Source organism: Paenibacillus sp. EKM212P (assembly GCF_011066115.1).
GTDB lineage: Bacteria > Bacillota > Bacilli > Paenibacillales > Paenibacillaceae > Paenibacillus > Paenibacillus polymyxa_B.
In genome coordinates this window covers 1-53,314 of sequence record NZ_JAAMNR010000001.1, presented here as the reverse complement: position 1 = coordinate 53,314, position 53,314 = coordinate 1, and the positions used below count along the sequence as shown (strand labels likewise).

49 protein-coding genes and 1 pseudogene are annotated in these 53,314 nt (G+C 46.1%); 38 read left to right on the top strand and 12 right to left on the bottom strand.

Going from position 1 to position 53,314, the window contains the following annotated elements; genetic code table 11:
• On the top strand, positions 1–1,200 hold a 1,200-nt coding region (locus G9G54_RS25280; protein WP_446723010.1), incomplete at its 5' end, for an Ig-like domain-containing protein.
• Between the two features lie 26 nt (positions 1,201–1,226).
• Complete coding sequence (locus G9G54_RS00245; protein WP_165175436.1) at positions 1,227–5,798, top strand: S-layer homology domain-containing protein; 4,572 nt, start codon at positions 1,227–1,229, stop codon at positions 5,796–5,798.
• 229 nt (positions 5,799–6,027) lie between these two features.
• On the opposite strand, the gene G9G54_RS00240 is transcribed toward G9G54_RS00245, so the two are convergent.
• The 3 genes from G9G54_RS00240 to G9G54_RS00230 are packed head-to-tail and all read right to left on the bottom strand — an operon-like array spanning position 6,028 to position 9,137.
• A complete protein-coding gene (locus tag G9G54_RS00240) occupies positions 6,028–7,131 on the bottom strand; it encodes a CobW family GTP-binding protein (RefSeq protein WP_165175434.1) in 1,104 nt (367 codons plus the stop codon).
• An 18-nt stretch (positions 7,132–7,149) separates the two neighbouring features.
• Positions 7,150–8,127 carry a TIGR03943 family putative permease subunit gene (locus G9G54_RS00235; RefSeq protein WP_165175433.1) on the bottom strand — a complete coding sequence of 326 codons (978 nt, stop codon included), beginning with the start codon at positions 8,125–8,127 and terminating at the stop codon, positions 7,150–7,152.
• Between the two features lie 8 nt (positions 8,128–8,135).
• Positions 8,136–9,137, bottom strand: a complete 1,002-nt coding sequence (locus G9G54_RS00230; protein WP_165175431.1) for a permease — start codon at positions 9,135–9,137, stop codon at positions 8,136–8,138.
• Positions 9,138–9,371: 234 nt separating this feature from the next.
• Between G9G54_RS00230 and G9G54_RS00225 the strand changes: the two genes are divergently transcribed.
• The 12 genes from G9G54_RS00225 to G9G54_RS00170 all read left to right on the top strand — a co-directional run bounded on the left by G9G54_RS00225 (position 9,372) and on the right by G9G54_RS00170 (position 18,503).
• Positions 9,372–10,364, top strand: a complete 993-nt coding sequence (locus G9G54_RS00225; RefSeq protein WP_165175430.1) for a CobW family GTP-binding protein — start codon at positions 9,372–9,374, stop codon at positions 10,362–10,364.
• Entirely contained in the window at positions 10,361–11,485 is a 1,125-nt protein-coding gene (locus G9G54_RS00220) for a FecCD family ABC transporter permease (protein WP_165175428.1), read from the top strand. Before G9G54_RS00225 ends, G9G54_RS00220 begins: the two co-directional genes overlap by 4 nt.
• Positions 11,482–12,270: an ABC transporter ATP-binding protein gene (locus G9G54_RS00215; protein WP_165175427.1), complete on the top strand. Its 789-nt coding sequence runs from the start codon at positions 11,482–11,484 to the stop codon at positions 12,268–12,270. The genes G9G54_RS00220 and G9G54_RS00215 overlap by 4 nt, the downstream gene beginning before the upstream one ends.
• A gap of 64 nt (positions 12,271–12,334) precedes the next feature.
• On the top strand, positions 12,335–13,357 hold the full coding sequence (locus G9G54_RS00210; protein WP_165175425.1) for an ABC transporter substrate-binding protein: 1,023 nt from the start codon (positions 12,335–12,337) through the stop codon (positions 13,355–13,357).
• 217 nt (positions 13,358–13,574) lie between these two features.
• Entirely contained in the window at positions 13,575–14,282 is a 708-nt protein-coding gene (locus tag G9G54_RS00205) for a metal ABC transporter ATP-binding protein (protein ID WP_185156274.1), read from the top strand.
• Positions 14,228–15,076, top strand: coding sequence for a metal ABC transporter permease (locus G9G54_RS00200; RefSeq protein ID WP_061831372.1), 849 nt, complete (start codon positions 14,228–14,230; stop codon positions 15,074–15,076). Before G9G54_RS00205 ends, G9G54_RS00200 begins: the two co-directional genes overlap by 55 nt.
• Positions 15,077–15,131: 55 nt before the next feature.
• Positions 15,132–16,130, top strand: coding sequence for a metal ABC transporter substrate-binding protein (locus tag G9G54_RS00195; RefSeq protein WP_165175424.1), 999 nt, complete (start codon positions 15,132–15,134; stop codon positions 16,128–16,130).
• 331 nt (positions 16,131–16,461) lie between these two features.
• The gene (locus G9G54_RS00190; RefSeq protein WP_023988407.1) at positions 16,462–16,824 is read left to right on the top strand and encodes a response regulator; all 363 of its coding nucleotides are present in this window, start codon (positions 16,462–16,464) and stop codon (positions 16,822–16,824) included.
• 85 nt (positions 16,825–16,909) lie between these two features.
• Positions 16,910–17,398, top strand: a complete 489-nt coding sequence (locus G9G54_RS00185) for a hypothetical protein (RefSeq protein WP_165175423.1) — start codon at positions 16,910–16,912, stop codon at positions 17,396–17,398.
• 104 nt (positions 17,399–17,502) lie between these two features.
• Positions 17,503–17,697 carry a hypothetical protein gene (locus G9G54_RS00180; protein WP_013310131.1) on the top strand — a complete coding sequence of 65 codons (195 nt, stop codon included), beginning with the start codon at positions 17,503–17,505 and terminating at the stop codon, positions 17,695–17,697.
• Positions 17,698–17,708: 11 nt separating this feature from the next.
• The gene (locus tag G9G54_RS00175; RefSeq protein ID WP_165175421.1) at positions 17,709–18,044 is read left to right on the top strand and encodes a YolD-like family protein; all 336 of its coding nucleotides are present in this window, start codon (positions 17,709–17,711) and stop codon (positions 18,042–18,044) included.
• 117 nt (positions 18,045–18,161) lie between these two features.
• Positions 18,162–18,503, top strand: coding sequence for a cupin domain-containing protein (locus G9G54_RS00170; protein ID WP_165175419.1), 342 nt, complete (start codon positions 18,162–18,164; stop codon positions 18,501–18,503).
• Between the two features lie 62 nt (positions 18,504–18,565).
• Here the strand turns inward: G9G54_RS00170 and G9G54_RS00165 are convergent, their stop codons facing one another.
• A complete protein-coding gene (locus G9G54_RS00165) occupies positions 18,566–19,435 on the bottom strand; it encodes an aminoglycoside 6-adenylyltransferase (RefSeq protein WP_165175418.1) in 870 nt (289 codons plus the stop codon).
• Positions 19,436–20,057: 622 nt separating this feature from the next.
• On the opposite strand from G9G54_RS00165, the gene G9G54_RS00160 reads away from it, so the two are divergent.
• The 6 genes and pseudogenes from G9G54_RS00160 to G9G54_RS00135 all read left to right on the top strand — a co-directional run.
• Positions 20,058–20,753, top strand: coding sequence for a response regulator transcription factor (locus G9G54_RS00160; protein ID WP_165175417.1), 696 nt, complete (start codon positions 20,058–20,060; stop codon positions 20,751–20,753).
• Position 20,754: 1 nt separating this feature from the next.
• Entirely contained in the window at positions 20,755–21,810 is a 1,056-nt protein-coding gene (locus G9G54_RS26110; protein ID WP_165175415.1) for a HAMP domain-containing sensor histidine kinase, read from the top strand.
• 221 nt (positions 21,811–22,031) lie between these two features.
• Positions 22,032–23,213 (top strand): alpha/beta hydrolase family protein, encoded by a 1,182-nt coding sequence (locus G9G54_RS00150; protein ID WP_069291825.1) that lies wholly within the window; start codon positions 22,032–22,034, stop codon positions 23,211–23,213.
• A gap of 90 nt (positions 23,214–23,303) precedes the next feature.
• Entirely contained in the window at positions 23,304–24,254 is a 951-nt protein-coding gene (locus G9G54_RS00145) for an ABC transporter ATP-binding protein (RefSeq protein ID WP_165175413.1), read from the top strand.
• Complete coding sequence (locus tag G9G54_RS00140) at positions 24,254–24,970, top strand: ABC transporter permease (RefSeq protein WP_165175411.1); 717 nt, start codon at positions 24,254–24,256, stop codon at positions 24,968–24,970. The genes G9G54_RS00145 and G9G54_RS00140 overlap by 1 nt, the downstream gene beginning before the upstream one ends.
• A 444-nt stretch (positions 24,971–25,414) precedes the next feature.
• A pseudogene (locus G9G54_RS00135) lies at positions 25,415–25,653 on the top strand (YdeI/OmpD-associated family protein); the annotation flags it as partial.
• 24 nt (positions 25,654–25,677) lie between these two features.
• Here G9G54_RS00135 and G9G54_RS26105 read toward each other — a convergent pair.
• The 3 genes from G9G54_RS26105 to G9G54_RS00120 form a co-directional block, all read right to left on the bottom strand.
• Positions 25,678–26,052 (bottom strand): hypothetical protein, encoded by a 375-nt coding sequence (locus G9G54_RS26105; protein WP_342355958.1) that lies wholly within the window; start codon positions 26,050–26,052, stop codon positions 25,678–25,680.
• Between the two features lie 263 nt (positions 26,053–26,315).
• Positions 26,316–27,197 carry an Hsp33 family molecular chaperone HslO gene (gene hslO / locus G9G54_RS00125; protein ID WP_039275256.1) on the bottom strand — a complete coding sequence of 294 codons (882 nt, stop codon included), beginning with the start codon at positions 27,195–27,197 and terminating at the stop codon, positions 26,316–26,318.
• A 31-nt stretch (positions 27,198–27,228) separates the two neighbouring features.
• Positions 27,229–27,705, bottom strand: coding sequence for an RrF2 family transcriptional regulator (locus G9G54_RS00120; RefSeq protein ID WP_185156264.1), 477 nt, complete (start codon positions 27,703–27,705; stop codon positions 27,229–27,231).
• 245 nt (positions 27,706–27,950) lie between these two features.
• Here G9G54_RS00120 and G9G54_RS00115 point away from each other — a divergent pair, with 245 nt between their 5' ends.
• The 8 genes from G9G54_RS00115 to G9G54_RS00080 all read left to right on the top strand — a co-directional run bounded on the left by G9G54_RS00115 (position 27,951) and on the right by G9G54_RS00080 (position 38,250).
• Positions 27,951–28,964 carry an LLM class flavin-dependent oxidoreductase gene (locus G9G54_RS00115; protein ID WP_165175407.1) on the top strand — a complete coding sequence of 338 codons (1,014 nt, stop codon included), beginning with the start codon at positions 27,951–27,953 and terminating at the stop codon, positions 28,962–28,964.
• 265 nt (positions 28,965–29,229) lie between these two features.
• Positions 29,230–31,299, top strand: a complete 2,070-nt coding sequence (locus G9G54_RS00110) for a bifunctional aldolase/short-chain dehydrogenase (protein WP_165175405.1) — start codon at positions 29,230–29,232, stop codon at positions 31,297–31,299.
• Positions 31,300–31,514: 215 nt separating this feature from the next.
• On the top strand, positions 31,515–32,735 hold the full coding sequence (gene rhaI / locus G9G54_RS00105) for an L-rhamnose isomerase (protein WP_165175403.1): 1,221 nt from the start codon (positions 31,515–31,517) through the stop codon (positions 32,733–32,735).
• Entirely contained in the window at positions 32,732–34,207 is a 1,476-nt protein-coding gene (gene rhaB / locus G9G54_RS00100) for a rhamnulokinase (RefSeq protein ID WP_165175401.1), read from the top strand. The genes rhaI and rhaB overlap by 4 nt, the downstream gene beginning before the upstream one ends.
• Positions 34,208–34,227: 20 nt before the next feature.
• Complete coding sequence (locus tag G9G54_RS00095; protein WP_023988422.1) at positions 34,228–34,986, top strand: DeoR/GlpR family DNA-binding transcription regulator; 759 nt, start codon at positions 34,228–34,230, stop codon at positions 34,984–34,986.
• A gap of 270 nt (positions 34,987–35,256) precedes the next feature.
• On the top strand, positions 35,257–35,985 hold the full coding sequence (locus tag G9G54_RS00090) for a (Fe-S)-binding protein (RefSeq protein WP_165175399.1): 729 nt from the start codon (positions 35,257–35,259) through the stop codon (positions 35,983–35,985).
• Positions 35,982–37,502 (top strand): LutB/LldF family L-lactate oxidation iron-sulfur protein, encoded by a 1,521-nt coding sequence (locus tag G9G54_RS00085; RefSeq protein WP_165175397.1) that lies wholly within the window; start codon positions 35,982–35,984, stop codon positions 37,500–37,502. The genes G9G54_RS00090 and G9G54_RS00085 overlap by 4 nt, the downstream gene beginning before the upstream one ends.
• Entirely contained in the window at positions 37,495–38,250 is a 756-nt protein-coding gene (locus G9G54_RS00080) for a LutC/YkgG family protein (protein ID WP_165175395.1), read from the top strand. Before G9G54_RS00085 ends, G9G54_RS00080 begins: the two co-directional genes overlap by 8 nt.
• Before the next feature lie 12 nt (positions 38,251–38,262).
• Here G9G54_RS00080 and G9G54_RS00075 read toward each other — a convergent pair whose 3' ends face one another.
• From G9G54_RS00075 to G9G54_RS00060, 4 genes are all read right to left on the bottom strand, one after another.
• A complete protein-coding gene (locus G9G54_RS00075) occupies positions 38,263–39,369 on the bottom strand; it encodes a sensor histidine kinase (RefSeq protein WP_165175393.1) in 1,107 nt (368 codons plus the stop codon).
• A gap of 15 nt (positions 39,370–39,384) precedes the next feature.
• Positions 39,385–40,086 (bottom strand): response regulator transcription factor, encoded by a 702-nt coding sequence (locus tag G9G54_RS00070; protein ID WP_165175391.1) that lies wholly within the window; start codon positions 40,084–40,086, stop codon positions 39,385–39,387.
• Positions 40,087–40,196: 110 nt separating this feature from the next.
• Positions 40,197–41,387, bottom strand: a complete 1,191-nt coding sequence (locus G9G54_RS00065; protein ID WP_076294833.1) for an acyltransferase — start codon at positions 41,385–41,387, stop codon at positions 40,197–40,199.
• A gap of 317 nt (positions 41,388–41,704) precedes the next feature.
• Positions 41,705–42,130 (bottom strand): CHRD domain-containing protein, encoded by a 426-nt coding sequence (locus G9G54_RS00060; RefSeq protein ID WP_023988435.1) that lies wholly within the window; start codon positions 42,128–42,130, stop codon positions 41,705–41,707.
• 168 nt (positions 42,131–42,298) lie between these two features.
• Here G9G54_RS00060 and G9G54_RS00055 point away from each other — a divergent pair, with 168 nt between their 5' ends.
• The 3 genes from G9G54_RS00055 (at position 42,299) to G9G54_RS00045 (ending at position 44,552) form a co-directional block, all read left to right on the top strand.
• Positions 42,299–42,721: a hypothetical protein gene (locus tag G9G54_RS00055; protein ID WP_165175389.1), complete on the top strand. Its 423-nt coding sequence runs from the start codon at positions 42,299–42,301 to the stop codon at positions 42,719–42,721.
• Between the two features lie 294 nt (positions 42,722–43,015).
• The gene (locus G9G54_RS00050; protein ID WP_238807766.1) at positions 43,016–44,113 is read left to right on the top strand and encodes a rhamnogalacturonan acetylesterase; all 1,098 of its coding nucleotides are present in this window, start codon (positions 43,016–43,018) and stop codon (positions 44,111–44,113) included.
• A 115-nt stretch (positions 44,114–44,228) separates the two neighbouring features.
• Positions 44,229–44,552, top strand: coding sequence for an MGMT family protein (locus tag G9G54_RS00045; protein ID WP_165175385.1), 324 nt, complete (start codon positions 44,229–44,231; stop codon positions 44,550–44,552).
• Positions 44,553–44,707: 155 nt separating this feature from the next.
• On the opposite strand, the gene G9G54_RS00040 is transcribed toward G9G54_RS00045, so the two are convergent.
• Positions 44,708–44,896 carry a hypothetical protein gene (locus G9G54_RS00040; protein ID WP_013370989.1) on the bottom strand — a complete coding sequence of 63 codons (189 nt, stop codon included), beginning with the start codon at positions 44,894–44,896 and terminating at the stop codon, positions 44,708–44,710.
• 319 nt (positions 44,897–45,215) lie between these two features.
• Between G9G54_RS00040 and G9G54_RS00035 the strand changes: the two genes are divergently transcribed.
• From G9G54_RS00035 to glpX, 7 genes are all read left to right on the top strand, one after another.
• Positions 45,216–46,379, top strand: a complete 1,164-nt coding sequence (locus G9G54_RS00035) for a TolC family protein (RefSeq protein ID WP_165175383.1) — start codon at positions 45,216–45,218, stop codon at positions 46,377–46,379.
• 13 nt (positions 46,380–46,392) lie between these two features.
• On the top strand, positions 46,393–47,853 hold the full coding sequence (locus G9G54_RS00030) for an efflux RND transporter periplasmic adaptor subunit (protein ID WP_165175381.1): 1,461 nt from the start codon (positions 46,393–46,395) through the stop codon (positions 47,851–47,853).
• A 6-nt stretch (positions 47,854–47,859) separates the two neighbouring features.
• Complete coding sequence (locus G9G54_RS00025; RefSeq protein ID WP_165175379.1) at positions 47,860–48,579, top strand: ABC transporter ATP-binding protein; 720 nt, start codon at positions 47,860–47,862, stop codon at positions 48,577–48,579.
• Complete coding sequence (locus G9G54_RS00020) at positions 48,576–49,787, top strand: ABC transporter permease (protein ID WP_165175377.1); 1,212 nt, start codon at positions 48,576–48,578, stop codon at positions 49,785–49,787. The genes G9G54_RS00025 and G9G54_RS00020 overlap by 4 nt, the downstream gene beginning before the upstream one ends.
• 236 nt (positions 49,788–50,023) lie before the next feature.
• Positions 50,024–50,638, top strand: coding sequence for a helix-turn-helix transcriptional regulator (locus G9G54_RS00015; RefSeq protein ID WP_223822107.1), 615 nt, complete (start codon positions 50,024–50,026; stop codon positions 50,636–50,638).
• A gap of 13 nt (positions 50,639–50,651) precedes the next feature.
• Positions 50,652–51,455, top strand: a complete 804-nt coding sequence (locus tag G9G54_RS00010) for a pyruvate, water dikinase regulatory protein (protein ID WP_069291845.1) — start codon at positions 50,652–50,654, stop codon at positions 51,453–51,455.
• Between the two features lie 147 nt (positions 51,456–51,602).
• On the top strand, positions 51,603–52,580 hold the full coding sequence (gene glpX / locus G9G54_RS00005; protein ID WP_013310165.1) for a class II fructose-bisphosphatase: 978 nt from the start codon (positions 51,603–51,605) through the stop codon (positions 52,578–52,580).
• The last annotated feature ends 734 nt before the right edge of the window (positions 52,581–53,314 follow it).

Below are 53,314 nucleotides of genomic sequence, written 5' to 3'. Positions count from 1 at the left end.
GCAACCTCGACAGATACGGGCGTGGCAACAGCAGCGGTAAACGGAAGCGACCTGAAAATTACGCCAGTGAACGCGGGTACGGTCACGATTACGGTAACGGCAGATGACGGCAAGGGCGGCACGGTGGATACGCAGTTCAACGTGACGATCACGCCGGTGATCCCAGAAGCCGTAAACCATGCGCCGACGGTGGAAACGTCGATCAGCAATGTAACGACAGGAGCCGCGGATGGAGTTAAGACGGTGAGCCTTGCGAGTGTGTTTGCAGATGAAGACAGCGACGCGCTGACATACACGGCAACCTCGACAGATACGGGCGTGGCAACAGCAGCGGTAAACGGAAGCGACCTGAAAATTACGCCAGTGAACGCGGGTACGGTCACGATTACGGTTACAGCAGATGACGGAAACGGGGGTACAGTGGATACGAATTTCACTCTAACGGTGACTCCTCCACCTGCTGCTAATCACGCTCCTGTTGTTCAAAGCACGATTAATGATGTTTCTACAGAAGCAGGTGCTGTGGACACAACTATTGGACTTGCTTCAACTTTTGCAGATGAAGATTTGGACTTACTGACGTATTCCGCTGATTCATCGGACCCTAGCGTATTAACGGTTTCCGTTACAGGCGACCAACTGAGTATTACTCCGCTTGCAGTGGGAAGTGCTACAGTCACAGTTACCGCAGATGATGGGAAGGGGGGAACCGTTCAAACGATCTTCCAAGTCACTGCTGGAGAAAAGAAGGGACTTTTCTTCTCCGAGTTGGCATGGGGGGAGAGCGACTCTATGATGCAAATTATTGAGCTTTATAATGCGGGTTCTGAGGAATTGGATGCTTCAAAAATTAGAATTGAACGCAGTGATAGTGGAAATTCGATCGAAATAAGTCAAGACGCTGGTGCTTTTATTCCAGGTGGAGCTACTTTCGTGATAGGAGATACCATGTATTTTGGTGATGCGCATGTAGATTACTTCACAGACATGGGATTTTATAACGATGATTCAGCACCTGTTACTTTATCGCTTTATTACGATAATCAGTTGATTGATACGGCAGTGTTTCAGCCTCATACCACTTTAGCTAGACAATCCGATGTTACCCATGGAAATGCAGACTACGAGGCAAGTGAATGGTTTGATGAAGGAACCGATTATACGGATAATATCGGCATCTTTAGTAGTGAGGCACCATAATGAATAAAAAGAATAGAGGAAACATCATGAGTTCTAAACCTAATAAATGGCTAATTACATTAGCCTTGGCTGCACTTGTTGCTCCAACGGCTTTGCAGACGATTGCATCTGCTGCCAGCGGTGCATCAAACGGAGTAGCTCTGGCCAGTCTGCCTTTTAAAGACATCAATAATATTGCTTCAGAGCAAAAGACAAACATCCTGCGAGCCATTGAAGCCGGGCTTCTGCATGGCGACCCATCTGGATCCTATCGTCCAACGGATTTGTTGACCCGTCAAGAAATGGCGGTTCTATTAACTCAAGCTCTGCAACTCTCTATTTCTAAAGCAGCAAGCAGCAGTTTCTCGGATGTAGAAACGAAAAGTTGGTCGAGTCCCTATATTGAGGCTGTACATCGTGCAGGACTCATGAATGGAGACGACGGCTCCAAATTCAGGCCCAAAGCGGCAGTTACCAGAGAGGAGGCTGCGGTTCTGCTTATGCGGGCCGCCGGGCTTCCTATTACAGCTGACGCCACGGAGTCTGCTAAACTTACTGATTGGAATCGGGTCAGTCCGTGGGCACGGCCTTACGTTAATACGGCTTTACAGTCGGGCTCCATGAAGACGGATCAGTCCGGTTTCAAACCTAAATCGTCCGTTCAGCGCCAAGATATAGCCCAGTATATGATGTCTACCTTTTTCCCTAAGGACCATGTAGTCCAACTCCAAAAAGTAGAGGATGGAAAGGCCTGGATTAACGGGATTGAATATAAACTCTCGGATTCAGTTAAAGGAATCCTGCAAACCTCTAACCAAGAGATTCTCAAAGGAGCAGATATTCAATTTGTAGCATCACAGCGGACCATTGAATCGATCACCAAACTGGTCATCCATGCGAGCGGACAAGCTCCGATAGGGCAAGCTTCCGAATTCAGCGGCAATCTTGTATTAGATGGTCATAACTCCTCGATTGACGGAGATTTAACTATTGACGGTGATTACATTTCGGTTATGAATTTGAATGTCAAAAATAGTTTTACAGTTACGTCAAGCCTTGAACATGATTTCTATGCCTCTAAATTTACGGTACAAGGAAAAACATATATTCAGGGCGGTGACCAGAACACCGTATTGTTTAACACATCTGAGCTGCAGGATGTCGAGGTATCCAAACAGGATGTCCACGTAGTCATTCAAGGAAATTCGACGGTGGATCAAATGTCGTTGATTTCCAATGCAACGATTGAAAATGATTCATCCTCAACGATACAGCAGTTGAATGTTCTTACCGGTGCCAAGCAAGTAGAGTTGCAGGGGATTATTAAGCAATTGTCGGTCAACAGTGATCAGCCCGTAGCTCTGACAGGCCAGGTCTCTATTAATACATTGGCTGTGAACAGTTCCTCTCCGATCAGTCTGGAGGTAGCTGGAACTATTTCAAATTTACAAGTAAATAACTCTGCAGCAAATATTAGTGTAAGCTCCTCCAGCCAAGTCACGAATACTTCATTTGCAGTAGGTGTGTCTTCTTCGACGGTATCAGGAGTCACTGGAGTCACTACAACTTCTTCTGGTAGCTCGCGTTCTACGGTTGTGGCCAATACAGCACCGAAGTTAGTGACCAAATATGACGATCATGCCGTAACGGTGGGCGATTCTGAACTTCAGATTGACTTGCTTGGTCATTTTACGGACGAGGAGCAGTCTGAGCTCAAATATACGGCAGTGTCGTCTAGTACAAAAATCAGTACAGTCCGAGTAGAGGGAACAAACCTGTTTATCAAGGCTGTTGGCAAAGGGACTGCGACCATTACGATCGCCGCAGATGACCAGGCCGGGAAAAAAGCGGGAACGAATTTCAAGGTCCGTGTCAATGAATCTCCTGTTTCATTGAGTATCCCCAATCAAAACGAACAGTTGGGGAGCGACGACGTAACCTTATCTTTAGGATCGTTTTTTACGGATTCTGAAAATGATCCTATGACTTATGAGGTTGCGATCGATGATCCTTCCATTGCTACCTTTACCCTGACGGGTGATCAATTGGTATTAACTCCGGCAGCTGTAGGACATGCCCAAGTTACCGTCAAGGCATCCGATGGTCGGGGAGGCAGCGCAAGCCAGTCGTTTCAATTGGTTGTAACTGCAGTACCTAATCAAAATCCGGTTGTAAATCAGAAGCCGGGCAACCAAACGCTCACTGTGGGCGATGCGGACTACATCCTGGATTTATCTCCGGTGTTCCTTGATTCGGACAGCAATCCGCTAATCATCTCGGCAGAATCCTTGGATCTATCTATTGCGACGGTCTCCGTTAACGGAAACCAGGCCACAGTTCATGCGGTTTCCTCAGGAACAGCAAACATCCAGCTAAAAGCGGCAAATGGCCTTGGAGGCGAGGTTAAGACCGATTTTGATATTACCGTTAATGAACCTCCGGTATCCTTGCGAATTCCGGATCAGACGAAACAAATCAATTCAGACGACATTCAATTATCTTTAAACGACTTCTTTACCGACCATGAGAAGGATTCGTTGTCATACAGCATTGATATTTCCGATTCTTCGTTTGCGACTGCAGTGCTAAATGGGGACACGCTTACCATTACACCGTTAAAAATTGGCAGCACATCAGTTTCTGTTAAGGCATCTGATGGCCATGGAGGTAGCACAAGCCAGTCGTTTCAAATGGAAGTAACTGCTGTATCTAACCAAAATCCGGTTATAGACCAGAAGCCGGGTAATCAGACACTGAATCTAGGCGATGCGGATTATATCCTGGATTTATCTTCGGTATTCCACGATCCCGATGGCGACCCTGTGGACGTTCTGGCAGAATCTTCGGATTCGTCAGTTGCTGTTGTATCCGTTAACGGATACATAGCCACGGTCCATGCAGTTTCCTCAGGAATGGCAACGATTCAGCTTAAAGCAAAAGATGGCCGTGGGGGCGAGGTCACTACTGATTTTGATGTTACCGTCAATGAATCCCCGATTTCCACAGGGATTCCGGATCAGATGAAAGAAATAAATACAGGCGATATTCAATTGTCCTTAAATGATTTCTTTTCCAGTCCTGATAGCGATGTTTTAACTTACGATGTTCATAGCGTTTCTGACCCGACTGTTGTGACGGCTGCCGTTTATGGGGATATGCTTACTCTTACACCGTTAACGATCGGTAGCACATCGGTATCGATCAAAGCAACAGATAGCCGGGGAGGGGAAGTGATCGAAACTTTCAAAACCACCGTCACGGCTGGAACTCCACAGAATCAGTATCCAGTAGAAACTAAACCTGCCGACCAGTCGCTTACTGTAGGTGGTGCGGTCTACTCACTCGATTTAGGTTCCGTTTTTACTGATCCTGATGGGGATACGTTGACCTTTAAGGCAACCTCTTCTGATCCGTCCGTTGCTTCGGCGGAAATCACTGGAGCTCAATTGGAAGTACAGGCACTAAGTGCAGGGACGACAATCATAGAAATCAAGGCTATGGATGGCCGTGGAGGGGAAACTTCAAGCACCTTCCAAGTCAGTGTCCAATCATCCGGTTCATCTAACCCAACTTCTAATCAGCCGCCTCAAGTAGATGCGACCATTTATGAACAAGTGTTGACTGCAGGAGTTACGAATGCAAGAAGCTACGACCTATCTCAATTGTTCAGTGATGCTGACGGGGATGCCTTGACGTTTACTTCTACTGTTGAATCAACCGGTATGGTAAATGCAGAGGTTAACGGATCAACGTTGACTCTTACTCCGGGTAATCAGGCAGGAAGTACCAAGGTAACGATTACTGCGAATGACGGGCATGGCGGAACAGCCACCTATAATTTTCAGGTAACGAATGCTCCTCTTGCGACGAATGGAATTGTTCAAATCCGAACCAAGCAAGGGGTTAAAGATCCGATTACTTATGACATGTCAACAGTGTTCCCGGGTGAAACTTCATTTAAAATCTATTCGGGTACGGCAGATTCCACCTTTACTGGGCCAATCCCTCTTAATGGGACGGTTTGGACATGGAACGGGGATATTTTTCAATACTTCTGGGTAATCGGGGCGAACGGATCTGCCGCTATATTCCAAGTGACCTCAAATCCTCAAGGACCGGAGGATCTATATTTTTCCCAGTATCTATCTGTGGATAAAACCCGTACTGCTATTGAGCTGTTTTACAATCCGGTAGGAGATACTTCTAAACCTATAGAAAATGCAGGATACTCACTTGAGATTCATCAATACAATTTAGCTACAAATACTCCCAAGGTGTGGAGCCAGCCTATTAATTCGTTTTGGAAAGGCATGCCTTATATATATATCGATTCCATCTTTTATGACTTTTTCGACATTGTTCCTGCGACATACTATAATGATGAATTGATGTTACTAGAAACGAATACAAATGTAACGACAGGTTATGTCCTGAAAAAGAACGGCGTAACGATCGACGTCTTAGGTGATCCTAACGGAAAAACGCAATTTATGCCGAATAATGGGACTATTATCCGAAAATCGGGGATTAAGTCCGGTTCCTCCTCTTATAATCTTCCAGGAGAGTGGAACTCTTATCCAACCGGAACGCTTCAATACTTTAGTCATCATACTCCATAACATTTTGTTGAATTAACGGGAAGCCCTCCAGCGCCGATGGTACTTGGGCCGAAGGGTCCCGGGAGAGTAGGATGTCGCCAAGCAATTAATGTATAACTCTGCATAGTCGTACTCAAGCTGTCGAGACATTCTCGACAGCTTTTTTTATTCCCAATCTTTCAACATGGCATCCTATAAGGTACATACCATACCAAAAGGAATTTTCATCATTACGAGCCGAATATGTCGATTACAGCGACACGAAGCACTGTTCCCATTGGTCGGTAATGGAGGCTTTGTCAAGCTGTTCTCCAATGAGAGTAACATATCCCTGGCTCACAGGAAGTGCAGTAGGCTGCCACTCCAAGTGATTTCCTGAAAATTGCAAAAGCATTGTACCTTCCTGAGGAAGCACGCAATAACCTTTCGCACGAAGCAACGAGGAACCTAACCCGGTCAAAAAGTTTTCCAATCGTTGTTTTTCGAGTGGCTGAGGAGAATATTGATGCAGAGTTAAGCTCTCCAGACGGGAGAACGAATGAGGCTGCTTAGGATCGTGGTTATGACTGTGTGCCGCAATAACTTTGAAAGCCGTACTTCTGGAGACACTACTGGTGCTTCCGATACTTTTGACGGGAATGGAAACGGACGGTACACCTGCATCGGTGGACTGGAGTTGTGCAGGTGCTGGTTGAAGTGTCTGTACAGGTTTTGCGGCAACGGATGCGGAGGCCAGAACAGGCTCTAGTAGTGGTTCAAGGTCAATCCGGCTATATTCAGTAGTTTGCAGCTTGGCCGTATCGTTGAGCTTGCGGATGCTCTTGACGACCTTTGTCACTTCACGGCTACTTGCTGCATCCGTCTTGTTCACCACAATAAAGTCTGCGGTGCGCAGTTGTCCGTGCAGGGTGCGAACCAGTTCTTTATCAGCCGTAAAGCGGCTATTGTATTCATGGAACAGCTCAGCATCCACAACACTGATGCTGTGAACCAGATAAAGCCGATCTGCCAGTAGAGGGGAGCGAAGCTCCTCCAGTACTTGTTCGGGGTTGGCTACCCCGGTGGTTTCCATGAAGATCAGGTCAGGCTTCTGACTGAGCAGGGTATGCAGAGCCCCTGCTAGCTCATTTCTTTTGCTGCAACAAATGCAGCCTTCTAGCAATCCTTCTACTGTTACGTCAGGCATTTCCTCTGAAATTATAGCGCTGTCTACATCATATTCACCCATTTCGTTCATTAAAACAGCAGCACGAAGGGGAATTTGGCGAGTATGGGCTAATAGGCGCAAAAGTAGTGTTGTTTTGCCGCTTCCAAGAAAACCACTGATTAAAATAACAGGAACTTTGTTCATCATTTTTCCTCCTTGATGGGTTTAGTGTGCTGTGTTCAAGCGATCAAAGGTAGCTACCGAGTCTGCTTGGGTATAGACATAAGGGGATTCTGGCTGCTCGACAGCGGTTATTTTTTCGGATCGAATTTCAAGTACTGGAACGTTGCCCTTTTGTGTGGCATGCAGTGTTCCTTCAATGGTCACCCAGGTATCCTTGTCAAAGGACGGGGCCTTCTGGGATTGGACGATGATCCCGAATGGCATGGCATCGGCAGTACAGCACATGACGAGGAATCTTCCTACTGCAAATAGGCCTTTACCCGGCAGGTTGTCGTCTTTATAGACAAAGCCAGTCACCTGTACTTTTTTTCCTTCAAAAGCTTGTTTATATAACTCAATGGCTCCAATAGTTTCGGAAAAAATCTCAGGCTTGATCTGTATGACAGGTTGCTGATACAGGCGTTTCGCCAGCTCGGCGAATTCTACATTGTACTTGTCAGGCGGAACGAACAGCTTATCCAGCGTTTCCTGACTCCATTTTCCCTCTGGAGGGGACGAAGTTGGGACGGAAGATGCAGTTGATAAAAGGGAGGCGGTGGATGCTTTCGTGGTCTGTGTATCTGTTTTTCGTCGGATATCCGGGTTGGGATACGTGAAGGACATGCCTTTTTTGGCGGCCATATCACTACCTAGTGCCTGATTGGGCAGTAGAGAACCGAACAGGAGCGGGATGAGCAGCATTCCATATACGAGTGTTTTTTTGAACCAGCTTTGCGGCAACGGATGCTCACAATCACATACATCCTCACCGTCCCGCTCCCCGACAATTCCGTGCCATGCCATTGCCAATGCGATGAACAAGAGTGGTACAGGACAGAGCAGGAGCAGATTTTGCATATGGGGAGCCAAGTAGTAATGAAGTGCATTCGTACGGTTTAATGAGATAATGTACATAGCTAATCCAATCAGGAGCAAGGAGCGCATGCCATATTGCCAGCGGATGCTAAAGGTTGAATTCACGTTTGTATTCACCTCCCCAATAACCATTCAGCAGCTATAGAACCCACTAGGACGAGTGAAACAATAAGCAAGCCCAGGATGGCGACAAATTTGGTGCGGAAGGTGCTTAGCAGCATGAGCGTGCCTTTGAAGTCTAGCATCGGACCGAGTACAAGAAAGGCTGCCAGCGGACCTAGTGTAAAGGTGTGTGAAAAAGCAGTGGCTACAAAGGCATCGGAGGTGGAACATAGCGACAGTATGTAGGCAAAACCCATCATAAAGGCGTACGATCCGACCGTTCCGTTGCTTAACGAAAGCATCTCATCACGTGGGATGAAGGTTTGGATGCAGGCTGTTAATAATGCGCCGATAGTGAGATATTTACTCATGTCCAAAAACTCGTCACCAGCATGTACAAAAAAGCCCCGCCATGTGCGACTATGCCGATGAGTCTGATTGTTCTGCTTTTGCTGGTTAAAAGAGAGCAACGACCGTTTGAGCGGATGCACTCGCACAAAGGCATACACGATCAGCCCGATGATCGCGGAGACGGCAAAAGCCAAACCCATTCGAACGACAGTGACCTCGGGATGGGAAGGGAAAGCCATCATCGTCGCAGCCAGTACCACGGGATTGATAATGGGCCCGCTTAAAATAAAAGTGATACCCATATAGGCAGGCATTCCCTTGAGCATTAATTGGCGAACGACAGGGATCATGCCGCATTCACAGATGGGAAACAGCATACCTAGTAAGGAGGCCAGCAGGACACCCGGTACAGGATGCGCAGGCGCTATTTTGCGAATCCATGTCTCCGGTACAAGCCACTGCAAAAGGGATGAGACGAGTACACCGATAAGGAGAAACGGAACAGCTTCCAGAAAAATACCCATAAATACCGTTTTTAACGGTTGCAGCTGGCCCATATCTAACAAACGAAGCCACTGGGGAGATAGCGTGACAAGCACAGGGATGAGAAAGGCAAACGGAATCATAAAAGGCAGCATCTTCAACAGCGTACTGTTTTTCATTCCACGTCTCCTTGGGAATAAGGGTTCTTATCTACATCCTATGTCTGTAGAGGGACAATCATGCCCGCTGGATTGTGCTTGTCTCACCTCCTATATTGACAATTCAAAGAGTGGTCATATATATTTATGTTTGTTGTTAGTAATTATTACGATTAAAATCTGATAAATGATTGCAAGAAGGAAACTTTTACGGTACGATCCATATTAAATGTTGTAAAGACAAGGAGGGGTTATATGATACCGATAGTTGTTTTATCCGGTTTTTTGGGTAGCGGTAAAACCACTCTTCTTCAGCATGCGCTGGCTTACTACAAGGAGAAGGGCCTCAAGCCAGCCATTTTGATGAATGAGTTGGGTGATGTTAATCTGGACGGCAGTTTGGTGAATGGCCAAGCACCCATGAAGGAAATGCTCAGTGGTTGTATATGCTGTACTATTCGCGGGGATTTGGGCGTCGAGCTCATGAATCTTGCTGAAGAATATAAGCCGGACGTGATTATTGTAGAATGCACTGGAGTAGCTAACCCGATGGAAATTGTAGATGCAGTGACAGACGCCTCCATCTATTCTTCTATGATATTACAATCCGTTATCACGGTCATAGATGCGCGTCAATTTCTGGACTTTGCCTCGGGGAACGAGAGAGGCAAGTCGCTTCGTTTGATGCAGGATCAGCTTCGGTGCGCTTCCAAACTGATTATTAACAAGACCGATTTATTGGCTGCGGGCGAGTTGCAGAAAGTACAGGCCCTCGTAAAAGAGTTAAATCCATATGCTCTGACTGTGAGTACGCAACGAAGTGACGTGGACGCGGGTATTTTTTTCTCCACTCAAGGAGAGGAGCGTATGGACGTTGACCATCAGTCTCATGATCACCATGATCACGCCCATGACCACGAACATGGGGAGCATTATCATTCCTACGACCACGTAGTGGTTCACACGCATTTCTTTGGACAACCTGTGCCACGCTCCGAGTTTGAACGGTTGTTCCGCAGTTTGCCAGCTGAAATATACCGGGCCAAAGGAATTGTGCGGTTTCTGGAATCAGAGGGCCAGATGATGTTTCAGTTCGCCTATCGGGAGCTGGAAATCATTCCGATCCGCCCGCAAAAGCCAGTGAACGATGTAGCGGTTGTCATGGGTGAGAATTTCTCTGCTTCCGATATCGAGGAACAATTGAGAAAGTTGGAAGCGGCCGAAAAGCCATTGAGTAGTAGTTCATGACTTCGAGAACGAGTAACCTTAATCCATCAAGACCTAATCCATCACAACATAATTCTCGCGCACACCTAGCTGGCAAGTCTACTTGGGGATTTACAACAATTCTGCTGCTGACTGCTGGGCTGTTGCTTTCGGTGACACTCGCAGTCCTGCTCGGTCCTGTAGCTGTCGCACCGGGGACGATATGGCGAATTGCACTGTCTCATCTTCCCTGGCTGGACCAGTGGATACCCGTGACATGGACCAAGCCTGAGCAATATATCGTTTGGGAAATCCGCTTTCCACGCGTGCTGCTAGGTGTTGTCGTAGGAGCAGGACTTGCTGTTACAGGGACGACTATACAGGCATTAATTCGTAATTCGTTAGCGGACCCCTATATTTTAGGAGTCTCGTCTGGGGCTTCGGTGACAGCCACGTTGGTAATTGTGTTCGGAGCTTTTGGATTTTTAGGACGACTTGCGCTGCCTTTATCTGCTTTTATAGGCTCGTTAGCTGCAATGCTTATGGTGTTCGCGTTGGCTCGTGTGGCTGGGAGCATATCGACGACCCGCTTATTGCTGGCAGGAGTGGCGGTGTCCATGATGCTGTCGGCTGTGACTAGCTTTATCGTTACGATGGCCCCGAATGAAAAAGGCATTCGTGACGCGATGTATTGGATGATGGGAAGTCTGGCAGGTGCTCAATGGGACACGCTTTTCATTCCAAGCCTCATTGTAGCCGTTGGAACGGTAGTCCTCCTGACCCGATACCGTTCGCTGAATGCTTTGCTAACGGGTGAAGAAACCGCAGTAACGCTAGGTGTGAACGTACAGACGTTCCGCGTATTACTGGTTGTTGTGGCGTCTCTTTTAACCGGGGCAGTCGTATCAGTTAGTGGCTCGATTGGCTTTGTGGGGCTTATGATTCCGCACATCGTTAGGCTGATAGTGGGATCAGATCATCGGCGTGTACTGCCCGTCAGTCTGTTGGCGGGAGCTATTTTTGTCGTGTGGGCTGATGTATGTGCCCGGCTCATGCTGGCTCCACAGGAGCTGCCGATTGGTATTGTGACGGCTGTGTGCGGAGGACCCTTTTTTGTGTGGCTGCTGCGTCGTAGTTCCTACTCGTTTGGAGGCGAAAAATGAATATAGAAGTCGAAAGCGTGACCTTCAGTATTCACGATAAACGGCTGATCGACGGCATCTGTCTCCAGGTAAAAGCAGGGGAGCTGGTCGGATTGATTGGTCCGAATGGCAGCGGGAAATCGACGTTGCTCAAAAATATGTATCGTGTGCTAAAGCCTGACAGTGGTTTGGTTACGTTGGATGGTCAAGATATGCTGCAGATGAAGTATAAAGAGACGGCCCGACAAATGGCAGTGGTGAGTCAGGATGCGCCGCAAACGTTTGATTTTTCAGTACGTGACATTGTCCTGATGGGTCGCCATCCGCATAAGAAACTGCTGGAAGCAGATACTGTCGCCGATCATGAATTGGTCGAGCAGGCGCTGGAGCGGGTAGGCATGAATGCTCAGGCGGATCAGGGCTTTGCCACCTTGTCTGGCGGCGAAAAGCAACGGGTATTGATCGCCAGAGCTTTGGCCGGGCAGGCGAAATTTCTTGTTTTGGATGAGCCAACAAATCATCTGGACATCCGGTATCAGCTGCAAATTCTGGATTTGGTCAAAACACTTCGGATAACTACGCTAGCTGCACTACATGATTTGAATTTGGCTGCATTTTATTGTGATCGAATGTATGTATTAAATGAAGGCAAAGTGGTCGCTTCCGGCATAACAGAGGATGTGCTTCAGCCAGACCTGCTGTGGAGTGTATTCGGGGTGGAGACAGAAATCTGTATTCATCCAAAAACCGGGAAGCCGAATATTACCTTTTTACCGGATTCTCTTAGGAGAGGAGGCTATCCATGATGCTAACAGAAAAGGTGATATGATGAGGTAAGATAAACTACAAATAAAAGAGGAGACGGTACATATGAAAAAATATAGCAAGCTCGCGTTACCGTTGGTTATGCTCGCTTTGGCGATGATGCTGTTGTTATCAGCCTGCGCAGCAGGAAACACGGCTCAAACAAGCGATCCATCGGCAAACGGGCAGCAACCTGCCGCATCGCAATCGGCAACCAATAAGACGTCGGTAGAGCTTGAGAACATGGGCGTTAAAATGGCATTTCCCGAGGCGCCCAAACGCGCGGTTACACTGAACCAGCACGCGACTGAGGTTATGCTGGCTCTTGGACTGGAATCCTCTATGGTAGGAACTGCGTATTTGGACGATCAGATTTTACCGAAATATAAGGCTCAATATGACAAAATCCCCGTACTGGCCGAACAATATCCGTCCAAAGAGGTGTTTATGGCCGCTGCACCGGATTTTGCCTATGCAGGCTGGAAGAGTGCCTTTAATGATAAAAATCTGGGTTCCCGTGAGGAACTAGCCAAACAAGGGGTGCTGACCTATGTACAGGAGTCCTCAAACAAGCCGGGTCCCATATTAGAAGATGTATATCAGGATATACTAAATATTGGGCGTATTTTCAGGGTTGAGGAGCGTGCAGAAAAGCTGGTAAATGACATTCGTGAACAAGTGAAGTCCATTCAGACTCAAATTGGTACTGTTGAGCAGGCACCCAAGGTGTTTGTTTATGACAGCGGAGAAGACAAGCCCTTTACGGCTGCCAACAATTATCTAACGTCTTTGATTGAAAGTGTGAAGGCGAAAAATATTTTTGATGATATTGACAAAAGTTTCACCGAAGTAAGCTGGGAAGAGGTTGTGAACCGTAACCCCGATGTGATCGTCATTCTCGACTATGGTGATACTTCACTGGCTGATAAAGAGAAGCTGCTCCTGAGCAAGCCTGCGCTGGCTGGTGTGGAAGCGATTAAAAACAAACGGTTTATAGTCCTGCCATTATCCGCGGCAGCTGAAGGTGTACGTGCACCGATTGCACTGAAAACCTTGGCTGCAGGCTTGTACCCGGACAAAATGAAGTAAACAAACAAAAGAGTTGCCAAAACATTGACGAACCTTGCCTAAACTGTTAAACTTGCTAATGCGTAAAGGTTACGTTTATCAAACGCTTATTTTTTTATTACCAAATCGTAATAATTACGGTAGATGGTTTAATGATCATAAACGACCTGGAGAATCTGCGCAAATGATGATCGCTCAGATGGCTCCAGGCTTTTTAAAGGAAAAGGAGATTTGCGTCATGTTATTGGCCTCATTGGAACAGGTCACATTTGGCTACGGAGATGTTCCTAACTTGGTGGATGCCAATGTTGAAATTTTTTCGGGAGAATTTGTGGCTATTACCGGACCGAATGGTGCTTCCAAATCAACCATGCTCAAACTATTGCTCGGCTTGCTTCAGCCTTGGAAGGGCAAGGTGTTTATGTCTAACCGTACAGGTGAAGGCAAAAAGCTCGTTGTCGGCTTTGTATCCCAACAAATTGCTGCCTTCAATGGCGGATTTCCAAGTACGATTTTAGAATTTGTCCGTTCAGGAAGATATACTCATGGCTCTTGGTTACGCCGTATGCGGTCTGAGGATCATGATCTGACTGAGCAGGCGCTGCGTCAGGTAGGCATGTGGGATTTGCGTCACCGTAAAATCGGCGAATTGTCCGGTGGACAGAAGCAACGCATTTGTGTGGCGAGAGCGCTCGCTCAGGAATCGGATTTGCTCATTTTGGATGAGCCCACGACCGGCATGGATCAGGAAAGCCGCCATCATTTCTACGATCTGATGAATCAGCAGGTTAAGAAATATGGAAGAACCGTGGTCATGGTGACCCATGGACTATCGGAAGTGCAACATTATCTGGATCGAATTATTGAGCTTGAAAGGAAGGAAGATGGCGGATGGAAATGCTGCACTACGACTTCATGCAGCGGGCATTTTGTGCCGGTGGGGTAATTGCACTGCTAGCCTCGGTGCTTGGAGTATACCTGATGCTGCGGCGTCAGGCTCTCATGGCGGACATGCTATCGCATGTATCGCTGGCAGGGGTAGCAGCGGGTGCCTATTTAGGCATTAACCCGACGATAACCGGATTTGTTGTTGCCGTAATCGGCGCGATTATCGTTGAATACGTCCGCAGGTCTTATAAAACATATAGTGAGATATCTGTGGCTATTATTATGGTAGGTGGCCTCTCGACGGCCGTTATTTTAATGAATCTGAATCAGAGCATCAACAAAGGGTTTTCCGCTTATTTGTTCGGCTCGGTCGTAGCGGTCAATCAGACAGAGCTGATGTTGATGATTGTAGTGGCTGTGATCGGAGGTATTTTCTTTTTTGTATTCCGGCGTCCTTTGTATCAGATTACCTTTGATGAAGAAACGGCGAAGACCAATGGTCTTCCTGTCAAGTCCATTTCATTTGCATTTAGTATTTTAACAGGGATGATTGTAGCTGCTGCAATGCCGATTGTCGGTGTGCTGCTTGTCTCCTCACTCATCGTGCTCCCTGCAGCGCTGGCGATTCGAATTGCACCGAGCTTCGCGGCAGCCATCTGGATATCTATGGTCACTGCATTGATCGGCGTATTTATGGGTTTAACGGCATCATATGAACTCAGTACACCCCCAGGGGGGACGATTGCCATGGTGCTGTTATTATTCCTGATTGTAGGAGCTGGTATTCAAAAGCTGGTCCGCAAGCTGGGCAAGCAACAGGCTTCACGGCGGAAGAATGCGACAGGCCAGTGAGTGTAATTACAGTGGGAATTAACTAAAAAATCTAACGCATAAAGGAGTAATGAATATGAATACATGGTTCAAAAAATCATTTGTATTGTCTGCGGGACTAGCACTTATTTTATCTGGCTGCGGAGCCAAATCTGATAATACAGCTACAAATGCTTCCCAAACCGAGCCGAATGCGGCACAAACAGCAGACAGTGGTAAGAAGCTGAATGTAGTCACCACTTTTTATCCAATGTATGAATTTACCAAGCAAGTTGCTGGAGACCATGCTAACGTAACCGCGTTGATTCCTGCCGGTGCTGAACCGCATGACTGGGAACCGAGCGCCAAAGATATGGCACAGGTTAAGGATGCTGACGTATTTGTGTATAACGGTATTGTGGAAGGTTGGGCAGAACAGGCTTTGAGCAGCGCGTCCAACGATAAGCGTGTTGTAGTTGAAGCGAGCAAAGGGTTGAACCTGATGGAAGGGACTGCTGAGGAGGAAGAAGGAGAAGAAGCACACGCAGAGGAAGGCCATGATCACGATCATGTGCTGGACCCTCATGTATGGCTTGATCCGGTCTTAGCTCAAAAAGAAGTAGAAGCTATAGAAGCAGGGCTTGTAAAAGCCGATCCTGCAAACAAAGCAGACTATGAGAAAAACGCCGATGCTTATATCGCTAAGCTGAAAGAACTGGATACCGAGTTCAAAACGGGTCTGAAAGATGTAAAACGTAAAGACTTTATTACGCAGCATGCTGCTTTTAGCTATTTGGCTAAGCAATACGGTCTAACCCAAGTACCCATTGCCGGTTTATCTCCAGAGCAAGAGCCTACACCGGACAAGCTGGCGGGTATTATCAAATTTGCCAAAGAAAATAATGTTAAAACTATTTTCTTTGAAACTCTTGTTGATCCGAAGGTCGCTGAGACCGTAGCTACTGAAATCGGTTCAAAAACCGATGTACTGAATCCGCTTGAAGGGTTGACAGATGAAGACAAACAGAAGAATCTGGATTACGTTGGTGTAATGAAAAACAATCTGGAGGCTTTGAAAAAAGCCTTGAATGAATAGGTAGACTTTAAACGAATAGTACAAAAAATGACGTTGGGAACGATACCAGCGTCTTTTTTTATGTCTGTCTAAGAAGATTGTACTTTTTTAGCTAGTGCTCTAGATACAGTAGATATATAGTGCTTTGTGATTTGCTTTACAGGAAAGATTTACGTCATTGTGAAACGTTTTTTTGAAAACTAATGCTGTAGTAGCTAGTTTCAAATTTCTTTTATAATTCATTGGTAGCGTTTTTATTTTTACAGATTCTTTCTATTAATATTACTAGTTTATTCACCGATATTGAAGTTTGGACGTGCATATCATTTGACAACGGATTGGAGAGGTTAATTTGGCAACAGTTATAGTAGTGGATGACTCTTTATTTATGCGTTCTGTGCTTAAGGATATTCTTTTGGATTTAGGTCACGCTGTTATCGCGGAAGCAGAAAATGGTTATGATGCTGTTTTGAAATACGCACACTTTCGTCCCGATTTAATCACCATGGATATTAATATGCCTAAGATGGACGGACTTGAGGCTGTTAAAAAGATTGTAGAGCTTGATCCCCAAGCCAACATTTTGATGTGTTCTGCTTTGGGGCAGCAGGAAGCGATTATAAAAGCATTTCAGGCAGGTGCAAAAGACTTTATTGTTAAACCATTTGAGATGGAAAGGGTCGTGAATGCAGTCACAAAAATGCTGGGGAGTTAATGAATCAAGATTTTTAATACATAAATATTGAACATGTTAAAGCGAGAATTCCATGCTTATTTTTACGAATATGGAGATGAATAGGATGAGCAATCGAGTGTTGTCTCAAAAAGTATTTATAGACGAACTGATCGCTACGATCAAGAATGGAGGGCTTGTCCCTGTAAATTATGAACACCTCATCAGCGAACAAAGAGAAAGAATGGATGCTCTTAACAATGAACTTACCCTTCGTATTGAGGGACTAGAGACCGATTTGATCTCTGCTTCGACATATTCTATTCCTTTTGCCAATGGCGAAATTATGTTTCTTGCTCGTTATATTGTACTCATTGGAGATCATACCGAGGGATACTTTGTGTTCTATCGAGCAGAAGACTGTGAAAGTCCAGAGGAATATCAGTTTTTAACAAGCTCCTATCAACTTCCACATTTATTACTTGAATTATCTCTTTCTTTAAAGGAACATGGTACTAATGAGCCGCTTGATATTCTGACTTATTGGAATGGCCCTGTCTATCCGCTGAAAGATTTGAATAAAGAAGATATTAAGCTATCCACCTATGAATTTTAATTCCCTTGAGAGAGTCAAATCCCTCAGGGGATTTTTTTACATTGATAATCAAACGCATGTTCGCATATAATACAAACAAACGTTCTGATAAGGAGTGAAGGATCATGTTGGAAAAATACGTGGGGCAGATCGTGGAAATCGTGTATTTGGATCGGAAGGGCAAGCTGTCTCATCGGCGTATCGAGGTGCATCGTGTGCAGAATGGCTTGATACGAGCCACCTGTCTACAGACAGGCCAGCCACGTGTTTTTCGATTAGATCATGTATTGGCATGGCATCCGGTAACCAGAACAGCATAGGAGGGCTTACGATGGGGAAAAAGCTTGAGGGAAATGGCATATGGGAAAGCTCGCGCATGATTTTGCCTGAGCATCGGGAGGCATATTTAAGACTGATGAAGGAGCAAGGAAGGCGCGGCAAGCCAGCACTGGACGATCAGGAAATGCAGCAGATTGAACAGGCCATCGTCGTATCCTATAACGAACGGAAGCCTATTACGCTAAAAGTGTTCAACCCGTTTGATGATGAGGAGCTTCGTGGACTAGTCACGGTGATTAATACAAGTCGGCGAGAAGTGAAGCTGTCCCGTGGGGAGGAGGATTTTAGCTGGATTAAGTTGGAGGAAATTATCGAGGCGGATATATAAAAAAAGTCTGACTAAGTCGGACTTTTTTACATTTGTCCTGCCGTTTTATAATTAAGATTGTAGCTCTATGAATTCATATATAAAATAAACGGTAATTGCAAAAGGAGGAGTTCAATAATGAAAATTAGTAAAAATAATGCCGAACATTATATATGGGGAGATCAATGTGATGGTTGGCGCTTAGTGAAAAATAATGATTTGAGCATTATTCATGAGCGGATGCCCGGAAATACACATGAGGTCAGACATTATCATCATCATGCGCGCCAATTTTTCTTTATTTTATCAGGTACAGCGGTACTTGAAGTGGATGGTGAACGAATCCAATTAGGATCTCAGGAAGGGTTTGAGGTTCCTCCTATGGTGCCTCATCAAATGTTTAATGAAACGAATCAGGATGTTGAATTTTTGGTTATTTCTCAGCCTGCGAGCAGAGGTGACCGGGTTCTGACCGAATAACGTTAGTGTATAAAAATAAAACCAGCCTAGCACATGTAAATCAAGTGCCGACTGGTTTTTTATCAATAAATGTCCTTAGCATCTGCTGGGAGAGCTTTTACGTGATGGAGATAGTTCGTAACACGTTGATCGTCCAGAGTCGGATATTCGTAATCATAATAGTTCGCTACTTCCAAGGCAACTTTTCTAAATAAATTTCCCATGATCAAAAGAGACTGCCACATATGTTCATAATCTGCATCCGCAAACGTTTGGATATAGAGTGTCCAAAGTCCAGGTTCAAGGTGGTTCTCGAAATATTTTCCCTGTTTACCCGGATCTGCAGCGAAGTCTGTTCGTATACCAATATGCCATTCCAGCATCAAGTGAAGCGCATCTCTCACAGGCCGATCCAGCATAAATTTGGCATAGGGTAGCTCCTGTCGCCATAACCCTTTAGCCACATAAGTACTGACCCACCAAAACTCGTTGCAGGAATTCGCATAGACTTGGGCAGTTGGAGGTATCGTCTTATAATCTTGAAGACTTGGCGGTGGGAAAGGCTCCACAAGCCCGTCTTTATCCAGCAGCAGTACACTTAAGCTGTCTCGGGTCCAATTGGCGATGTTATTCGCAGGGTAGAGTGTAAGATCTATGCGATTGCCGTCCGTAAATAACATGAGAAAAGCAAAGCGATCGCGGGGCATCGGGGTAGGTTCCATATGCTCATCGGGCGTCTGCATAATGATCAATTCACCAAAATGGTTGATCCAGCGACGTTCCTGAATAAAGCTGTCCATGGAGGATACGAGAAAGATGATATCATAATCCTGAAAAATGTCCCGTGGAGCATGTGGATTGGCGCGAGAACCATTCAGAATCACGGCACGTACCCGCTCGTCCTCTTGAGCAAAATGGAGAATGGTATGCAGCATTTCATGTTCACTTCTCATAATGTTGTCTCCATAAGCGGAAGGATCATCAAGGAAAACAACCTCCTGTAAGTTCTTTTATCTGGGAAAAGCCTCCTATCCTTACAATAGCCTATACACAGAAGCCATTCAAACTGTGCTACCGAGGCCGTCTCCATTACCCAAAGTACACTTGACCGAATTGTATGTGTTATCCATAATGAAGCGAGGCATCAAGTACAGACCATCTTAGAGTCTAATCCTCTAATCGTCTAATACGTTTAAAGGAGTGATGATGTTTGAATACGAACAAACAAATCAAAAAGCTTATGAGAGGCAAATCGGACAAATGTGTGCTCATCACATGATTCAAGGTAATCATTAGCGGCACCATACCGGGTAGAATTTTTTTATCTAATAATGGGGATACCGCTGTATTGAGCAACCCCCCCAGGCATTTTTCTGGGAGGAAGTCCGGACAATAAAGCCTTTTTAAAAGAAATCAACATGTTGCTTCAAGAAATCCTATTACCTCAACTGGCATCCAAAGGAGAAATATCCGGAACTGGAGAGGCGTTTGAGCGCGACTTTTTTTGTCAATTCGAGTCCATGCGGCTCTTGTGTTATAAATGCAGTCCATTTAAAGAGGTTGGGAGGTATAAAGATGCCAAAAACGATATTAGTTGTAGACGACGATGAAGAAATCGTAAAACTCATCACAAAGAGTTTAAGGTATGAGCAATTTGCAATACTTTCGGCATATTCCGGGAAAGAGGCCTTATCTGCATTGGAAGAAAATCACATTGATTTCATCGTTCTTGATATAGTGATGCCTGATATGGATGGACTTGATGTCTGCAGAAGTATCCGGAATTCTTATAATGTTCCAATTCTGTTTTTGAGTGCGCGTGATAAGGACATTGATAAAATCGTCGGGCTCGAAATAGGAGCAGACGATTACATGACCAAACCTTTCAGTATTCAGGAGCTTGTCTCCAGGATAAAGGCTCACTTCAGAAAAGTGGACAGGCTTTTTAAAGAGTGGGACGAACTTAGTCCCAGTAACGAAAAGGCGGATGCTCCGCTCATTTTGAACGATAAGACGTTTGAAGCATTTCTGAATAGCAGGAAGCTCGACTTATCAACGAAGGAATTTCAGATTCTGTCTATCCTCATGCGCCACCCCAATCATGTATTGACTCGTGAGCAGATATATGAAAACGTCTGGGGAGACGAATACGGAGAAATAAATACCGTAACGGTTCATATAAAAAATATCCGTAAGAAACTTGGTCCTGAATATCACTTTATTAAAACAATATGGGGCATAGGATATAAATACACGGAAAGAGAGCAATAGTATGAAACTGAAAATAAAGCTTCCTCTTTTGTTCCTGCTGATGTTTATAATATTCATGTTTTCGATTGGAATGTATCTGAAGCTTGTCTTTGCAGTATATTCCCCTATACGCAGTTCATTGCTGGACTCGCGATATATAGCACTGCTCCTGCCCATATTTGCAATTGCCTGTTTCATATTTATTATTCTGATTATCTATATTCATTTTTGCATAGAGAAACCCATTCAGCTTCTGAATACCAGGCTTGAAGAAGTAAATATTGTACATCCACTGCCTCCGCTAGCTCTGAGAAGTAATGATGAGATCGGAGAACTTTATAAGCACTTCAATAAGATGGAGCATCGGCTTCAACTCGCGCACAAAGAGCAGATCGATATGATCGCGGCAATTGCCCACGACTTGAAAACACCCTTGACATCTATTAATGGTTTTACTGAACTGCTGGCTACACACAAGGATTTACCAGAAACTGAAAAGCAGGAATATTATGATTTGATTCAAAAGAAGTCAGGATATATGGTCGAACTCATCAATGATTTCTCCAGCTTCACCAAAGAAAAACTGGAGTTGGAATCTATGGTAGCTAAACCTGTAAAAGCATCAAAATTATTTGAAAACATTGCCCTTGAATATGAGTATGAGTTGGCGGGACTTGACAACGAGCTTACTTGCCGCCATTCATTCACGGAAAATATATTGCTGATGGTCAATGAACCGATGATACGTCGGGTTTTCGGCAACCTCTTTAGCAATGCTGTAAGATATGGAGGGAAAAATAAACTGAAAGTGTATATGACCGGATACCCGCTAGGACAGCATGCCTTTTTTCAAATCGAAGATAATGGAATTGGAGTGCCGGATAAGGATATATCTTCTCTGTTCCTCAAATTTTTCACTGTGGATAAATCGCGGCAAATCCAAAAGGGCGGGCTGGGTCTGGGTCTTGCAAGCTGTAAATCCATTATTGAACATCATAGGGGCGAAATTTGCGCCTACCCTTCCGAATATGGCGGTTTGGGGATAAGATTCAGCCTTCCCTTGGCCGCACAACACTGATTTTATTTTTGCACATTTTCTTTTACTACAGGAGTTAAAGGCTGCTGCCGGGTGTGAACACCCAGGCAGCAGCCTTTTTTGTTTTTTCAGCGGTTTATAGTTTTTTATATTCTCTTTATAAACATTTATTTTTCTTTTAAAGAAGCTTTATCTTTGTGTTGTAAAAATTACTTGTAGTAAAAAAACTACAATCACTAGAACTGGAAAAGGAGGATGTTGCAATGTCAATTGAGTTCAGCCGTTGGCCCAATCACTACATGATGTCATACCAAGTCACCAAAGCTTTGGGTATGGCAAGCCTCGGTGCTACGGACGTCACCGAGATCTACGAGGCCTGCAAAAAAATCGACCCCGATGACAAGGACACGTGGCACAGGGAATGGCTCATAACGGCTCAGGCATTGGAAAGACACGGCAAGGAGGCCGAAACGGCTGGAAACTGGTATACAGCACGAAACTGCTACATTCGTGCCTGCAATTACTACAGAATTGCGGAATATGCGGTGATGGATGATGACACCGAGAAAATCCGTGTATTTAAGAAAGTAAATGAACTCTTCGAAGCTGCCGGAAAGTACTTCGATGTCCAACCGGAGAAGATCCAAGTCGATTACGAAGATGTCAAGTTGGATGGTTACTTCTTCTCCCCTTCCTGGATAAAAGGTCCGAAGCCGACCCTTTTTGCTCTCAACGGTGGCGACGAGTGGTCAATTGAAAACTATTTCTGGCTAGGTCCCGCTTTTATTTCGTGTGGATATAACTTTCTGGTCTATGACCAGCCTGGGACCGGCCTCTCGCTGTACGAAAAGGGAAAAGGAAGACGAGCGGACAGTGAGGCTTTCCATTCTCGGGCAATCGACTTTCTTCTAACGCGGCCGGAAGTCGATCCCGATAAGATTATCGTGCACGGGGAGAGTTTTGCGGCTTACGACTCGCTGCGATTCGCTTCGTTCGATCACAGGATTGCTGCCGTCATCTCCGACGGCGGTACGCACGCCTTCGACTGGGATGCCATGCTTAAATGGATGCCGCCGAGTCTGGCCGCACACGGCATGAGAATTCTGGGGGCAAAAAGCTTGGAGGATTTTGCGGGGAATCCGCGTTTTGCCTATGATCTTGAGGGCGTGCTCCACCAGATAGAATGTCCGCTTCTTGTAATGCACGGAGCGGAAGAGATATTGGTTCAGCCAAATCCGCTGACACAAGCCTTGAAGAATTACGAGCAAGCGGGTTCGAAAAACAAGACGTTCTTCCCGATAGAGGATAGACGACTTGGCGGATTAGAACACTGTCAGGTAGACAACATCAACGTGCTGCATGAGGTAGTGCTGAATTGGCTCTGCTCAATTGGGCTTGGGCCAGCCTCGCCTCGCTTAAGCGATTGCCAGGACATCATAAAGTAGATTTATTGAAAAATTTCTGATTGAGCTTGTTCAGGAGTGTTGTACTTAGAATCCTGAATAAGCTCTCTGTTTATGGAGGAGTTGAAGGCTATGAGTATTTTATCAAAGGAAAAAAATGGCGGAACGCCCGCCATACAAATTGAGGGAGTGCACAAAAAATTTGGCGACTATATCGCATTGAACAATCTTTCGCTGGAGGTGAGCCGAGGAGAGATATTTGGATTTTTGGGACTGAATGGCGCTGGAAAGACAACGACCATAAAGATGCTCTTGGCGATGCTCAAGCCAACCTCCGGCAAGCTCTATATGTTAGGTGAAAAGGTCGATGCCGGAAACTATAAATTATGGGACAAGGTTGGATATTTGGAGGAGGCTACTTTTTATCCCGATTTAACTGTAGTTGAAAATCTTGACATAGCACGACGCATGCAAGGGGTGCCTGACAAAGATTCCGTAAATCGGGTTATCTATAAGTTGGGGCTTGAGCCGCACAAACAGAAAAAGGCAAAGAATCTTTCTTTAGGAAACAAACAGCGCCTGGGACTTGCGAAAGCAATGATTCACAATCCGGAAATTCTAATATTGGATGAGCCGATAAATGGCCTCGATCCCGCAGGCGTGGCAGAGATACGGAATATGTTATATAGCCTAGCGAAAAATTTCGGCGTAACTGTTTTTATATCCAGCCATCTGTTAGAGGAGCTCTCGAAAGTTTCCACACGCATTGGGATTATTCACAATGGCCATCTTGTTAAAGAAGTCGCAATGGATAAGCTGGAGCAATCGTTACAGAAAAACTTAGTGGTGAATGGCCGCGACAAACATGCCTTAAAGAAGGTGCTTGAAGAGCATGGATATGAATTTGAGGAGACAATAGACGGATATATTAAACTAACCGATGATCACGCAGCGGATAGTCCTGAACGACTGGCCGAACTGCTGGTTAAATCCAATCAACCGCCAACATTGCTTCGAGTGATTACAGAGGATTTGGAAGGATATTTTCTCCGCACAATTGGTATGACAAGGGGGAATATATAATGAATATTTTTTCTGTTTTATATTGTGAGATTCGCAAGATTATCCGCGCCAATGTGTTTTGGTTGGTGTTTCTTATTTTTGCATTTGGGCCAATCATGATGGGAGTCGGAATTATTTTATCCAGTGACGCCGGCGGCATCAATTGGAAAATGTATTTAACCAAATTGCTTGATAGTCTTGCCCCGCTGGGACTTATCGGGTACACCTTTATCGCGGCATGGGTATTTGGACGAGAGTTTTCGGATAAAACAATTAAAGATTTGCTTGCAAAGCCCGTTTCCAGATCGAAAATTGTACTGTCCAAATTTCTTGTAATTTTAGCATGGAGCCTATTACTTTCCGTGTATATGTTTGCCATAGGTTTTGCCGTGGGGGGTATTCTAGGAGTTGCGGGCGGGTTAGCTTCTTTTATTTGGAATATCTTCTTTAAATTCATTATAACATCGCTATTGTTTATTATTGTTACCACACCAGGCACTCTTCTGGCCAATGTGAGCAAGGGATACTTGGCACCATTAGGACTCATCCTGATAATCGTCATTCTCTCAAATGTTTTGGCCTCTTTTGGATTCGCCCCCTATTTTCCATGGACCATCCCATCGGTATTTCAAAGCACCGGGTTTTTAAAGTTGGGTAGTATAATCATTCTTGCGTCTACGGGAATAGCCGGAATAGTCGGAACATTTGCCTGGTGGAGATTTGCCGAGCAGCAATAAACGCGCTACATGCACTGAGTTGTAGATATATCAATTATGAAAAGGAACAACAATCTCTCCGCTGCTCGCACGTTCATGCTTGACGATAAACTAAGCGCTGGATTGGAGAGTGTACCACCATATCTATCAAAGCGGCCGTAAACTTTATTTTTCCCCACATTCGGTTGAGTGCACAGCGATCTTCGATTTAACGGATTCATCTTTTCAGTATATAAAACTGCCAGTGACAAAGGGCATAAATATAACGATCAGAGCAAGTTTTCGAAAATTATTGAATGCAACGGCTCGCATTATTTCATTACATTAAATTATTCCGGTATTGTTAAATTGAATAAGATCACCGTATAGAAATTATAGACGAGCGGATAGAACCCGTTCAAAAGATGAACTTTGACCCTGAGCGCGGCTATTTGTCCAACAGTGTTTAGGAGGAGGCGCTGTTTGATGGAGGAAGCCGGTCTTGCAGTGGAACTGAAAAACATGCCGAGTATACGGTTCCCGAAGAACTGCGGCTTAAATTCAAGGAGCGACCGGACCTAAAAACGGCGTTTGAAGCGTTGCCGCTCGGACGCCAGAGAGCGTATCTGCTGTATTTTTCAGAACCGAAGCAGTTCAAAACGTGCGTTTCAAGGGTTGAAAAATACACACAGCCCATTCTGGAGGGCAAAGGGTTGAACGATTAGAACGGACAAATGGATCAGATAGTCTCAAGAAATACGAAAGGCGAGGAACATCTGCCGAAGAGCAGGTGTTTTTTTGCTTAGAATTACAGAGGGAGCAGCAACCCTTAAATTATGAGGGGGGATATGATGTGTTCTTATGCTGAATCTGTTTCCGGTGTTCACCGGCATCGGGCTGATCATTCCGATAATGCCGAAATTTATTAATGAACTGGGGATTGCCGGAAGATGTGTAATGCTCCCATTGAGCCAGTCGACTTCAACGGTAAGTTGACCGACCAGCTTTTCTAGGCGCTCCTGTTTGCTTTCGTATTCCTTTCTCATCTTGTCCGCTTCACTCGTCCCTTTCTCGAACACCATAGACGCCCGGCTCAGAAACTCGGCTTTCCACCAGCTAATCATCACGGGCTCATTTCATATTTGGCGGCAATCTCGTTCACGGTCTGCTCTTCCTGCAAGACCTCCAGCACAACTTCGTCTTAAAATTTCCTGCGTATCTTTTTCGAGCATAGCGCACCTCATTTCAAGTGATTGGAATAATATAACATTATCACTTACATCATGAACAAGTCTACCGTGTTTAGGATAAAGAAATCATCGGAAGCATTGGGAAAGAAAAAGCTGTTCCCCAGTAGCTAAACCTACTCTTTGGGAACAGCCTATATTTAAATGATGTTTGTTTCCAGCATCCCTTCGAGATCTTCTTTAGTAAGATGGTAGTGTGCGTTACAAAAGTGGCAATGAGCTTCAGCTTGTCCATCGGTATGGATCATATCTTCTATTTCCTTATTCCCTAAGCTGATAATGGCATTGGTAACACGCTCTTCTGAGCAGGGACAATGAAATTGTACAGGCATGGTTTCCAGTATGTTCAGGTTGCTTTCTCCCAAAATCTGACCTAGAATCTGCTCTGGCGTAAGACCTTCCATGACCATTGCGGAGATGCTTGGAATGCTCTCAATGCGTCTCTCGATAAAACTGATAACTTCCTCCTGCGTATCTGGCATCAGCTGAATAATGAAACCTCCAGCCGCCTGAATAGAGTTATCCGGGTTAACAATAACTCCCGCTCCTACAGAAGAGGGGATTTGTTCGGATTGGACGAGATAAGATGTGAAATCCTCGCCCAGCTCACCCGATATGAGAGGGACTTGTCCAACAAACGGGTGTTTTAAGCCGATATCTTTGGATACAATGAGCGCTCCATCTGTTCCTACAGCTCTGGCGACATCTAATTTCCCTATCTGATTAAGCTCAAAATGGGTTTGTGGATTTTTTACATAACCCCTAACTTCACCTTTGGAGTTGGTGTCGACAAGAATAGTGCCGATAGGTCCGCCACCGTTAATTCTGATCGTCAGTTTATCCTCATCTTTAAGCATGGCTCCCAGCATGACGCCGACCGTCATAGAACGTCCCAATGCAGCCGATGCTGTGGGCCAGGTATAATGACGCCGTTGGGCTTCACTTACCGTTTCCGTTGTTCTCACGGCATAAGCCCGTACCTGGTTATTGTAGGCAAGAGCTTTTACTAAATAATCGTTCATGTTCATATTCCTTTCTGTTCATTAGAGTTCTTTACAAGACCATTTTTCCCTGAATCCAGTTCTCTAAAGAAGTAATTTTGTCATCATATCCTTCTTTAAAAAAGTCAGCGGATAGTGACGCGATGGTTTCTCTTTTCAGAACGGCCTTCCAGGAGGCTTCGGCTTCTTCCATCAAATTTGCCAGTAAACAACACTGATCGTCTTTCTTTAATTCAAGCATTTCGTTGTATATGCCACTGGAAGAATAAAGGGTTTGTTGTCCCTCAATCGCTAGATAAATATCAAATACCCGTATATCCTCAGGTTTTTTCTTTAATTTAAACCCGCCCTTGACACCAGGTACAGAAGTAATCAAATCGGAGCTAACCAATTTTCGTAACAGTTTATGAAAATAAGTAGGTGAAGCACCTAACTGCTGGCTAATGGCCTCCCCAGGTAAAACCGCTTTGTCCGGCAGCATCGTGAGTAGAAGAAGAGCGTAGACAGATTGTTCGACACCTGTTTTCATATGCACTAGCAATCACCTCAATATTAATAACCATGCTAATGTGGATAATCATTATCCACATATATTGCATAATAGATGAGCTTTTCATAAAAGTAAACTGTTTTTGGACAAAAACTAAAAATTTAAATCATTTGCAATTCATAACGGGACACATTATCATAATTGACGTATCAATTGATAGGTCAAATAATTAAGGCATTGAGGAAAATTCGTAAAATAATATTTTGACAGGGGGTTTATATATAATGACTACGCGTAACGTTGCACTATCTATATTAGATCTTGCACCTGTCCTTGAAGGCGGCACTCCTGCCGATTCCTTCCGCGACACGGTGGATCTTGCCCAGCATGCTGAACAATGGGGGTACCATCGGTACTGGCTAACGGAGCATCATAACATGCAGGCGGTCGCCAGTGCGGCTACGTCCGTGATCATTGGGCATGTAGCTGCATATACAAACAAGATTCGGGTCGGTTCAGGCGGTATTATGCTGGCTAACCATGCTCCGCTCATGATTGCAGAGCAGTTTGGAACGTTAGAGTCACTCTATCCGGGACGAATTGATCTGGGACTTGGCCGGGCTCCAGGTACGGACCAACCCGCGATGAGGGCACTGCGGCGAGGGCTTCACAGTACTGGGGAAGATTTCCCCGAGCAATTGAATGAGCTGCGTTCTTACCTAAATCCAGCGCTAAACGGAGCCGTTCCGGGAGTAAGAGCAATTCCTGGAGAAGGGCTGGACATTCCCATCTGGCTACTGGGATCAAGTGGATTCAGCGCACAGCTGGCAGGTCAGCTTGGGCTGCCGTTCGCGTTCGCCAGCCACTTTGCCCCGGCTCATTTGCTACAGGCTCTGGAGTTGTATCATCGCAATTTTCGGCCATCCAAAGCACTGGATAAGCCATATGTGATGGTCGGTGTTAATGTGCTTGTTGCAGATTCTGATGAGGAAGCAAAATGGCTCTTCACTTCACAAGAACAGCAGTTTCTAAATGTGCTGCGCGGGCACGGCGGAGGACTGAAGCCACCAGTGGATGACATGGAAAAGCTTTGGAGTGAGCACGAGAAGGAGATGGTTCGTGGTAATATGCTGGGGTATTCAGCCATCGGCAGTCCCGACACCGTCAAGCAAAAGATGGATTTGATAATCGACCAGACGAGAGCCAATGAGTTGATTACAACCTCTCAGGTATATGACCATCAGGCGCGCTTGCGCTCGTACGAGCTGCTAGCCAAAGTGATGCGTATAGTTGGGTAATTAGATGAGTTAAACGAATGAGGCCGTGCCAGAAAGGTTCTTATAACCGATTCTGACACGGCCTTTATTTTGTGCGTGGCAATGATCGTTTACCAAATGAATATATCCATTTTTTTAGATGGGTAAAAATTAAAATTTATTTTTGATTATTTTTGTATTACTCATTTTCAAATTAAAACAAAAGTGTTATAGTCTCCATAAACAAAGAATAACCACTGTAATAAAGCCTTTCAAAACTAAAACTAAACTTGGAGGTCTTTTTCCTATGGTACAAAGTCTGTGGATTTCTTCACAAGCATCTGAGCAGAAAAGCACGCTAGAACAGCTTGTATACCGTTCTAACCTGATTGGCACAGATAGGAGTGTGTGCAACTGGGGAGGCGGTAACACTTCGGCCAAAACGATGATACAAGATTTTCGTGGACGTGAAGTAGAAGTGATGTACGTTAAGGGCAGCGGTTCCGATCTCGCCACAATGAAAGCGCATAACTTCACAGGGCTTCGTATGGAGGATATTCGCCCTTTATTTGAAAGGGAAGATATGTCTGACGAGGATATGGTCGCATATTTGGCGAACTGTATGATAGATGCCAAGCATCCACGGGCTTCAATTGAGACGCTATTGCATGCTTTTCTGCCTTTTACACATGTCGATCATACACACCCGGACGCGATTATTAGCTTGTGCTGTGCGCACAACGGTAAGGAAATGGCTAAGGAAATTTTCGGTGACCGTTTTGTATGGGTGCCTTATATCCGTCCTGGCTTTAAGCTGTCGAAAATGATTGCCCAGGGTGTAATCGATCATCCACAAGCTGAATTGGTATTGATGGAAAAGCATGGTCTGGTTACGTGGGGAGACACATCCGAGGCGGCTTATGCGAAAACAATCGAAATCATTCAAGAAGCAGAAAGCTATATTAAAGCTCGTCAAGAGGAAAAGCAGGGGTTTGGAGGCGCAAAGTATAAAGCGCTTACTTCTGAAGAGCGCCGAAGCATTGCGTCTCAAGTTATGCCATCCGTCCGGGGTGCAGTCAGTGATGAGAAAAAGATGATCCTCACCTTTGATGACGCGGAGGATGTGTTGGAGTTTGTAAACGGCCGAGATTCTGCTCTTTTATCCCAGGTTGGGGCAGCGTGCCCGGATCATCTGGTTCATACTAAGATGAAGCCACTCTATGTAGATTGGACACCGAATGTGGAGGATGTAGAGGGCTTGAAAGTTAAGCTCACTGAGGGCATAGCGGCCTATAAGGAGCAGTACCAAGCTTATTTCGAGCGCAATCGGCATGAGGGAGATGTTATGTTTGAGGCTGCGCCACGTGTAATTTTGATTCCGGGTATTGGTATGATCAACACAGGAAAAAGCTGGAGCAACGCGCAGGTAAGCGGCGCCTTGTATCATCGTGCTATTGCTGTCATGCGAGGAGCAACGGCGTTAGGAGAGTTTGTTTCACTCAGCGAGAACGAGTCATACAACGTGGAATACTGGCCGCTGGAGCTTTATAAGCTGTCACTCGCACCAGCAGAAGCTGAATTTTCCCGTAAAATTGCGTTCATTACAGGCGGGGCAGGCGGGATTGGCAGTGCAACCGCACGTCGCTTGGTGGATGAAGGTGCACATGTCGTACTGGCAGATCTGAATCTGGAAGGCGCGCAAAAGGTAGCCGCTGAGATAAATAGCAGCTACGGAGAAAACCGTGCCATCGCCGTAAAAATGGATGTGACGCAGGAGGAGCAAATTCAGGCCGCCTATGCAGAAACGGCATTGACCTATGGCGGTGTAGATATCATCGTCAACAATGCAGGGCTTGCTACATCCAGTCCGTTCGATGAAACATCGTTAAAGGAATGGAATTTAAATGTGAATGTGCTGGGAACGGGTTATTTTTTGGTTGCACGAGAAGCGTTCAAGCTCATGAAGGAGCAGACACTTGGCGGCAGCATGGTGTTCGTCGGCTCCAAAAACTCGATCTACGCAGGTAAAAATGTAACGGCCTACAGCTCGGTCAAGGCGCTGGAAGCGCACTTAGCCCGTTGTATTGCCGCAGAAGGTGGTGAATATGGTATCCGTGTGAACACCATTTTGCCGGATGCCATTCTGCAAGGCTCAGCAATTTGGAACTCCAATTGGCGCAACGAGCGCGCTGCCGCCTACGGCATTGAGCCCGACCAACTGGAGGAGCATTACCGCAAACGGACGACGCTGCTGGTCAACATTTACCCACAGGATATCGCCGAGGGCATTGCCTTTTTCGCCTCATCCAAAGCGGAGAAAACGACAGGCTGTATGCTGACCATCGACGGTGGCGTCCCTGCAGCATTTACACGCTAGTCGAATTAAAATGAACCTATGTAAGCGATATGACGATAGTTTCGAAGGGTTGTAAAACACCTTGACAAACACGTAAATAAGTAATAATGCTTATTTACGTGTTTGCATCCTTTTATATACACACTAACACTTTAAAATAGAAGTGACTTTATGGGTGATCAGCAGCGAAGCGGCCTCCCCCCATAACTCACTTCATTTTCCAAGGAGGAACCACGATGAGTGACAAAGCGTACGCTTTATTCGAGGAGCAACAGCAACAACGGGGCATTGATCTGGAGCAAGTAAAGTCAAAGTTGAAAGCGCTTAGTATAGAAACACCTTCTTGGGGATATGGCGACTCGGGTACCCGGTTTAAAGTCTTTCAGAAAACGGGCGTGCCCCGTGATCCGTTTGAAAAGTTGGAGGATGCCGCGCAGGTTCATGCTGTGACAGGCTTATGTCCATCCGTTGCGATCCACATTCCGTGGGATACAGTAGACAATTACGGCAAGCTTCGCAGTCATGCCGAAAGCCTCGGTTTGCGGATTGGGGCCGTGAATCCCAATTTGTTTCAAGACGAGGACTACATGCTCGGCAGTGTCACCAATGTAGACCCGGCCATCCGCCGCAAGGCCATCGACCATTTGCTGGAATGCGTGGATATTGCGAAGGAGACGGGCTCTAACGATTTTAGCTTATGGTTCGCAGACGGAACGAATTATCCCGGTCAGGGGGATATTCGCAAACGGAAAAATTGGATGCTGGAAGCGCTCAGTGAAATGTATAAGGCGCTCACACCTGACATGCGCATGCTGATTGAATACAAAGCGTTCGAGCCGGCCTTTTATCATACAGATATTGCCGATTGGGGCATGGCGTACAATTTTGCAACCAAGCTGGGACCGCAGGCACAGGTACTGGTGGATACAGGGCATCATTTGCCGGGAGCCAACGTGGAGCATATTGTTGCGTTTTTAATTGATGAGAAGCGATTAGGTGGTTTTCATTTTAATAGCTACAAATATGCGGATGATGACCTGATTGTAGGTTCCGCCAATCCGTATGAGTTATTTTTGATCTTTTATCAAATTTTAAATGCCGCTCAGGATGTAGAAGCTGATATCCGCCAAACCGTGGACAAAATCGCATACTTAATTGATCAGTCACACAATATTGAACAAAAAATTCCGGCCATGATTCGCTCGGTGCTAAATGTGCAGACTCAATATGCGAAGGCGCTCCTGATCAATCATGCAGAAGTGGAGGAAGCGGCGAGCCGCCAGGATGTGCTGGGTGCGGAGGATGCTGTACGTCAAGCGTTTGAGTTTGATGTAGCACCATTGCTCAAAGTGATCCGTGAAGAGCAGGGATTACCTGCAGACCCGATGAAGGCCTACTTAGCGTCTAATTACGGCACGCAGATTTTACAAAGAGGCAAGGGTGGTGCAAGCTGGTGAGTATCCTCGCTTATGATTTGGGGGCAAGCAGTGGCAGGGTTCTACTCGGAGAATTGACAGATTCACGTATAGTGGTGGAGGAAATCCATCGCTTTTCGAATGATCCGGTCAAGGTTGGGGAACGTCTGCACTGGGATCTGTTGCGTCTGTATCACGAGGTTCAGCAAGGATTGCTCAAAGCCAAGCATATGGGAGTGAATCCGTCCAGTCTTGCGATTGACTCCTGGGCAGTCGATTTTGGATTGATTGGGGAAACCGGGGAACTGCTGGGCAACCCTTATCATTACCGGGATTGGCACACCCATGGGGTGATGGAAGAAATACAGGGACGGCTGGGGAAAGAGTCCATTTTTCAGCGTACAGGCATTCAGTTTTTGACGTTTAACACGATTTATCAGCTGGCTGCTATGCGAAATGCGAGTTCACCGTTGCTGGAGCAGGCAAAGCATTTCTTAATGATTCCAGATCTGCTTCGGTATTTCCTGACAGGTGAAATGTACAATGAGTTTTCGAATGCGACCAGCACGCAATTATATAATCCGTTGCAGCAAAAATGGGATGAAGAGCTTTTGTCTGGAATCAATATCCCTCGTTCCTGGTTTGGAGAGGTCCTAGAGCCAGGAAATGTTGCAGGAACGATCCGTTCCTCGGTCATGACCGATCTGGGCATCGGAGCGATTCCTGTGATTGCAGTAGCAGAGCACGATACAGGATCTGCTGTGGCTGCCGTACCTGCGCTGGAGCGCTCGTTTGCGTACTTGAGCTGCGGAACATGGTCCCTGATGGGAACGGAAACGGCACAGCCTGTAATCAATGACGATACGCTTCGTTTTAATTTTACGAACGAAGGTGGGGTCGGTCGAACTTACAGGCTGCTTAAAAACATTATGGGCTTGTGGATTTTACAGGAGGCGCGCAGAGAATGGGAGCGGCAGGGATACTCCTATTCCTTCCCCGAACTGGTTCATATGGCAGAACAGGCTCCAGCATTCACTTCTTTGATTGACCCGGACGATGAACTGTTTCTGCACGCCGGGGATATGAAAACACGTATTCGCCAATATTGCCGCAACACCGGGCAGCCATTGCCCGAGACGCCGGGAGAAATCATGCGCTGTGTTTTGGAGAGTCTGGCGTTAAAGTACCGTTACATTTTGGAGCTTACGGAGCAGGTGTCAGGACAACGGTTTAATGGTTTGCATATGGTCGGAGGAGGGATTCAAAATCGCTTGCTGTGCCAATGGACAGCCAATTCGATTCAAAAACCAGTGTGGGCGGGACCTGCAGAAGCGAGCGCAATCGGCAATCTTGCGGTACAATGGATGACACAGGGAAAGTTCGCCGATATATGGGAAGCACGCCGGGTCATCGCGGATTCTATTTCCGTGGAGGAATATGAACCTGCCGAGTCAGAAGCGTGGGAGGATGCCTACGGGCAATTCCGGCGGGTGGCGGGACTTTTTGTACATTAAAGATGTGGAGTGAGATTGCCATGCTGGTCGCAGAAAGATATGAGATGATTGTGCAGCTCGTTAATGAAAAAGGAAGCATACGGGTGTCCGAATTGAGTGAGTTGTGCAAAGTAACGGAGGAAACGATCCGCCGTGATCTGGACCGCCTGGAGCAGGCGGGACGACTGCGCCGTTCGCATGGGGGAGCGGTCAGTGTCAAAAACGAGCAGCCTGAAACGCCCTATGCGGTACGGGAAATTATGAACGCAGAGGAAAAGCGTAGGATTGCCGAGGAAGCGGTCAAGCAGATTCAGCCGAATGATCGTATTTTGCTGGATGCCAGCACAACCGCCTGGTATATGGCGTCAAGTTTACCGGATATTCCTTTGACAATATTAACAAATTCAATTCGGGTAGCTACAGAGCTGGCGGGTAAGGAAAAAATCGAGGTTATTTCGACAGGGGGGCAGTTGCTTCAACGCTCGCTGTCATTTGTAGGCCCGCTCGCAGAGCGTTCACTAGAAACCTATTATGTGGATAAATTGTTTTTCTCCAGCCAGGGGGTTCATCTGGATCGCGGTATTAGCGAATCGAATGAACTACAAGCTCGTTTGAAGCAGAAAATGGTCAGCATTGCAGACCGTGTGATTTTACTGGCGGATGCGAGCAAATTTGGGCAGCAGGCGTTTACGCATGTCGTGAACCTGTCGCAAGTGTCCGAGATCATTACAGATTCACGGTTGTCGGACCCGATTCGCAGTCAACTTGCGGAGCTGGCTATTCCAGTTACGGTTGTGTGAATTTAAAAATGCCTAGGTGGAGGGTGTCGCTCCGCGTTTCATTTGCTCTTACGATCGCTGTTGCAGTGGGATTCTTTGATGATATAAAAAACTTATAAGTGAGAATCCCACTGCAAGCTTCTAAATTATCACTTCCCCGGATTTTTAGCATTGAGTAAAAAATCTGGGGGCAACAGCGATGGGAAGCACCATCCGACTGCGCATTGGCACCAAAGGTAACTTTTCAGTTATAAAGTAATAGCAATTCCATGGACGGAAGGGGTGTTCCGTATGAAGGTATCTTTATTTATTACCTGCCTGAGTGATGCGATTTATCCCAAGGTGGGGGAAGCGATGGCACGCTTGCTTGCCAGATATGGTGTTCAGCTGGATTTTCCGAAGGTGCAGACATGCTGCGGACAGCCGTCCTATAACAGCGGCTATTGGGATGAAACGAGGGTTGCGGCCAAAACGATTTTGAAAGCGTTTAACGACAGCGATTTTGTTGTATCTCCTTCCGGCTCTTGCACATATATGATTCATCATTACCCGGAGTTGTTTAAGGATGAGCCCGAGTGGCTCGATTCGGCACGGAGGCTGGAGCAAAAGACGTACGAGTTTACGCAATTTATGGTGCAGGTGCTTGGCGTGACCGATGTGGGCGCGTCTTTTCCGCATACGGTAACCTACCATCCGTCTTGCCATGGCACACGTTTGCTCGGCGTGAAGGAGGAACCGATGAAGCTGCTTGGCAGTGTAAAGGGGCTGCAATTAGTACCACTTCCCTTTGCTGAGGACTGCTGTGGCTTTGGCGGGACTTTCGCGGTGAAAATGCCGGATATTTCGGGAGCGATGGTGACTGAAAAAGTGGACCACATCAGGGAGACCGAAGCCGAGGTACTGGTCGGACTAGATATGGCCTGCTTGATGAACATTGCCGGAAATCTCCGGTATCGGGAGGAACCAGTTCGGGTCATGCATCTGGCTGAGCTGCTGTACGAAGGGGTGAAGCGCGCATGACCGTCGTACACTCACATTCCATGAACCAAAAGGTCAAAAAACGCGCAGAGCTGGCCCTTAATGATGATTTTCTGCGGAATGCAGTTCGTTTCACTACAGAGCGGCTGCGCAACGGTAAGCGGGTGGCCTCAGAACAGCACGGAAATTGGGAGGAATGGCGTGAGCGCGGGCGCCAAATTCGTCTTCATACCATTGCCCATCTGGACTATTACTTAAATCTATTTGTAGAAAATGCCCGCGCCAACGGGGTGCATATCCATTTTGCCGACACAGCAGCCGATGCCGTACGTATTACATTGGATATTGCTGCGCATAGCCAAGCTCGTTCCGTCGTCAAATCCAAGTCGATGGTGTCGGAGGAGTTACATTTGAATCAGGCGCTGGAGGGTGCGGATATCGAGACGATTGAAAGTGACCTCGGTGAATATATTATTCAACTGGCAGGAGAGCCCCCGTCTCATATCGTCATTCCGGCGATTCACAAAAACCGTTATCAGATTGCCGAACTGTTATCCAAAGAAGCAGGGGAGAAACTGTCCGCGGATACGACGATTTTGGCAGGCTTTGTACGCAAAAAGCTACGCGAAAAGTTTCTGGAAGCGGATATTGGAATGACTGGGTGTAATTTTGCCATCGCCGAGACAGGCTCCATGGTCCTGTTTGAAAATGAAGGCAACGCACGAATGGTATCCACTTTGCCCAAAACGCAAATTACGCTGATGGGCATGGAACGGATTATTCCATCTTGGACGGATTTGGAGGTCATGGCTACATTACTGCCACGATCTGCTACCGGACAGAAGCTGACCATGTACATGTCCGGTATTTCAGGCCCTCGGCGCAGCCAAGATGCCGATGGGCCTGACGAAATGCACATCATCATCGTAGATAACGGACGTTCACTACAGCTAGGCAATCCAGAGTTCCAAGAGCTGCTGAATTGCATTCGCTGTGGGGCTTGCCTGAATGCCTGTCCGGTGTACCGACACATTGGCGGGCACGCGTATGGAGGGACATATAGTGGCCCTATCGGTGCAGTGCTTACGCCTGCCCTTCATGGCAACATCGAAGAGTGGAACGATATTGCGAGTGCATCCAGTCTGTGTGGTGCGTGTTATGAAGCCTGTCCGGTCAAAATACCGCTGCATGATATGCTGGTATATTTGCGTAGACGTAAGGTAGAGGCGGGACAAGGAGATAAGCTGGAAACAGTAGGAATGAAAGGTTTTGCGACCGTGGTTTCCAGCTCGAAGCGATTCGCAGCGGCGATTCGGCTAGGGCAGATTGCTCAGAAAGCGGTCGTTCGTAAGGGCGAAATTACCCTAAAGCTGGGCCCCCTAAAGGGATGGAATACGTACCGTGTGGCTCCCTCTTTGGCGAAAAAATCCTTCCGTCAGCAATGGAACACGCTGGAGCATAAGCTGGAGCAGGAACGCAATGTGATGCAGCCGGATGTTCTCAGTCGAATGGAGAAGATTTTGGCAGATAGAAGTAAAGGAGGGACGCAGCATGAGTGAACAGAGTAATCCTTCTGCGCAAGCAAAAGCGGCCCATGAAACGTGGCTTCATCAAATGGAAGCAGAATCCCGTGCCAAGCAGGTACGCTTTATGGACGACATCGCGACGCGGCTCAAGCGTCCACGACAAACGGAACCGCCAGTTCAGCCGTTTCGCGGGGCACCTGCATTTTGGCACGAATTCGAATGGAGCGCGGAGCGGCGCATCGAGGAGTTCACCGCCAACTTTACAAGTGTTGGCGGGCATGTCGTGCGTCTGCCGGATTTGGAGCAGACCGCAGACTGGATCGCGCTCAAAGCGCGAGAGCTGGGAGCGGCCTATATCGTCCGGCAGAATGAGCCGGATCTGGATGCGCTCCAGCTGGAATCGGCGCTGCCGGAAGTCCGTTTATCGGTGTGGAACACCGATCCAGTCGAGGACTGGAAGGCCCGCGCTGCCGAGGCGGATATTGGCATCGTCATCGCCGACGAAGCGGCTGCTTACACCGGTTCGGTAGCGGTGCTATCCTCGCCGGAGAAAGGCCGTGCGGTAAGCCTTTTGCCAACCGCACTGATCATTCTTTTGCCAGTAGAGCGCTTGCGAACACGACTGGGCGAGATTCTAAGCCGCTTTGACGAAATCGGGCGTGAGAAACTGCCCGCAGGCATTCATTTTATTACTGGGCCGAGCCGCTCGTCGGATATTGAAAATGATTTGACGATTGGTGTCCATGGACCCGGCATCGTCTATACGTTGTTAGTGGGCTAGCGTGTAGACCGCCTAACGAGCATGATACAGGGGAAAACGGGTTTCAAAATCTGTTTGTCTGCGATTACTCCTAACCGAAATGCGGCCATCGTGCAGCTCAGTAATACTTTTTGTAATCGCAAGGCCTAGCCCGGTGCCTCCAGTTTCCTTGGAGCGTGATTTGTCCACCCGGTAAAACCGCTCAAACAAGTGCGGGACATCTTCCACAGGAATTGGGGTGCCGTAGTTGGTGCAGATTACCACCGCCTCGTCGTCTTCGCGTCCTATGGTGATATCGAGGCGTTTGCCGTCTTTTCCGTACCGAATAGCGTTAGAAAATAAATTTTCATACAGGCGTACCAGCTCGTCGGTATCGGCTAGAATCCGAACAGGCTCGACGATTCGGACACGGTAGGACATGTCCGCCTGTTCCAGCGAGGGTACAAATTCCTCAGCAAGCTGAGTGAGCAATTTGCCGAGATCTACAGGCTCCAGCTCCAGTGGCAGACTGCCACCGCTCACACGCGTGTATTCAAACAGCTCATCGAACAGCTTTTTAAGCGTCAATGACTTTTCATAAGCAATGTTCACATAATAGCGCAGCTCAATTTCATCCCGATAGCGGTCGTTTTCAATATATTCCAAAAAACCGATCACGGATGTTAGCGGGGTACGAAGATCATGAGATACGCCGGTGATCAGGTCGTTTTTGGCTTTGGCGGAAGCCCGTTCTTCTTCCAGTGAGAGACGGAGCTTGTCCGCCATGGTATTCATATTTTTCGCCAAGGTACCCAGCTCGTCCGCTGAAGAAACAGGAATCGAATAGGACAGATCTCCATCAGCAAACTCCTGCATCCCCGTCGTAATTTCCCGAAGGTAGCCAATCGTATTTTTGGTAAAGAGGAAAAAGAAATAGATATATGTAGGTAGCCCGCCCACCAGCATGATCAGTGGGGACCCAATATGATTCACGGTCCAGCGAATTAGACGAGTGCCAAAAAATGAACGGGAAGGGTTCAGCCATAGTAGCAAAGATGCTCCATAATAAAACATCATCAAAATCAGTCCGGTTAAAGTGAAGGCGGCAAGGCTAAGGGCTGCCAGCTTCCATCCCAATGTGTCATATCGTTTTGCCTTCAAGACGTGAATCCTCCATTAATCGAATTTTTCCATTTTGTAGCCGATTCCCCACACCGTTTTCAGGTATTTGGGTTTTCTCGGATCAGCCTCAATTTTCTCGCGAATTTTACGCACATGAACCATCAGAGTGTTGTTGGATTCCAGATATTGCTCCTTCCATACTTTTTCATAGATCTGCTCCATGCTCAGCACTTGACCACGATTACGTGCCAACAGCTCGACAGTGGCAAATTCACGCGGGGTCAGCTTAATGGATTCTCCGGCGAGAGTGACCTCATGCGTAGCAGAATTAATGGAGAGTTCATCCAGTATCATTTCATGCTCCAATGCAGGGGAGGAGTGGGTATATTTCCGTACTCTGCGCAGCTGGGATTTGATGCGTGCCACCAGCTCCAACGGGCTGAACGGCTTAGTGACATAATCATCGGCTCCAACGCTGAGTCCTGTGATTTTGTCCATGTCTTGTCCCTTCGCAGACAACATAATAATCGGAAAATGCTCGGTTTCTCTGATCTTCATGCAAGCTTCAACCCCGTCCATATGGGGCATCATCACATCAAGCACCATCACATCTATCGATTCCCGACTGACTTGCTCCAGCGCTTCCAGTCCGTCTCGTGCCATAAGCAGTCGATATCCTTCATTTTCCAAATAAATTTGCATCAGCTTAATAATTTCAGGTTCATCGTCTACTAATAAAATGGTTCCGTTATGCATGGTTGTGCACCCTTTCTGTTCTTTCCAGCAGTATACAATATGGGCGTATTATATACCTTTTTAAAGATGGAGGCTATGGACACTCATCTCAGTTCGCTTGCTTGGGGTCGTCAGCCTTTGGATAGTGCTGTTTCAGTTGAAGTAATACGGTTTTCTTGCTTGAATTGTCTTTTTTCTATTTCTGGTAGTTGACCGAACAAGATCCAAGCAAATGGCAGGAAACGGGAGATGATCGACACGACGAGCCAAGAGCAAAGAAGTGCAAAGAAAAAACCTCCGGCATACCACACATGAATAAGCTGCGGAGAACCGATATGTGGTGAAAACTGCCGATACAGGAGCAGGAAGAACGGATGAATCAGATACACACCAAAGGACAGTGTGCCCAGACGTTCCAGTTTGCGAGTCACAAAGGAATGTTGTCGTCTAAACATTAAAAAGGAAATCTGTAGTATTACCAGCGTGCTAGACAGGCTGTACATATTATACATAAGTTCAAAAACTAGCGAATTGTACGAGATTCCGTACATTCTATTTTCGTACCACATATAGACATGCATGGTGGCTGAAATCAGCCATAAAGCCCAAATTGCGATCCATGTCAACACACCGGCAACACTTCGTTCCCCCTTACGCATCAAAAACCACGTTCTCAGCTGTGGGTAGTAGTAACCGAGAGCAGCACCCAGCATGTAGCAGGCTATATAAGACAGTGCCCAACTGCCCTTATTTTGAACCTGAAATAGAAATTTATTTCCAATAACAAATGACCACTGTACCAACAGCCCAAGGACAATAGACCATTGTGGAAGTTGCCGACAACGCTGGAACAGCCACAGTACGAATGGAAATGCAAGATAGAATTGCATCATGATAAAAATATAATATAAATGAGTATACGCTTTGCCTGTGGCTAGCTTCAGAGCAAAGCTTTTCGCAAGTGTGATTATATTCCATGGTTCGGAGCTGCCAGCCATAAGGGACAGGATGAAATAAAATAGAGAGAACATGACGTAAGGTAAGAGGATGTACAGCAATCTCTGCTTATAAAAGCGGCTTAAGAGCTGTCGTCCCATCGGACGATCCTTGTAGTTGTAGAACAGTACCATGCTGCTAAGCGCGATAAATACGGGGGTTCCATACTTCATCAACACATTGAGCGCATTGTATACAACATAAAGACTGGAATTTGTAAGCTGAACCGTTGCATAAGAAGTGGCATGTACCATCAAGACGGCTAAAATCGCCATGGCTCTGACCAACTGCAATTCGGGAATTTTTTCTTTGGTCTTAGGCTTCATAAGCTTCATTTCCTTTCAGGAGTGAACTGTATCTTGTTGAACTCTTTCTATTAAAAGATAAAGTTCTTAACAACCCTGAAGAGAAGGGCTTAAGAAACGCTTATGAACTTCTTAACTTTTGTTAAGAATTGAGGATTTTGCAAAAATTCCATAAGCGACTTCCAATGAACAAGATATAGATTGAAATGGTTTAGTCCGTCTATATATGCACTTCGGAGCGACTGGAATCGAATTTTGCAAAATCCTGAATTAAAAAGAACTTCCATAGCCTCAAAATGAGTGGCATGGAAGTTCTTTTTTATACTCACGATCATTCGTTATTTGCAGCGTTTGATAGGTGCGCGTCTAATTTGTCCACGAATGGCACCGTTCGGATGACGGATGGTGTGGACATTGACGTAGGCATTGCCCTCTCTGATTTGGCACACCAAATCATAAATGGTTCTGCCTCTGAGCGGACCGGTAAGATCACATGCACGTAGCACACCGCTAACGACGCCTCTTCTAACGGTTATCCCAAATTTCGAAGGACCAAACAGTGTAGCAACAACAGGGCCATTTTCACCTCTTCGTCCCAGATGAATATGCGCTTCGGTTACCCGTGAGATATTGCGCACAGTCAGTTCAAAGCTTAATTGTTGGCTCGTTGGACGGTAACGAAATTCGGCTGTTCCTGTCGCATTTGTTCTGACAGGAGGCACTTCATTAGCCCCCCTTAAGGTGGCTCTAAACTTATTAGACATGACATCCCTCCTTTCCCAGTGTTGGTTTAGTGTATTCACAGGGCCAGGGAAAGGGCTGCACATTAGCCTATTCATCAGAAGTTGTGTGTTTTACAAGATATTCAGTCCAAGCACAAAACAAACTTTTTCATAGTCTATGAGTATCTGGTAGAGAGAGGAGGGGAAACCATGGGAACATTTATTGATGGGAGAACATCCCAAAACGCTTCGACAGCTAACTCTATTGCCATTCCGATCACTCTTTTAAATACGCCTCAATTGTTTGGGCAGATCGGATTAAACACACTGGGAGCTACAGGTACGCCACGGGTTCTGCTTAAAGGAACCATATCGCTTCAACTTCCGCTTGCTTTAGTAGGAATTACTATCACTATTGTAAGAGGTACTGTGGTAACTGACCCTGTTGTTTATTCGGCTACATCCACTTTTAGTTTGAGTTTATTAGCTCCACAGGTTATTGCGTTCTCAGCAGATGATTTCAATCCGCCGATTACGCCACAACTGGTGTACACTGCTTTTGTTTCTGCTAACCTGCTGGGTACAATACGTGTAGGTCCAGAGAGCTTTGACGGAATTTTGGTTGCGGATTAATGTAGTGATTTTGATATGAAGAAATATTGCTTCATAAAGCTTCGCAGTTGTAACTGCGAAGCTTTTTTGTGTACAAGTACAAGTTTTAGCTTAACGAATAAACTACTTTTCTTTTGCATAATAATCACATAGGCATAACCCTGCAACAATTGGTAGAATTTTATGTATGCGCTTACAAAAATAAAATATTCTTTGCTTCGTACAATTAAAAATCTGAAGGAGGAATGAAGAATGAAATGGAAAAAAGGATGGACTGGTATGCTTTTAGCAGCTTTTTTATGTGGTGCACCAGGTATGGGCATAGCTACGCCGGCACATGCATCCGCTGGCGAGTACAAGTTTGATTTTGGCGGAGGTACGGTCGAAACGGGTTATACCGGTGTGAGTGCTTCGCTGTCCTATGACTCAGCACGTGGATATGGCTTTCGTACCCCTGAGAATATGCGTAATGTCAGCGCTTCGGGGACTGGAGTGGCAAGTGATGCGGTACGGTTCCTGGCTACAGGTACGAAAAGCGAGAATACTTTTGACGTTGATCTTCCTCCTGGTTTGTATGAGGTGTCGGTTACTTTAGGAGATACCTCTCGTTCGAGTATTGCGGCTGAAGGGGTGTATCAGGTCATTAATATGACAGGGAATGGGGCCAAGGATCGCTTTCAAATTCCAGTGACAGACGGACAGCTAAATCTGCTGGTTACTGAAGGCAAAGAGGGCGCGGTCTTCACACTCAGTGCATTGGAAATCAAGCAATTATCTAGCAATCCGGTTACGAATCGAACGGTTTATATCGGTGGAGATTCTACGGTTTGTAACTATTATCCGCTAGATAGCAGCGTGCAGGCGGGATGGGGTCAACTGCTGCCAGAGTTTGTGAACACGAATACTTTTCAAATTCGCAATATGGCGTCAGGAGGCCAAATTGCTAGAGGCTTCCACCAGGACGGTCAGCTGGAGGCCATCGTCCAATATATCAAGCCGGGGGATTATTTTATTCTCCAATTGGGCATTAATGACACCAATCCAAAGCATAACGAAAGCGAAGCGGAGTTTAAGGACTGGATGCGGGATATGATCCGGCAGGTTAAGACCAAGGGGGCGACGGTAATCCTGTCAACTCCGCAAGGACGAGCCACTGACTTTAATGCTAACCATGTACACAACGCAGAAAACAGATGGTATAGAAGCGCTATTTTGGCGCTGGCTCAAGAGGAACAAACGCCTTTAGTCGATCTGAATGTTCTTAGCTCAGCTTATTTCACTTCTATTGGTAAAGACGCTACACTGGCCTTGTATATGAATGGCGATACACTCCATCCAAACTATGAAGGTGCAAGGGAACTGGCCCGATTGGTAGCACAGGATTTAAAAAGGCAGGGTCTGAGCGGATTCTAAATTTAAACGATGGGTTTTCCCCTGCTTCTTGCATTCGTAGGAGCAGGGGTTTTTAGCCTCTGTTCAGGGTGCTATAATTATTGAAAAAGCAATAGTAATACGGAGGAATTAGAACATGCAGCCTTTCACTGCCCGTGTGCTTCAAATTATACTGTTGATCCCTGAGGGAAAAGTAATGACTTACGGTCAAATTGCGGCAGAGGCCGGAAGCCCAAGAGGTGCCAGGCAGGTGGTGCGAATTTTGCATACATTGAGCCAAAAACACCGACTTCCTTGGCATAGAGTAGTCAACCGCTTGGGGGAGATTGCTTTGCAGGAGGATGAGTCCGCATCCCTGCAGCGTCTGTATTTGGAGGAGGAAGGCATACGTTTTAATGAAAGCGGGCGTATTCCACTAGATCAATATCTCTATGATCCTCAGGTGGAGATGGAAGAATAGGAATGGAACAAGCTATGCGGTTTTATATTAGGTTTGATCATCACAAAGATCCGGGACAAATCAATTATCGATTTGTCCCGGATTTTTTTACCTAGCATACGAAGCAGATAACTAGAGGTACTCTGTTATTTATAACATAAGATTCACTTGTCATTTTATCCGATAAGATGCTGCTGATCCCGTTGAGCAAGGTGAAAAGAAATGCTGTTCATCAGCGGTATATCGTTATTTTTCCGGGCTTCCCGGATCAGTTGTTTCTTTTTTTGTTCTGATTCACGTAAAAAGCGGGTCATCCACAAATCAGACGGTTCGTTAGTGGTTGTCATGCGAGATTCTTTTATCATCTATTAACCCTCCCAGTGAGCGGCTGTTATTCTTTCTCTAGTATATGTTCCAAACCTTAATAGATGCTGTTGGTTTCCTTAAAATTAGCTGAAAATTAGGTAAAGTTCAGGTGAAAATAGCTTGAATCAATGTCTCATTGGACGAAAAGTAGTATAAAGCGAGTAATCAGGAAGTAAAGGTTACAAAAATGTATTGTTTTGACACCTTGTACCAACATAAACCTGAAAGTACAATTAGAATGCAAAGAGTTCGTGGAAGTTTATGTCGAAAAAAATGGAAAAGATTCGGGGAATGAACCGAAAGGGGAGAGATTCATATATGAAGCAAAAAGCGGCTGCCGTGCTGCTTGTATTGTCCTTATCATCAGGCTTGGCCTCCACTATACAGGCTGAGAGTTTATCAGGAAATGTAGCATCAAGTACGTCGGTTAGTCCATCTACTGCGGCTACATCGAAGACATCATCCATAACGGGTCAGGCTTTACCTACATTGACACTCAAGCAGGCCGCGGAATGGGCACAAACGAACAGTTACAATACGCGTACCGCTGAACGGGATGTAGAGCGTCGCAGAATGGAACTGAAAAATGCAGAAAAGGATCTGGGCAATTCACCTGTTGACTTTATAGACAATGAGTATGTTGATGATGAAACGTCATGGAGAAATTACAGTTCCTCGACGCTATCTTATCTAGCCAGCAAAAAGCAGGCGCAGTTCGCCAAAGACCAGATTTATTTTAATGTGATGAAAAGCTATCAAAGTGTGTTCGTGGCAGAGAATCAAGTGAAAAATGATCTAGAAGCGCTTGAAATCGCCCAAGCGGAGGAAAAGATTGCTCTTGCCAAATTTGCGCGCGGTAAGCTGTCTGAGTATGCGAAAAACGAGAGTACACAGGCCAGAAGCCAGGCTCAGCAAACAGTAGAGCAGGGGAAAATTGCGTTGCAAAAATCCAGGGATGCTCTGAACTTCCTCATGGGACAGCCTAATGGAACAGCTTATGAATTGGTTGATCGGCCCGTGTACAAGGAACCGAAGAAGCTGGATATCGAAATACATATACAACAGCTGACAGACATGAATCCGAATTTATGGAAGCTGGAGGATAGTATCAAAACTTCGGAGCTCAATGTGAGATACTTCGATTTTAACAGCGGCGCAGGTGCTTACGATCTAGCTAAAATGGATGTCGATACAGCCAAAGAGGAGCTCGCCAAAGGTCAAAAGGATTTTGCCGAATCAATCCGCAATTTGTATGCCACGGTTAAGGAAAACCAAAAGAAATACGTACAACTGGAAGAAAGCTTGCGTACGGCAAAAGAGGCCTTGGAGTTATCACGCAAAAAGTGGGCCAGAGGTCTAATTATCGAGACGGAGTTGAAAAATAATCAGCTAAAAGTGAACCAGATTGAACGGCAAATGGAAGAGCTGGCGATCGAGTTGGATCAAAATGAGTATACGTTGAACAAGCCATGGAGCACATAGGGAGGAAAAGGCGTTGGCAGAAACGGTTTTAAATGATGCTTTAATCAAGTTACGGAAAAAACGGAGAAAAAAGTGGATATGGACTGCAATTGTTCTACTGGTTGTAGGTGGAGGCGGAGCGGCAGTATATCTGAATCTGCCCAAAGAGCAGGCGGCACCTTTAGTTCAGGATGAGACGCTTAAAGTAGAGCGCGGCGATGTGAGTGAGAAGCTGGACACGTCCGGCACTGTGCAAGCGTCCAAGGAAGTGAAGTTAAACTTCACGAGTGCAGGTGATAACAAGCTGGCAGCGGTAAATGTGAAAGCCGGGGACAAGGTGAAAAAAGGACAGGTGCTGGCTCTTCTGGACAGTTCAGAAATTAAAATGCAAATTCAGACTGCGTCTGATACTTTGGAAATGTCCAAAGCCAAGCTGGCTGAATTGGAAAAAGGTCCGAAGGCAGAGGACATTGAAATTCAGAAGACAAATGTACTTCGGGCCAAAATGGCTATCGATACAGCGCAAGAATCATTTGAATTGGAAGAAGCTGAAAGTCAGAAGAAAACTTCCCAAAAGCAGTTGGAACAGGCGCGAAAGGCATATGAAGACCAAAAATTTTTACATGATGCCGGGGCGGTGTCCAACAGTGAATTGGAGCAGGCAGAGCAAGCACTGGATAAAGCACAGACGGACTATGATGGTCTGGATCTGCAGTTCCGCAAAATCATGTCGCAAAAACGTCGCACTATTTCAGAAGCTGAAATCGGATATCGTACAGCAATGGCAGAGCTTCGCAAAATTCAGGTTCCTGCTGATGCATCCAATATTCAAGCTTCACGGATAGAGGTTCGAAGACAGGCGACGGAACTGGAGCAGAAGAAAAATGAATTGAACAAGCTTCAGGTCACAGCACCTTGGGACGGAGTGATCTTGAAGGTGAACGGGGATGTGGGGACCAGTCCGACCGCTCCATTCATTGTCATGAATAACTCGGATTCCAACGATCTTAAGGTAGTTGTAAAGGTAAGTCAGACCGACATTGTCAAAGTAAAGAAGGGTCTTTCAGCCGTGTTGACTACCAATGCCTATCCGGGTGAATCTTTTCCAGGGAAGGTGCAATTCGTCTCACCGGAAGCCTCTACGGATGAAGGGATGACGACGTATCTGATGGAACTGTCTGTCCATGACCCGAAAGGCAAGCTCAAAACGGGCATGATTATGAATGTGGCCGTTATTTTGGGAGTACACAAAAATGTACTGTTCGTACCTGCGACTGCGCTGAGATCCGAAGGGGGACAGGATGGCGTGTATGTTGCCGCCAATAACGCTGCGAATCCAGGGGCGCGCACATTCAAGCCCGTAGAACTCGGATTTTATACGCCAGATCGAGTCGAACTCAAGTCAGGTGTAAAGGAGGGTGACACGCTTATTGTGCCTGCTCCTGAACCTCCGCCGGATCCTTCCGCTATGGGCGGCATGCAGGGAGGCTTTTAAACGGGTATGAGATACGTCATTCAGATTGAGGATTTGAAAAAAGTGTACCAGGTCGGAGATCAGGAAATTCATGCCCTGCGTGAGGTACAACTTAATATTGCTGACGGTGATTTTGTTGCGATCATGGGACCGTCTGGATCAGGCAAGTCCACGATGATGAATGTCATCGGCTGTCTGGATTTACCTACATCGGGACAATTTTATTTGGATGGCTATTCGATATTAGATGCCCGCGAGGATGAACTGGCTATTATACGTAATCAGAAAATCGGATTTGTATTTCAAAAATTCCATTTGCTCCCGCGAGCAACGGCTTTGGAGAATGTGGAACTGCCTATGATCTATGCGGGTATTTCTGCCAAGGAGCGTCGTTTGCGGGCAATGGAAGCCCTCACTAGCGTAGGTCTAGGCGATCGGATGAACAATAGGCCGAACGAATTGTCAGGCGGTCAGCAGCAGCGGGTATCCATTGCGCGCGCACTTGTGAACAATCCGGTTATTCTCTTGGCGGATGAACCGACAGGCGCATTGGACTCCAAAACAAGTGTTGAAATAATGGGGATTTTTCAGCGTCTGAATGATCAGGGGAAAACGGTTGTATTGGTTACTCATGATCAGGAGGTTGCGGAATACGCCAAGCGTCTGATTCATTTTCGAGATGGGCGGATTGAAGAGGATCAGCCTGTTGGGAAACGAAGAATGGCGGCAGAGGAAGTGAAGGCATGAAGTTTAAGGAAATTATCCGTGTATCGCTCAACAGTTTGCGTACCAATATGCTGCGATCTTTGCTGACCATGGTGGGCATTATTATCGGAGTAGCCGCTGTGATTATGATTGTAGCCATCGGTAAAGGATCAACGGCTACGATTACATCTCAGATCAACAGTATGGGAAATAATCTGCTGATGATCTATCCTTATGCTCCATATGATGGGTCCAGCTCCATGTCGTTCAGTCAGACGAAAGGAATATCTCTGGAAGATATCGATGCACTAGAGCAGCAAAAAGCAGTAGCAGAGGTAGCACCAAGTGCCATGACCAATGCAGATATTACGTGGAGCCGCAATAAGGTCAGCGGGCAAATTGAGGGAACTTCGCTGGCATTTGTCCATGTGAGAAAGCTGTCGCTAGCTCAAGGTAGGTCCTTTACCCACTATGAAGTGGATAAACGAATGAATGTGGCTGTGCTTGGGAGTGATGCGGCCCGTAATATTTTTGGTCCGGATGCCTCCAGAGCGGTCGGTGAGACGATCATGATCAAACAGCTTCCTTTTAAGGTGGTTGGTGTGCTGGCAAATTCCAATTCCAATATGAGTAACAGTGGTCAGCAGGTATATGTACCGATTACAACGGGGATGGAACGGCTAGGCAATATGAGTATTCAGCAGGTGAACGCCTCCGCAACAACAGAGGAGAAGATTAGTCAGGCAAGTGCTGAAATTCGGCAGGTGCTACGTGTCAGACATGAGCTAAAGCCATCAGAGGGTGATGATTTTCAGATTATGACCCAGACGGAAATCTTAAAAACAGTGTCCGGGGTTGATCGGATTATGAATATGTTGCTGGCCGGTGTAGCTGCAATTGCGCTTGGCGTTGGTGGTGTCGGCATTATGAATATTATGCTGGTGTCCGTTACGGAACGCACAAGGGAGATCGGGATTCGCAAAGCGATTGGTGCGCAGCGCAGTGATATTATGTTGCAGTTTGTGGCTGAGGCTGTTTTTCTCAGTCTGATGGGTGGGCTGGTCGGCGTAATGGTGGGTCTCGGAGGTGCAAAGCTGCTCGAGAAATTCGTCCAAATGCCGATTGTGTATTCGATAGAGCCCGTGCTGTACTCTTTTCTGTGCTGTATGGCAGTCGGGGTGTTGTTCGGAGTATATCCGGCGCGGAAGGCGTCGAAGCTACGTCCGATTGATGCTTTAAGATACGAATAAGGGAGCGGGTATTTCGCCTTACTCGAAAGAGCAGGGTGTAAGTACCCGTTTTTTGTGTGTAATAAGTGTTTTAAATGATGGAAAGACATGAATAAACACTTTAGTTTTATATATATGATGTTTTATATGATTTTTAAGGTTGATTTATTGTTATATATGACGTATTATATTCAATATCAGATCGAAAGAAAAAAGGAGGGACGTTCATCATCGACCTTACGGCAAGACAAGTAGAAATTTTAAACATTGTACAAAAGCATGCCCCGATTACTGGGGATCAGATTGCGGAAATGCTTAATCTCAGCAAGGCGACCATTCGGACCGACCTATCCAAATTGGGCATTCTGAATTACATAGATGCAAAGCCCAAGGTCGGATATTTTGTTGGTAAGCGGGGCACGCCAAACCGGGAGGAAAAATTCCGGCTGTTGCAAATGAAGGTCGGCGATCTTCATGGGGTTCCAGTCATCGTACGTGAAACAACCACGATTCAGGAAGCTGTAGTGGCTCTCTTTTTGGAAAATGTGAGCAATTTGATCGTCACCGATGAAGACGGAGATTTGGCAGGGGTGGCTTCCCGCAAGGATTTGCTCAAGGTAACGTTAGGCAATCCCAATGCAGCAACCATTCCTGTCAGCCTTGTGATGACCCGACAGGCGAATGTTGTCACCGTTTCCCCAGAGGATACAGTATTAGAGGCAGCGCGCAAAATTATTGCCCGTCAAATCGACAGCCTGCCTGTCGTCGTCCCTTCCGACTCCGACAAACCAGGGGAGCATTGGAAAGTCGTGGGACGCATTACAAAAACGAATATTATTAAAATGTTGCTCGATATGGTAGCAGAGGATTAATGGGAGGAATCGAATGGTTCAGGCGAGCAGTCATTTTATAGCGATCTGTTCAGACTCGATTGGCGAAACGGCAGAAGCTGTCGTACAGGCGACCATGCGCCAATTTGAGTTACCAGACACAGAGATCAAAAGATTTATGAACGTGAGGGATGAAGACGAGCTGAGCCGGGTGATGGAGGAAGTTGCCGAGCGTAAAGGCTTTGTAGCTTATACGCTGGTGCAGCCGGAATTGAGAGAGGCGATGAAAGAGGAGGCTGTCCGGCTGAATGTGCGGGCTGTGGACATTATGGGACCGATGATGCAGGCGTTTGCCGATACGTTCCATGACGATCCCAAAGAGAAGCCTGGTCTGCTACATCGACTGGACGACAACTATTTTCGCCGTGTAGAGGCCTTGGATTTTGCGGTTCAATACGATGATGGCAAAGATGTGAGCGCCATTCTTAAAGCGGATATTGTATTGCTGGGGGTATCCCGTATTTCCAAAACCCCTTTATCCATGTTTCTCGCGCATAAAGGTTATAAAACGGTCAACATACCGGTTGTACCAGAGCTGACACCGCCTGTTCAGTTGAAGGATGTTCAGCGTGGTCGAGTGTTCGGATTAACGATCGAGCCAGAGTTACTGTTAAAAATACGCAGTGAGCGACTAAAGGTTATGGGGCTTCCTAATAATGTGCAGTATGCTACAGCGACGAGGGTGGAAGAGGAAATAGCGTATGCGCAGTCTTTGTTTAAAGAGCTGAATTGTCCGGTTATTGATGTTACAGATAAGGCGATTGAAGAGACGGCAGGTTTGATTATCAGAATGTTATAGAGCCTAGTAGCTGGTCATATAACTAAAAATTAAAATCGTAGGATATAGGAGTTTAATAGATAAATAGAAAGATTGCAGTAAAACTGCCCTAAATAATTCATTTGCTTAAGGGTAACAATTATTTTTAGGAGAGGTGGAGGGATAGGTATGGAGAGTCAAATGGCTTTGGAATTCGTTCGGGTAACAGAGGCAGCGGCACTGCAATCAGCACAATGGACAGGGCGTGGAGATAAGAATAGCGCGGACGAGGCGGCTACGGTAGCCATCCGCACTCATTTTAATGCGGTATCCATGGACGGCACGGTCGTCATTGGCGAAGGCGAAATGGATGAGGCTCCCATGCTGTATATCGGAGAAAGAGTAGGCAATCGTAGAGGACCGGCTATGGACATCGCTGTCGATCCACTAGAGGGAACCGAAACAGTAGCAAATGGTTTGAATAACGCTCTGTCGGTCATTGCTGCTGCACCTCGTGGTAGTCTACTCCACGCTCCAGATATGTACATGCAAAAAATGGCCGTTGGCCCAGCATTGGCTGGAAAGCTGTCACTTGAGGACCCAATCCCAACTACATTGTCAAAAGCTGCACGAGTACTCGGTAAATCCTTGTCTGATCTTACCGTGTCCATTCTGGATCGTACACGGCACGCCGGGATCATCAAGCTTCTGCGGGAAAGCGGCGTTCGAATCAAATTGCTTGGCCATGGGGATGTGATGGGCGCGATTGAAACATGCCTGGATAGCGGTGTGGATTTGCATATCGGTTCTGGTGGCGCTCCTGAGGGTGTATTGGCCGCTGCAGCGCTGAAATGCATGGGCGGAGAAATTCAGGGTCGTCTGCTGCCTCATGGTGAAGAAGAGATTGAGCGTTGCAAACGTATGGGCATTACTGACCCCGGTGCGTTGCTTTCCATGGATGATATGGTCGGACGCCAAGGCGTGATGTTTGTGGCTACAGGTGTGACACCTGGAGAGTGGTTGCAGGGGGTTCGTTCTCTTCCCGGTCACAGAGCGGAAACTCATTCAGTCGTAATGCACTCGGAAACAAAAACGATTCGCTTCGTGCGGAGTATTCATCATACAGCTGATTCTTCCGGTACGCTTGCGGTAGCGGCATCCTCTTGAACATTAAAGTCATGGCTTCCTAAATCTGTCCCCACAGTAGGCAAAAGGTTCTTCTTAACCTTGCATCGTCCAGAGGTGAACTCAAAGTAGGAGTTGCGTATGCTGTAAACACAATACGGAGATTAAGTTTATCGTTTAACAAACGAGGAACGATAGTTCAATAAAACAGCGGTATCTAGGACTCGTCTAAAGATACCGCTGTTTTTCATATTTCGGGATCAATCTAACTGTCATAGAGCAGATGAAGTTATCAACTCTTTATTTTTGCCATAACTAATTGACAAAGCAAATCCTTATGTAAAATTAGAATAACACAGATTTAAGTAATACTTCCGCCTATTGGCATTATGAATTACTTTGGTGTTTATCTATAGTTGTCTATTAAAAGGAATTAATTGCAAGTAGAATTAATTTGGTATACGTGTTAAATTATTAGTCCAGCCGATAAAACAAGATCAAAGAATTTTAATAAGTTTGAACAAGCTGGAAATTTTCACATGTATACTTAATTGCTTTAAATTGATATATTGTTAATCCAGCCCGAAAATGATTATTAAAAATATGGGTTGGATGAATCGCCTGGAATTATTTACAGGTTGAACAAATTAGACGAAAATGTTATATTATTATTCTGGCTCAAATAAAGCCGCGTGAAAATTTGATCTTTGAAAACTGAACAACGAGTGAGTACGGATTTTGTTTACAAAATCCAACGCTGAGATTTTGGTACATGC

Bases quoted from the DNA above. Each gene is read 5' to 3' on its own strand.
- G9G54_RS00245 (WP_165175436.1), top strand. From the start codon at position 1,227: ATGAGTTCTAAACCTAATAAATGGCTAATTACATTAGCCTTGGCTGCA.
- G9G54_RS00240 (WP_165175434.1), bottom strand. From the start codon at position 7,131: ATGATGAACAAAGTTCCTGTTATTTTAATCAGTGGTTTTCTTGGAAGC.
- G9G54_RS00230 (WP_165175431.1), bottom strand. From the start codon at position 9,137: ATGAAAAACAGTACGCTGTTGAAGATGCTGCCTTTTATGATTCCGTTT.
- G9G54_RS00225 (WP_165175430.1), top strand. From the start codon at position 9,372: ATGATACCGATAGTTGTTTTATCCGGTTTTTTGGGTAGCGGTAAAACC.
- G9G54_RS00220 (WP_165175428.1), top strand. From the start codon at position 10,361: ATGACTTCGAGAACGAGTAACCTTAATCCATCAAGACCTAATCCATCA.
- G9G54_RS00215 (WP_165175427.1), top strand. From the start codon at position 11,482: ATGAATATAGAAGTCGAAAGCGTGACCTTCAGTATTCACGATAAACGG.
- G9G54_RS00210 (WP_165175425.1), top strand. From the start codon at position 12,335: ATGAAAAAATATAGCAAGCTCGCGTTACCGTTGGTTATGCTCGCTTTG.
- G9G54_RS00205 (WP_185156274.1), top strand. From the start codon at position 13,575: ATGTTATTGGCCTCATTGGAACAGGTCACATTTGGCTACGGAGATGTT.
- G9G54_RS00200 (WP_061831372.1), top strand. From the start codon at position 14,228: ATGGAAATGCTGCACTACGACTTCATGCAGCGGGCATTTTGTGCCGGT.
- G9G54_RS00195 (WP_165175424.1), top strand. From the start codon at position 15,132: ATGAATACATGGTTCAAAAAATCATTTGTATTGTCTGCGGGACTAGCA.
- G9G54_RS00185 (WP_165175423.1), top strand. From the start codon at position 16,910: ATGAGCAATCGAGTGTTGTCTCAAAAAGTATTTATAGACGAACTGATC.
- G9G54_RS00180 (WP_013310131.1), top strand. From the start codon at position 17,503: ATGTTGGAAAAATACGTGGGGCAGATCGTGGAAATCGTGTATTTGGAT.
- G9G54_RS00175 (WP_165175421.1), top strand. From the start codon at position 17,709: ATGGGGAAAAAGCTTGAGGGAAATGGCATATGGGAAAGCTCGCGCATG.
- G9G54_RS00170 (WP_165175419.1), top strand. From the start codon at position 18,162: ATGAAAATTAGTAAAAATAATGCCGAACATTATATATGGGGAGATCAA.
- G9G54_RS00165 (WP_165175418.1), bottom strand. From the start codon at position 19,435: ATGAGAAGTGAACATGAAATGCTGCATACCATTCTCCATTTTGCTCAA.
- G9G54_RS00160 (WP_165175417.1), top strand. From the start codon at position 20,058: ATGCCAAAAACGATATTAGTTGTAGACGACGATGAAGAAATCGTAAAA.
- G9G54_RS26110 (WP_165175415.1), top strand. From the start codon at position 20,755: ATGAAACTGAAAATAAAGCTTCCTCTTTTGTTCCTGCTGATGTTTATA.
- G9G54_RS00150 (WP_069291825.1), top strand. From the start codon at position 22,032: ATGTCAATTGAGTTCAGCCGTTGGCCCAATCACTACATGATGTCATAC.
- G9G54_RS00145 (WP_165175413.1), top strand. From the start codon at position 23,304: ATGAGTATTTTATCAAAGGAAAAAAATGGCGGAACGCCCGCCATACAA.
- G9G54_RS00140 (WP_165175411.1), top strand. From the start codon at position 24,254: ATGAATATTTTTTCTGTTTTATATTGTGAGATTCGCAAGATTATCCGC.
- G9G54_RS26105 (WP_342355958.1), bottom strand. From the start codon at position 26,052: ATGATTAGCTGGTGGAAAGCCGAGTTTCTGAGCCGGGCGTCTATGGTG.
- hslO (WP_039275256.1), bottom strand. From the start codon at position 27,197: ATGAACGATTATTTAGTAAAAGCTCTTGCCTACAATAACCAGGTACGG.
- G9G54_RS00120 (WP_185156264.1), bottom strand. From the start codon at position 27,705: ATGAAAACAGGTGTCGAACAATCTGTCTACGCTCTTCTTCTACTCACG.
- G9G54_RS00115 (WP_165175407.1), top strand. From the start codon at position 27,951: ATGACTACGCGTAACGTTGCACTATCTATATTAGATCTTGCACCTGTC.
- G9G54_RS00110 (WP_165175405.1), top strand. From the start codon at position 29,230: ATGGTACAAAGTCTGTGGATTTCTTCACAAGCATCTGAGCAGAAAAGC.
- rhaI (WP_165175403.1), top strand. From the start codon at position 31,515: ATGAGTGACAAAGCGTACGCTTTATTCGAGGAGCAACAGCAACAACGG.
- G9G54_RS00095 (WP_023988422.1), top strand. From the start codon at position 34,228: ATGCTGGTCGCAGAAAGATATGAGATGATTGTGCAGCTCGTTAATGAA.
- G9G54_RS00090 (WP_165175399.1), top strand. From the start codon at position 35,257: ATGAAGGTATCTTTATTTATTACCTGCCTGAGTGATGCGATTTATCCC.
- G9G54_RS00085 (WP_165175397.1), top strand. From the start codon at position 35,982: ATGACCGTCGTACACTCACATTCCATGAACCAAAAGGTCAAAAAACGC.
- G9G54_RS00080 (WP_165175395.1), top strand. From the start codon at position 37,495: ATGAGTGAACAGAGTAATCCTTCTGCGCAAGCAAAAGCGGCCCATGAA.
- G9G54_RS00070 (WP_165175391.1), bottom strand. From the start codon at position 40,086: ATGCATAACGGAACCATTTTATTAGTAGACGATGAACCTGAAATTATT.
- G9G54_RS00065 (WP_076294833.1), bottom strand. From the start codon at position 41,387: ATGAAGCCTAAGACCAAAGAAAAAATTCCCGAATTGCAGTTGGTCAGA.
- G9G54_RS00060 (WP_023988435.1), bottom strand. From the start codon at position 42,130: ATGTCTAATAAGTTTAGAGCCACCTTAAGGGGGGCTAATGAAGTGCCT.
- G9G54_RS00055 (WP_165175389.1), top strand. From the start codon at position 42,299: ATGGGAACATTTATTGATGGGAGAACATCCCAAAACGCTTCGACAGCT.
- G9G54_RS00050 (WP_238807766.1), top strand. From the start codon at position 43,016: ATGGGCATAGCTACGCCGGCACATGCATCCGCTGGCGAGTACAAGTTT.
- G9G54_RS00045 (WP_165175385.1), top strand. From the start codon at position 44,229: ATGCAGCCTTTCACTGCCCGTGTGCTTCAAATTATACTGTTGATCCCT.
- G9G54_RS00040 (WP_013370989.1), bottom strand. From the start codon at position 44,896: ATGATAAAAGAATCTCGCATGACAACCACTAACGAACCGTCTGATTTG.
- G9G54_RS00035 (WP_165175383.1), top strand. From the start codon at position 45,216: ATGAAGCAAAAAGCGGCTGCCGTGCTGCTTGTATTGTCCTTATCATCA.
- G9G54_RS00025 (WP_165175379.1), top strand. From the start codon at position 47,860: ATGAGATACGTCATTCAGATTGAGGATTTGAAAAAAGTGTACCAGGTC.
- G9G54_RS00020 (WP_165175377.1), top strand. From the start codon at position 48,576: ATGAAGTTTAAGGAAATTATCCGTGTATCGCTCAACAGTTTGCGTACC.
- G9G54_RS00010 (WP_069291845.1), top strand. From the start codon at position 50,652: ATGGTTCAGGCGAGCAGTCATTTTATAGCGATCTGTTCAGACTCGATT.
- glpX (WP_013310165.1), top strand. From the start codon at position 51,603: ATGGAGAGTCAAATGGCTTTGGAATTCGTTCGGGTAACAGAGGCAGCG.